50 protein-coding genes, 1 tRNA gene and 3 pseudogenes (1 of these 54 cut by a window edge) are annotated in these 57,145 nt (G+C 62.0%); 24 read left to right on the top strand and 30 right to left on the bottom strand.

Translation table 11 applies throughout. The features are described from left to right. The 4 genes from AC0QUY_RS33715 to AC0QUY_RS33700 form a co-directional block, all read left to right on the top strand. Positions 1-635, top strand: the end of a protein-coding gene (locus AC0QUY_RS33715) for an ABC transporter ATP-binding protein (RefSeq protein ID WP_475390325.1). It extends 934 nt beyond the left edge of the window; the window shows 635 of its 1,569 coding nt (coding positions 935-1,569); its start codon lies off the left edge, out of view; it ends in the stop codon at positions 633-635. Further along, positions 619-1,710 carry an ABC transporter permease gene (locus AC0QUY_RS33710; RefSeq protein ID WP_475390324.1) on the top strand — a complete coding sequence of 364 codons (1,092 nt, stop codon included), beginning with the start codon at positions 619-621 and terminating at the stop codon, positions 1,708-1,710. Before AC0QUY_RS33715 ends, AC0QUY_RS33710 begins: the two co-directional genes overlap by 17 nt. Further along, on the top strand, positions 1,697-2,614 hold the full coding sequence (locus tag AC0QUY_RS33705; protein ID WP_475390323.1) for an ABC transporter permease: 918 nt from the start codon (positions 1,697-1,699) through the stop codon (positions 2,612-2,614). Before AC0QUY_RS33710 ends, AC0QUY_RS33705 begins: the two co-directional genes overlap by 14 nt. A gap of 75 nt (positions 2,615-2,689) precedes the next feature. Further along, positions 2,690-3,769: a BMP family ABC transporter substrate-binding protein gene (locus AC0QUY_RS33700; protein WP_475390322.1), complete on the top strand. Its 1,080-nt coding sequence runs from the start codon at positions 2,690-2,692 to the stop codon at positions 3,767-3,769. A gap of 160 nt (positions 3,770-3,929) precedes the next feature. On the opposite strand, the gene AC0QUY_RS33695 is transcribed toward AC0QUY_RS33700, so the two are convergent. Beyond that, on the bottom strand, positions 3,930-5,279 hold the full coding sequence (locus AC0QUY_RS33695; RefSeq protein WP_475390321.1) for an 8-oxoguanine deaminase: 1,350 nt from the start codon (positions 5,277-5,279) through the stop codon (positions 3,930-3,932). A gap of 147 nt (positions 5,280-5,426) precedes the next feature. Here AC0QUY_RS33695 and AC0QUY_RS33690 point away from each other — a divergent pair, with 147 nt between their 5' ends. Together AC0QUY_RS33690 and AC0QUY_RS33685 are read left to right on the top strand one after the other, a co-directional pair. Then, entirely contained in the window at positions 5,427-6,248 is an 822-nt protein-coding gene (locus AC0QUY_RS33690) for an FAD binding domain-containing protein (protein ID WP_475390320.1), read from the top strand. A 2-nt stretch (positions 6,249-6,250) separates the two neighbouring features. Beyond that, positions 6,251-8,977 carry a molybdopterin-dependent oxidoreductase gene (locus AC0QUY_RS33685; protein WP_475390319.1) on the top strand — a complete coding sequence of 909 codons (2,727 nt, stop codon included), beginning with the start codon at positions 6,251-6,253 and terminating at the stop codon, positions 8,975-8,977. A 16-nt stretch (positions 8,978-8,993) separates the two neighbouring features. Here the strand turns inward: AC0QUY_RS33685 and pucL are convergent, their stop codons facing one another. Continuing rightward, positions 8,994-9,836 carry a factor-independent urate hydroxylase gene (pucL, locus tag AC0QUY_RS33680; RefSeq protein WP_475390318.1) on the bottom strand — a complete coding sequence of 281 codons (843 nt, stop codon included), beginning with the start codon at positions 9,834-9,836 and terminating at the stop codon, positions 8,994-8,996. A 182-nt stretch (positions 9,837-10,018) separates the two neighbouring features. Between pucL and AC0QUY_RS33675 the strand changes: the two genes are divergently transcribed. Beyond that, a complete protein-coding gene (locus AC0QUY_RS33675; RefSeq protein ID WP_475390317.1) occupies positions 10,019-11,422 on the top strand; it encodes a nucleobase:cation symporter-2 family protein in 1,404 nt (467 codons plus the stop codon). A gap of 61 nt (positions 11,423-11,483) precedes the next feature. On the opposite strand, the gene uraD is transcribed toward AC0QUY_RS33675, so the two are convergent. Beyond that, a complete protein-coding gene (uraD, locus tag AC0QUY_RS33670) occupies positions 11,484-12,371 on the bottom strand; it encodes a 2-oxo-4-hydroxy-4-carboxy-5-ureidoimidazoline decarboxylase (RefSeq protein WP_475390316.1) in 888 nt (295 codons plus the stop codon). Positions 12,372-12,538: 167 nt separating this feature from the next. On the opposite strand from uraD, the gene AC0QUY_RS33665 reads away from it, so the two are divergent. From AC0QUY_RS33665 to AC0QUY_RS33655, 3 genes are all read left to right on the top strand, one after another. Continuing rightward, positions 12,539-13,831, top strand: coding sequence for an esterase/lipase family protein (locus AC0QUY_RS33665; RefSeq protein ID WP_475390315.1), 1,293 nt, complete (start codon positions 12,539-12,541; stop codon positions 13,829-13,831). A 251-nt stretch (positions 13,832-14,082) separates the two neighbouring features. Then, positions 14,083-14,805, top strand: coding sequence for a hypothetical protein (locus AC0QUY_RS33660; RefSeq protein ID WP_475390314.1), 723 nt, complete (start codon positions 14,083-14,085; stop codon positions 14,803-14,805). Between the two features lie 948 nt (positions 14,806-15,753). Beyond that, positions 15,754-16,872 carry a hypothetical protein gene (locus AC0QUY_RS33655; protein ID WP_475390313.1) on the top strand — a complete coding sequence of 373 codons (1,119 nt, stop codon included), beginning with the start codon at positions 15,754-15,756 and terminating at the stop codon, positions 16,870-16,872. 190 nt (positions 16,873-17,062) lie between these two features. Here the strand turns inward: AC0QUY_RS33655 and AC0QUY_RS33650 are convergent. The 7 genes from AC0QUY_RS33650 to AC0QUY_RS33620 form a co-directional block, all read right to left on the bottom strand. Next, positions 17,063-17,138 (bottom strand) — tRNA-Lys (locus AC0QUY_RS33650). Positions 17,139-17,314: 176 nt separating this feature from the next. Further along, positions 17,315-17,905: a Spy/CpxP family protein refolding chaperone gene (locus AC0QUY_RS33645; RefSeq protein WP_475390312.1), complete on the bottom strand. Its 591-nt coding sequence runs from the start codon at positions 17,903-17,905 to the stop codon at positions 17,315-17,317. A 132-nt stretch (positions 17,906-18,037) separates the two neighbouring features. Further along, on the bottom strand, positions 18,038-19,363 hold the full coding sequence (locus AC0QUY_RS33640; RefSeq protein ID WP_161849355.1) for a TRAP transporter large permease: 1,326 nt from the start codon (positions 19,361-19,363) through the stop codon (positions 18,038-18,040). Next, entirely contained in the window at positions 19,360-19,935 is a 576-nt protein-coding gene (locus AC0QUY_RS33635; protein ID WP_475390335.1) for a TRAP transporter small permease, read from the bottom strand. Before AC0QUY_RS33635 ends, AC0QUY_RS33640 begins: the two co-directional genes overlap by 4 nt. Positions 19,936-20,113: 178 nt before the next feature. After that, positions 20,114-21,115 carry a TRAP transporter substrate-binding protein gene (locus AC0QUY_RS33630; protein ID WP_475390311.1) on the bottom strand — a complete coding sequence of 334 codons (1,002 nt, stop codon included), beginning with the start codon at positions 21,113-21,115 and terminating at the stop codon, positions 20,114-20,116. Between the two features lie 1,096 nt (positions 21,116-22,211). After that, positions 22,212-22,841, bottom strand: a complete 630-nt coding sequence (locus AC0QUY_RS33625) for a hypothetical protein (protein ID WP_475390310.1) — start codon at positions 22,839-22,841, stop codon at positions 22,212-22,214. 400 nt (positions 22,842-23,241) lie between these two features. Beyond that, positions 23,242-24,801: a 2-isopropylmalate synthase gene (locus AC0QUY_RS33620; protein ID WP_475390309.1), complete on the bottom strand. Its 1,560-nt coding sequence runs from the start codon at positions 24,799-24,801 to the stop codon at positions 23,242-23,244. 447 nt (positions 24,802-25,248) lie between these two features. On the opposite strand from AC0QUY_RS33620, the pseudogene AC0QUY_RS33615 reads away from it, so the two are divergent. Together AC0QUY_RS33615 and AC0QUY_RS33610 are read left to right on the top strand one after the other, a co-directional pair. Further along, positions 25,249-25,716 (top strand): annotated as a pseudogene (locus AC0QUY_RS33615) (CYTH domain-containing protein); the annotation flags it as partial. A 174-nt stretch (positions 25,717-25,890) separates the two neighbouring features. Next, the gene (locus AC0QUY_RS33610) at positions 25,891-26,763 is read left to right on the top strand and encodes a CHAD domain-containing protein (protein ID WP_475390334.1); all 873 of its coding nucleotides are present in this window, start codon (positions 25,891-25,893) and stop codon (positions 26,761-26,763) included. Positions 26,764-26,803: 40 nt separating this feature from the next. On the opposite strand, the gene AC0QUY_RS33605 is transcribed toward AC0QUY_RS33610, so the two are convergent. Beyond that, on the bottom strand, positions 26,804-27,367 hold the full coding sequence (locus AC0QUY_RS33605; protein ID WP_475390308.1) for a bifunctional transcriptional activator/DNA repair enzyme AdaA: 564 nt from the start codon (positions 27,365-27,367) through the stop codon (positions 26,804-26,806). 129 nt (positions 27,368-27,496) lie between these two features. Here AC0QUY_RS33605 and AC0QUY_RS33600 point away from each other — a divergent pair, with 129 nt between their 5' ends. After that, positions 27,497-27,922, top strand: a complete 426-nt coding sequence (locus AC0QUY_RS33600) for a nuclear transport factor 2 family protein (RefSeq protein ID WP_475390307.1) — start codon at positions 27,497-27,499, stop codon at positions 27,920-27,922. 837 nt (positions 27,923-28,759) lie between these two features. Here the strand turns inward: AC0QUY_RS33600 and AC0QUY_RS33595 are convergent. From AC0QUY_RS33595 to AC0QUY_RS33565, 7 genes and pseudogenes are all read right to left on the bottom strand, one after another. Beyond that, complete coding sequence (locus tag AC0QUY_RS33595) at positions 28,760-29,167, bottom strand: hypothetical protein (protein ID WP_475390306.1); 408 nt, start codon at positions 29,165-29,167, stop codon at positions 28,760-28,762. A 249-nt stretch (positions 29,168-29,416) separates the two neighbouring features. Then, positions 29,417-30,346 (bottom strand): polyphosphate kinase 2 family protein, encoded by a 930-nt coding sequence (locus tag AC0QUY_RS33590; RefSeq protein WP_475390305.1) that lies wholly within the window; start codon positions 30,344-30,346, stop codon positions 29,417-29,419. Further along, positions 30,312-31,323, bottom strand: a pseudogene (locus tag AC0QUY_RS33585) (branched-chain amino acid ABC transporter permease). The gene AC0QUY_RS33590 and the pseudogene AC0QUY_RS33585 overlap by 35 nt, the downstream one beginning before the upstream one ends. After that, on the bottom strand, positions 31,320-32,201 hold the full coding sequence (locus tag AC0QUY_RS33580) for a branched-chain amino acid ABC transporter permease (RefSeq protein ID WP_057837854.1): 882 nt from the start codon (positions 32,199-32,201) through the stop codon (positions 31,320-31,322). The pseudogene AC0QUY_RS33585 and the gene AC0QUY_RS33580 overlap by 4 nt, the downstream one beginning before the upstream one ends. 2 nt (positions 32,202-32,203) lie before the next feature. After that, complete coding sequence (locus AC0QUY_RS33575; protein WP_475390304.1) at positions 32,204-32,908, bottom strand: ABC transporter ATP-binding protein; 705 nt, start codon at positions 32,906-32,908, stop codon at positions 32,204-32,206. A 3-nt stretch (positions 32,909-32,911) separates the two neighbouring features. Further along, positions 32,912-33,679: an ABC transporter ATP-binding protein gene (locus AC0QUY_RS33570; RefSeq protein WP_475390303.1), complete on the bottom strand. Its 768-nt coding sequence runs from the start codon at positions 33,677-33,679 to the stop codon at positions 32,912-32,914. Positions 33,680-33,697: 18 nt separating this feature from the next. Then, on the bottom strand, positions 33,698-35,008 hold the full coding sequence (locus AC0QUY_RS33565) for an ABC transporter substrate-binding protein (protein ID WP_161849364.1): 1,311 nt from the start codon (positions 35,006-35,008) through the stop codon (positions 33,698-33,700). A gap of 282 nt (positions 35,009-35,290) precedes the next feature. Here AC0QUY_RS33565 and AC0QUY_RS33560 point away from each other — a divergent pair, with 282 nt between their 5' ends. After that, positions 35,291-36,094 (top strand): FadR/GntR family transcriptional regulator, encoded by an 804-nt coding sequence (locus tag AC0QUY_RS33560; protein ID WP_475390302.1) that lies wholly within the window; start codon positions 35,291-35,293, stop codon positions 36,092-36,094. 31 nt (positions 36,095-36,125) lie between these two features. On the opposite strand, the gene AC0QUY_RS33555 is transcribed toward AC0QUY_RS33560, so the two are convergent. Both AC0QUY_RS33555 and AC0QUY_RS33550 read right to left on the bottom strand, forming a co-directional pair. Further along, positions 36,126-36,836 (bottom strand): NUDIX hydrolase, encoded by a 711-nt coding sequence (locus tag AC0QUY_RS33555; protein ID WP_475390301.1) that lies wholly within the window; start codon positions 36,834-36,836, stop codon positions 36,126-36,128. 41 nt (positions 36,837-36,877) lie between these two features. Beyond that, complete coding sequence (locus AC0QUY_RS33550; protein ID WP_475390300.1) at positions 36,878-37,906, bottom strand: ABC transporter substrate-binding protein; 1,029 nt, start codon at positions 37,904-37,906, stop codon at positions 36,878-36,880. A gap of 136 nt (positions 37,907-38,042) precedes the next feature. On the opposite strand from AC0QUY_RS33550, the gene AC0QUY_RS33545 reads away from it, so the two are divergent. Beyond that, positions 38,043-38,492, top strand: a complete 450-nt coding sequence (locus AC0QUY_RS33545; protein WP_475390299.1) for a cupin domain-containing protein — start codon at positions 38,043-38,045, stop codon at positions 38,490-38,492. A 144-nt stretch (positions 38,493-38,636) separates the two neighbouring features. Further along, a complete protein-coding gene (locus AC0QUY_RS33540) occupies positions 38,637-39,110 on the top strand; it encodes an OsmC family protein (RefSeq protein ID WP_475390298.1) in 474 nt (157 codons plus the stop codon). 325 nt (positions 39,111-39,435) lie between these two features. Here AC0QUY_RS33540 and AC0QUY_RS33535 read toward each other — a convergent pair whose 3' ends face one another. Next, the gene (locus tag AC0QUY_RS33535; protein WP_475390297.1) at positions 39,436-39,744 is read right to left on the bottom strand and encodes a hypothetical protein; all 309 of its coding nucleotides are present in this window, start codon (positions 39,742-39,744) and stop codon (positions 39,436-39,438) included. Between the two features lie 188 nt (positions 39,745-39,932). Between AC0QUY_RS33535 and AC0QUY_RS33530 the strand changes: the two genes are divergently transcribed. Further along, the gene (locus AC0QUY_RS33530; RefSeq protein WP_475390296.1) at positions 39,933-40,574 is read left to right on the top strand and encodes a cation diffusion facilitator family transporter; all 642 of its coding nucleotides are present in this window, start codon (positions 39,933-39,935) and stop codon (positions 40,572-40,574) included. Between the two features lie 99 nt (positions 40,575-40,673). Here the strand turns inward: AC0QUY_RS33530 and AC0QUY_RS33525 are convergent. The 3 genes and pseudogenes from AC0QUY_RS33525 to AC0QUY_RS33515 all read right to left on the bottom strand — a co-directional run. Continuing rightward, a pseudogene (locus AC0QUY_RS33525) lies at positions 40,674-40,898 on the bottom strand (GTP-binding protein); the annotation flags it as partial. Positions 40,899-41,428: 530 nt separating this feature from the next. After that, positions 41,429-42,217, bottom strand: a complete 789-nt coding sequence (locus tag AC0QUY_RS33520; RefSeq protein ID WP_161849372.1) for an ABC transporter permease — start codon at positions 42,215-42,217, stop codon at positions 41,429-41,431. Further along, positions 42,217-43,044: an ABC transporter ATP-binding protein gene (locus tag AC0QUY_RS33515; RefSeq protein ID WP_161849373.1), complete on the bottom strand. Its 828-nt coding sequence runs from the start codon at positions 43,042-43,044 to the stop codon at positions 42,217-42,219. The genes AC0QUY_RS33520 and AC0QUY_RS33515 overlap by 1 nt, the downstream gene beginning before the upstream one ends. 334 nt (positions 43,045-43,378) lie before the next feature. Here AC0QUY_RS33515 and AC0QUY_RS33510 point away from each other — a divergent pair, with 334 nt between their 5' ends. From AC0QUY_RS33510 to AC0QUY_RS33500, 3 genes are all read left to right on the top strand, one after another. Next, positions 43,379-44,098 (top strand): DUF899 family protein, encoded by a 720-nt coding sequence (locus AC0QUY_RS33510; protein ID WP_475390295.1) that lies wholly within the window; start codon positions 43,379-43,381, stop codon positions 44,096-44,098. Between the two features lie 114 nt (positions 44,099-44,212). Then, entirely contained in the window at positions 44,213-45,001 is a 789-nt protein-coding gene (locus tag AC0QUY_RS33505; RefSeq protein ID WP_475390294.1) for an ATP-binding cassette domain-containing protein, read from the top strand. Beyond that, positions 44,998-46,557 (top strand): glycine betaine ABC transporter substrate-binding protein, encoded by a 1,560-nt coding sequence (locus AC0QUY_RS33500; protein WP_475390293.1) that lies wholly within the window; start codon positions 44,998-45,000, stop codon positions 46,555-46,557. The genes AC0QUY_RS33505 and AC0QUY_RS33500 overlap by 4 nt, the downstream gene beginning before the upstream one ends. 192 nt (positions 46,558-46,749) lie before the next feature. Here the strand turns inward: AC0QUY_RS33500 and AC0QUY_RS33495 are convergent, their stop codons facing one another. The 3 genes from AC0QUY_RS33495 to AC0QUY_RS33485 all read right to left on the bottom strand — a co-directional run bounded on the left by AC0QUY_RS33495 (position 46,750) and on the right by AC0QUY_RS33485 (position 51,184). Further along, positions 46,750-48,504, bottom strand: coding sequence for a sulfatase-like hydrolase/transferase (locus tag AC0QUY_RS33495; RefSeq protein ID WP_475390292.1), 1,755 nt, complete (start codon positions 48,502-48,504; stop codon positions 46,750-46,752). A gap of 4 nt (positions 48,505-48,508) precedes the next feature. Continuing rightward, a complete protein-coding gene (locus AC0QUY_RS33490) occupies positions 48,509-50,218 on the bottom strand; it encodes a sulfatase-like hydrolase/transferase (RefSeq protein ID WP_475390291.1) in 1,710 nt (569 codons plus the stop codon). Between the two features lie 276 nt (positions 50,219-50,494). Further along, complete coding sequence (locus AC0QUY_RS33485) at positions 50,495-51,184, bottom strand: TetR/AcrR family transcriptional regulator (RefSeq protein ID WP_475390290.1); 690 nt, start codon at positions 51,182-51,184, stop codon at positions 50,495-50,497. 198 nt (positions 51,185-51,382) lie between these two features. Between AC0QUY_RS33485 and AC0QUY_RS33480 the strand changes: the two genes are divergently transcribed. Both AC0QUY_RS33480 and AC0QUY_RS33475 read left to right on the top strand, forming a co-directional pair. Then, complete coding sequence (locus AC0QUY_RS33480) at positions 51,383-52,003, top strand: hypothetical protein (protein WP_475390289.1); 621 nt, start codon at positions 51,383-51,385, stop codon at positions 52,001-52,003. A gap of 98 nt (positions 52,004-52,101) precedes the next feature. Beyond that, positions 52,102-53,481 carry a hypothetical protein gene (locus AC0QUY_RS33475; protein ID WP_475390288.1) on the top strand — a complete coding sequence of 460 codons (1,380 nt, stop codon included), beginning with the start codon at positions 52,102-52,104 and terminating at the stop codon, positions 53,479-53,481. A gap of 39 nt (positions 53,482-53,520) precedes the next feature. Here AC0QUY_RS33475 and AC0QUY_RS33470 read toward each other — a convergent pair whose 3' ends face one another. The 3 genes from AC0QUY_RS33470 to AC0QUY_RS33460 form a co-directional block, all read right to left on the bottom strand. Next, the gene (locus AC0QUY_RS33470; RefSeq protein ID WP_475390287.1) at positions 53,521-53,676 is read right to left on the bottom strand and encodes a hypothetical protein; all 156 of its coding nucleotides are present in this window, start codon (positions 53,674-53,676) and stop codon (positions 53,521-53,523) included. 80 nt (positions 53,677-53,756) lie between these two features. Beyond that, positions 53,757-54,128, bottom strand: a complete 372-nt coding sequence (locus AC0QUY_RS33465) for a lysozyme inhibitor LprI family protein (RefSeq protein ID WP_475390286.1) — start codon at positions 54,126-54,128, stop codon at positions 53,757-53,759. Positions 54,129-54,130: 2 nt separating this feature from the next. Then, positions 54,131-54,982, bottom strand: coding sequence for an SDR family oxidoreductase (locus AC0QUY_RS33460; protein WP_475390285.1), 852 nt, complete (start codon positions 54,980-54,982; stop codon positions 54,131-54,133). Between the two features lie 459 nt (positions 54,983-55,441). On the opposite strand from AC0QUY_RS33460, the gene AC0QUY_RS33455 reads away from it, so the two are divergent. Beyond that, positions 55,442-56,548, top strand: a complete 1,107-nt coding sequence (locus AC0QUY_RS33455) for a DUF2336 domain-containing protein (protein ID WP_475390284.1) — start codon at positions 55,442-55,444, stop codon at positions 56,546-56,548. Between the two features lie 135 nt (positions 56,549-56,683). Then, the coding region (locus AC0QUY_RS33450; protein ID WP_475390283.1) for a hypothetical protein at positions 56,684-57,145 on the top strand (462 nt) is incomplete at its 3' end.

Here is a 57,145-nt window from a genome sequence, read left to right as displayed (position 1 = left end):
TGTCGGGAGAACGGCTGGCACAAGACCCCGGCACAATCGTCATCGACGGGCATGCCGCCGGGCACCTTTCGATCACACAGCGACGCAAGCTTGGAGCGGCCTTCGTTCCCGAGGAGCGGCTCGGCCACGGCACTGCGCCGCGCATGAAGCTTTCGGAGAACGCGCTGCTGACCGGCCATGCCGCCAGCGGCATGGTCCGGCACGGCTTCGTCAATACCGCTGCGACGCTGAAGACCGTCGACCGCGCCACCGAAACCTTCGACGTGCGCAAGGCCAAGCGCGATCCGGAAGCCGCCAGCCTCTCCGGCGGCAATCTGCAGAAGTTCATCGTCGGTCGCGAAATCCTTCGCAACCCGGCCGTGCTGGTCGTGAGCCAGCCGACCTGGGGCGTGGACGCGGGTGCGGCCGCCGTGATCCGGCAGGCCCTGCTCGATCTCGCCGCCGGCGGCGCCGCAGTGCTGGTAACGAGCCAGGACCTCGACGAACTCGCCGAAATCACCGACCGCATCGCCGTGATGTTCCACGGCCAACTGTCGGAGCCGATGGCGACCAGCGAGGCAAGCCGAGAGAAGCTCGGCCTGTTGATGGGCGGAAGCACCCTGGAGAAGGAAGCGGCGCATGCAGTTGGTGCTTGAAAAGCGCGCCGAGCGGTCGAACACGATCGCGCTTGTTTCGCCGCTGATCGCGATCGGCATGACGCTGATGACCATGAGCATCCTGTTTGCGATCCTCGGCAAAAATCCGATCACCGCGCTCGGCGTGTACTTCGTCGATCCCCTGACTGACAGCTATTCGCTGCAGGAGATCGCGGTGAAGGCGGCACCCCTGGTGATGATCGCGATCGGCCTGTCGCTCTGCTACCTCGCCAACGCCTGGAACATCGGCGCCGAAGGACAGTTCCTGATCGGCGCCGTCGCCGGCAGCTGGCTCGCGGTGAAAACGCATGGCACTGACGCCGGCCCCTGGGTCCTGCCGGCGATGCTGCTGCTGGGTGCCATAGGCGGCGCGCTCTATGCCCTGATCCCGGCGATCTGCAAGGTCAGGTTCGGCGCCAGCGAAATCCTGACCAGCCTGATGCTGGTGTACGTGGCCGATCTCTTCCTCGATTATCTCGTGCGCGGTCCCTGGCGCGATCCCAAAGGCTTCAACTTTCCGACCACCGCCGAATTCGATCCGGTTGCGACCGTGCCGGTGCTGATCGAGGGCGGCCGGCTGCATCTTGGCGGCATCATTGCTCTCGTGGTGGTCGCCGCAGGCGCTGTGCTGCTCGGCAAGACCATCAAGGGCTTTGAAATCCGCGTGGTCGGCGCCGCCCCGCGCGCTGCGCGCTTCGGTGGCTTCAACTCCAACCAATTGATCCTCCTGACTTTCGCGATCTCCGGCGCGCTGGCGGGAATGGCCGGGATCATTGAGGTCGCGGGTCCCGTCGGACATCTGCAGCCCGGCATCTCGCCCGGCTACGGTTTCATCGCGATCATCGTTGCGTTCCTGGGGCGACTGAACCCGGTTGGAATACTAATTGCAGGACTTTTCCTCGCACTCACCTTCATCGGCGGCGAGCAGGCGCAGATCGCAATGAAAATCCCGTTGGACGTCACCAAGGTGTTCCAAGGCATTCTGCTGTTCTACGTGCTCGCCTGTGATTCCCTCATCCTCTACCGGTTCAAGCTCATTTTCGCGTCGCCAAAGGTGTCCAGTGGGGCTCATTGAGGCCATCATCCTTGCAGTGCTGGCGGCTTCCACGCCGTTGCTGCTGGCTGCGACCGGCGAACTCGTCACCGAACGTTCCGGCGTGCTCAACCTTGGCGTCGAGGGCATGATGATCGTCGGCGCGGCCTGCGGCTTCGGCGGCGCCTGGCTCTCCGGCTCGGTCATCATCGGCGCGCTGTGCGGCATCGTCGCCGGCGTGCTGATGTCGCTGATCTTCGCGCTGATGACGCTGGGACTTGCGGTCAACCAGGTCGCCACCGGCCTCGCGCTGACCATTCTCGGCATCGGCCTTTCCGGCCTGATCGGCTCCCGCTTCGTCGGCGAAAAGATTTCGCTGGCGCCGCATCTCTACGTTCCCGGCCTGACCGATATCCCGCTGGTCGGACGTATCTTGTTCGGCGAGGACGCCTTCGTGTACCTCTCGCTGGCGCTGGTCGCCGGCGTCTGGTTCTTCCTGTACAAGACGCGGGCCGGACTGATCCTGCGGGCAGCCGGCGACAACCACACATCCGCGCATGCGCTCGGCTATCCCGTCCTCAAGATTAGAATGCTCGCGGTGATGTTCGGCGGCGCCTGCGCTGGCCTGGCCGGCGCTTACCTCCCGCTCGCCTACACGCCGTTCTTCATTCCCGGCATGACCGCAGGCCGCGGATGGATCGCGCTGGCGCTGGTCGTGTTCGCGTCATGGCTGCCGGGCCGCCTCGTGATCGGCGCCTATCTGTTCGGCGCGGTGACGATCCTGCAGCTGCATGCGCAAGGCTGGGGCGTCGGCGTTCCCTCGCAATTGATGTCGGCATTGCCGTATCTGGCGACCGTCATTGTCCTTGTCCTGATTTCACGTGCACGAACCGGCGGCTCGACCGCGCCCGCAGCGCTCGGGACCGTCTTCGTGCCCGAGCGGTAACATGCCCGAAGCGCGCGCGACGGGGCGCCGCGCATCGGGAGAGATGCTTCACCCGTCAATAAAACGGAGAAATCCATGCGCAAGATTCTCATCGCCGCAACGACAGCGATCCTCGCCACCGGGGCAAGCCTGTTCGGCGCTTCCGCCGCCGACAAACTCAAAGTCGGCTTCATCTACATCGGACCGGTCGGCGATCTCGGCTGGACCTACCAGCACGACCTCGGCCGCCTCGAGATGGTTAAGGAATTCGGCGACAAGGTCGAAACCACGTACCTCGAGAACGTCAGCGAAGGTCCGGACTCCGAGCGCTCGATCGAGCAGCTGGCGCGCGCCGGCAACAAGCTGATCTTCACGACGTCATTCGGCTACATGGAGCCGACGCTGAAGGTCGCCAAGAAATACCCGAACGTGCATTTCGAGCACGCCACCGGCTACAAGCGCGACAAGAACTTGTCGACCTATTCCGGCCGCTTCTATGAGGGCCGCTACATCCAGGGCATCATCGCCGCCAAGATGTCGAAATCGGGCGTGCTCGGCTATATCGCCTCGTTCCCGATTCCGGAAGTGATCTCCGGCATCAACGCCACCATGCTCGGCGCTCAGACGATCAATCCTAACATCAAGGTCAAGATCATCTGGGCCAACACCTGGTTCGACCCCGGCAAGGAAGCCGACGCCGCCAAGGCGCTGATCGACCAGGGCGCCGACATCATCATGCAGCACACCGATAGCCCGGCCGCGATGCAGGTCGCTGCCGAGCGCGGCAAGCTGGCGTTCGGCCAGGATTCCGAAATGATCAAGTTCGGACCGAAGACGCAGCTCACCTCGACCATGAACAATTGGGGCCCCTACTACATCCAGCGCGTCAAGGCTGAGCTCGATGGCACCTGGAAGTCGGAAGATTTCTGGGGTGGCCTGAAGAGCAAGCTCGTCATGATGGCGCCCTACACCAACATGCCCGACGACGTGAAGAAGCTGGCGATGGACACCGAAGCCGCCATCATCGAGGGCAAGCTGCAGCCGTTCAAATGTCCAATCGTCGGACAGGACGGCAAGGAAGTCGAATGCAAGGGCGGCACCCATCTGGACGACGGACAAGTGCTCGGCATGAACTTCTACGTGAAGGGCATCGACGACAAGATCCCCGGCAAGTAGGGGACAGCTCGTTACGAGACGAACCGGGTCCGGACAGCAATGCTCGGACCTTTCTCTTGATTGTCAGGCCCAATCCACATTCTCGTCATTGCGAGCGAAGCGAAGCAATCCTTTCTTTGCGCGGAGGTATGGATTGCTTCGCTCGCAATGACGGACAGCCCTACCCCGCATACATCGCGCGCGCCGCGGCGCTATGGCGGCGGATCAGGTCGGGCACATCGAGGCCGGGGATCGCGCCATCCGTTACCACCCAGTTGCCGCCGACCATCACCCGGTCGGCGCGATGTGCACCGCATAGAACCAGCGCAGCCAAGGGATCGCCGTGGCCGGAGAAGCGCAGCTCATCGAGCTTGATCAATGCGAGGTCGGCGGCCTTGCCGACCGCGATTTCGCCGAGCTCGGGACGGCCGATGCAGGCCGCCGAGCCCTTGGTGGCCCAGCGCAGCGCGTCCTTGTGGCTGACGCGGGAAACGCCGTAGCGCGCCCGCTGCAGCAGGAACGCAGCGCGGACTTCCTGCATCAGGTTGGACTCGTCGTTCGAGGCCGAGCCGTCGACACCAAGACCGATCGAAACCCCCGCCTCCTCCATCTCGCAGACCGGACAGCAGCCCGACGCCAAAATCTGGTTGCTGCAGGCGCAATGGCTGATGGCGGTTTTGGCCTTGCCGAGCCGCTTCATTTCGTCCGGATTGAAGAAGATGCCGTGCGCCAGCCAGGTCCGCGCATTGAGCCAACCGCATTGTTCCAGATAATCCAGCGGCCGGCAGCCATGCATCTGCTCGCAGAATTTGTTCTCGTCCTCGGTTTCGGCCAGATGCGTATGCAGGCGGACGTCGAGCTTTTCAGCAAGTGTGGCGGTCGCGCGCATCAACGAGGTCGTCACTGAAAACGGCGAGCATGGCGCCAGCGCGATCTGCACCATCGCGTCCTCGCCGCGCTGGTGGTGGTTCGCCACCACGCGTTCGCTGTCGGCCAAAATCGTGTCCTCGTCCTGCACCACGCTGTCGGGCGGCAGCCCGCCATCCTTCTGCGACCGATCCATCGAGCCGCGCGTCAGCAGCACGCGAATGCCGAGACGCTGGGCGGCGGCGACCTCGATATCGACGGCGTTCTCAAGCCCGGCCGGAAACACATAATGATGGTCGGTCGTGGTGGTGCAGCCGGACAGCAGCAATTCCGACATCGCCACGGTGACACCGAGGTGGAGCGATTCCGGCGTCAGCCGGGCCCAGACCGGATAGAGCACCTGCAGCCACGGAAACAGTTCGCGATCGAGCGCCGCCGGCAGTGCCCGGGTCAGCGTCTGGTAGAAATGATGATGGGTGTTGATCAAGCCGGGCAGCACGACGTGGGCGCTGGCGTCATATAAGGTGGCGTTGGCGGTCGCAGGTTCTCGGCCGCGCGGCACCAGCTCGACGATTTTGCCGCCGCTGATCACAATGCCGCGTTCGGCGCCGTCGGCGAAAATAGAAAGCGGATCCTTGATCCAGATCGCCTGCGTTTGGTCCATGATCCCACCTGATTTGCGAAGGGCGTCTCGGCCGACACCCTCCCCCTTACGTGATGCAAAGACCACCCCAACGGCATTGGCAATTGGCGCTGGTCTTGCAAGACTTCATAGACGTAGATGCATCTACTTGAAAGCGTTAGCGTATCCATGAACCTGAACACCATTAGCGCGGTTGCGCATCCGACGACACGGGACCAATTGCCCGTTTGGACGGCAGGCGATGCATGGCTCGCGGGCGGGACCTGGCTGTTCTCGGAACCGCAGGCGCATCTGACCCGGCTGATCGATCTCACTGGCCTGAAATGGCCGGCGCTGACCGCCACGGAGACCGAACTTAGGATATCAGCGACCTGCACGGTCGCGCAGCTCGATGCGCTTTCCTGTCCTACGGAATGGATCGCTTCGCCGCTGATCAACCAGTGCTGCCGCGCGTTTCTAGCTTCTTTCAAGATATGGAAGACGGCGACCGTCGGCGGCAATATCTGCATGTCGCTGCCCGCGGGGCCGATGATCTCGTTGACCTCGGCGCTCGACGGCATCTGCACCATCTGGCAGGCCGCCGGCGGCGAGCGGAAAATTGCAGTCGTCGATTTCGTCACCGGCGACCAACGTAACGTACTCGCGCCGGGCGATCTGTTGCGACAGGTCGATATCCCGCTCGCGGCCTTGAGGCGGCGTTCGGCGTTCCGCCAGATTTCGCTGACGCCGGTCGGCCGCTCGGCGGCTCTGCTGATCGGCAGCGTGACCAGCGACGGCGGATTGGCGCTAACGATAACGGCATCGACCAAGCGGCCTGTTCGATTGTCCTTCGCAGGAATCCCCAGCGGCAAGGAATTGCGCGAAACGATTTTGCAGCGCATTGCCGACGACCTCTACCATACCGACGTTCACGGCAGACCGATATGGCGCAAGCATATGACGCTGCGGCTTGCGGAAGAGATCCGCGTCGAATTGCAAGGCACGGCATAAGCATGACGTTCCAGATCAACGGCAAGGAATTTTTCGAAGCGCCACAGCCCGGCCAATGCCTGCGCACGTTCCTGCGCGAACTCGGCCATTTCGGCGTCAAGAAGGGTTGCGACGCCGGCGACTGCGGCGCCTGCACCGTGCTGATCGACGGCGAGCCGGTGCATAGTTGTCTGATCCCGGCCTTCCGCGCCGAGGGTCATGCCGTGACGACGATCGAAGGCTTTGCGGCGGATGGCGGCACCCATCCAATGCAACAGGCGTTTCTGGATGCACAGGGGTTTCAATGTGGATTCTGCACCGCCGGCATGATCCTGACCTGTGCATCGCTGAACCAGGCGCAGCGGCAAGACCTCGGCGCCTCGCTAAAAGGCAACATCTGTCGTTGCACCGGCTATCGCTCGATCGAGGATGCGCTGAACGGCAAGAACAATATCGAGGACGCCGACGCCGGCACCGCATTCGGCCGCAGCCTGCCAGCGCCTGCTGGGCCACGGGTGGTGTGCGGTGCGGAACGTTATACGTTCGATATCGCGCTGGAAGGCTTGCTGCACATCAAGATGCTGCGCTCGCCGCATCCGCACGCGAAGATCATTTCGATCGACAAGAGCGCCGCACTTGGCGTGCCTGGCGTGCATAGCGTGCTGACTTTCGAAGACGCGCCAGACCGGCTGTTCTCGACCGCGCGGCACGAATGGGACTGGATGGACCCGGACGACACCAGGGTGCTCGACAACGTCGTCCGCTTCATCGGGGAGAAGGTCGCCGCTGTCATCGCCGAGACCGAGGCCGCCGCCGAGGAAGGTTGCCGGCAACTCGATGTCGCGTACGAAATCCTGCCGGCGGTGATCGATCCCGCCACCGCCATCACACCGGGCGCTCCTCCGATTCACGGCGACAAGACGCCGGCAAACCGTGTCGCGAACGCAGGCCGCAATATCGTGGCAGAAATCCATGGTGAATTTGGCGATGTCGCGGGCGCACTGGCGCAGGCCCCCGTCACCTATGAAGGTACTTTTACGACCCAGCGGGTCCAGCATGCGGCGCTGGAAACCCACGGCGGCCTTGCTTGGGTCGATGCCGATGGAATCCTCAATGTCCGCTCCAGCACGCAGGTGCCGTTCCTGACCCGGCGTACGCTCGCCGACCTCTTTCATCTTCCGCCCGATAAAGTGCGGGTATTTTGCGAGCGCCTCGGCGGCGGCTTTGGCGGCAAACAGGAGATGTTCGTTGAGGACATCCTTGCGCTGGCCGCGCTGAAGACCGGCCGCCCCGTCAAGTTCGAGCTAACGCGAGAAGAGCAGTTCATCGCGACCTCGACGCGTCATCCGATGCAGGTCACCGTCAAAGCAGGCGCCGACAAGGACGGCAAGCTCACGGCACTGCAGCTCGACGTCCTCTCGAACACCGGGGCCTATGGCAACCACGCCGGCCCGGTGCTGTTTCATTCGGTCGGCAAATGCATCGGCGTCTATAACTGCCCGAACAAGAAGGTCGACGGTGTCGCCGCCTATACCAACACCGTGCCCGCCGGGGCCTTTCGCGGCTATGGCCTGCCGCAAACCCTGATCGCCGTCGAAGCCGCGATCGACGAGCTGGCAAAGCAGCTCGGCATCAGTCCGTTCGAGATGCGCCGCCGCAATGTCGTCAAACCCGGCGATGCCATGCTATCGCCGCCGGAATCCGAATATCACGACGTGCTCTATGGCAGCTACGGCCTCGATCAATGCCTTGATCTGGTCGAGCGCGCGATGGCCGCCCAGGCGCCTATGCCCTCCCTCTCCGCGGACTGGTTGACCGGGGACGGCATCGCGCTGACCATGATCGACACCGTGCCGCCGGCCGGTCATTTCGCCGATTGCAGCATTTCCCTGCGCGAGGATGGCGGCTTCGACCTCACCGTCGGCACCGCCGAATTCGGCAATGGCACCAGCACCGTGCATCGCCAGATCGCCGCGTCCGCGCTGGCGACGACCGTCGATCGCATCCGTCTGCTGCAATCCGACACCGCGCATGGCGGCCACGACACCGGCGCATATGGCAGCGCCGGCATCTTTGTCGCGGGAAACGCGACGCAGGCCGCGGCCGAGACGCTGGCGGATCAATTGAAACAATTCGCGGCGTCATTGCTGGGCGAGAACCCGGATGCGTGTTCGCTCGACAACCACACCACCGTGTGCGCCGGGCGCCGCACGCCCTACGCCCTGCTCGCCGCGTCAGCGCAATCCCTCGGCAAGGTGCTGACCGCCAGCGGCAATTCGTCGGGCACGCCGCGGTCAGTTGCCTTCAACGTTCAGGGTTTTCGCGTCGCGGTGAACAAATTCACCGGCGAACTCAAGATCCTGAAAAGCGTGCAGGCCGCCGATGCCGGCCGCGTCGCCAATCCGCTGCAGTGCCGCGGCCAGGTGGAGGGCGGGGTCGCTCAATCGCTGGGCGCTGCGCTCTACGAGGAAATGGTGATCGACGACAACGGCCGGGTCATCAATCCCAAATTCCGCGACTATCATCTGCCATCCTTTGCCGACATTCCCCGCACCGAAGTGTTCTTTGCCGACACGTCGGACAGGCTGGGGCCGATGGGCGCCAAATCGATGAGCGAAAGCCCGTACAATCCGGTCGCCGCCGCGCTCGGCAACGCCATTGCCAACGCCACCGGCATCCGCTTCACGGCGACCCCGTTCAAGCCGGACCGGCTATGGCCGCTGTTGCATGAAAAATTTGGATCTGGATGAGCCAGGAGGCGACAAATCAGCCTCGTCCCACCGTGCATTCGATCTGGCCGTGGGGCTCGTCGGTCGGCAGGAACACGTCGTTGTTGTTATCCAGCCCGAACGCCGAGAGGTTCATCGGGATGAAGTGCATGTTCGGGCAGGCCATACTGATCTCGGAAATTTCCGGCACTGCGGCCAGCGCCGCCTCGCCCATCCGGTAGAGGCTATCCTGCACGCTCTTGCTGTAGGTCATCGAGAAAACCTCCAGCACCGAGTCGAGGATCTTCCTGTTGGTCGCGGGATAGCTCGTCGGCTTGCCCGACCATTTCCACGACGCCACCATGCTTGTCGCGCACATGCGGTCGGCGGTCGGCAGGATCGTGGTGTAGCTGTCCTTGACGTAATTCTCCCAGCCCGACTGGGTCGACTTCATGAAAGTAAAGCCATCGACTCCCGATGACATCGTCGTCTCGCCGCCACGGACGGATGACAATTCCACGGTTGGCTTACCGTTGCTGTCGAGCACGAAGCTATGGGGATGCGGCTTGCCGCCAAAACTGAGCCGGCTCCATTTGGTCTCATGCACGGTCAGCGCGACAGAGGCGATCTGCGGATAGGTGTCGAGATATTTCTTCGCCAGCATCTGGCTGAATTCCTCCGTGCACAGCCCGGTGTTTTCACGGGCGACGATATTGATGACGTTCTTGATCGTGTCGGTCGACACCGAGGTGGAGTTGTCGCCATGGGTGTAGGCGCGGGCAAAGTCGCCCTCCATCATCGCCTTGACGTTGAGCTGGCTGACCTGATGACGGCCACCGTCGCGATGGATGCGCATCACGCGGACGCGGCCCTTACCGTATCTGTTCTTGATCAGCGGCACGTTGGAGCCTCCAGTTCGACCGGTCATTTTGCGGGACTGTGGTTGCCCGATATGGTCCAATATTGAGCAACGTTCGTGCCATTGAGCAAGCGCCTGAGGGCCTGCTTCGGAGGGCAAGCATCTGGCACGCACCTTGTATCGGTTTGAACGGGCCGGGGGGGCCCGCCAAAGGGGGCTCAGCCATGACCACGACCACCGAAATCCATCCGGTCGACCAGACGCTGCCGGTGCCACGGCTGCTGGCGCTCGGCCTGCAGCATGTGCTCGTGATGTATGCCGGTGCGGTCGCGGTGCCCTTGATTATCGGGCGGGCGCTGAAACTGCCCCCTGAGGATCTTGCCTTCCTGATCTCGGCCGACCTGTTCGCCTGTGGCCTCGCCACGCTGGTGCAATGTCTCGGTTTTCCCGGGGTCGGTATCCGGCTGCCCGTGATGATGGGGGTGACGTTCGCGTCGGTCGGCCCGATGCTGTCGATGGCCGCCGCACCCGGCGTCGGCCTGCTCGGAATCTACGGCTCGGTGATCGCTGCCGGAATCTTCGGCATCATTGCCGCGCCCTTCATCAGCCGGCTGCTGCCGCTGTTTCCGCCCGTGGTCACCGGAACCATCATTCTGGTGATCGGCATCTCGCTGATGCGGGTGGGCATCAACTGGGCCGGTGGCGGCCTGCCGACCCTGACAAAGATGATCGACGGTGTCCCCGGCGCCTTCCCCAATCCCAATTATGGCCAGTTGCAGGGGCTCGGCATCGCGCTGTTCGTGCTGCTGGTCATTCTCGCCTTGATCAAATGGGGTACCGGCTTCGTCGCCAATGTGGCCGTGCTGCTCGGTATCATCGCGGGCGCGGTGCTCGCCAGCGTTTTCGGCATCATGCATTTCGAAAAAGTCGCCGCGGCGCAATGGGGCGCGCTCGTGATCCCGTTCCGCTTCGGCATGCCGACATTCCATCTTGTGCCGATCATCACCATGTGCATCGTGATGATCGTGGTGATGATTGAATCGCTCGGCATGTTCCTGGCGCTCGGCGAGATCACCGGCAAGAAAGTCGATCGAGACGCGCTGACCCGTGGCTTGCGCGCCGACGGCGTCGGGACGCTGCTCGGGGGTATATTCAATACGTTTCCCTACACGTCGTTCTCGCAGAACGTCGGCCTTGTCAGCGTCACCGGCGTACGCTCACGCTGGGTCACGATCACCGGCGGCGCCATTATGCTGCTGCTCGGGCTGCTGCCGAAGATGGCCGCATTGGTCGAGGCCGTGCCGCTGGTCGTGCTCGGCGGCGCGGGGCTCGTGATGTTCGGCATGGTGGCCGCGACCGGCGCACGCATTCTCGCCACGGTGGATTTCAAGAACAACCAGTTCAACCTGTTCGTGGTCGCAATCTCAGTCGGCTTCGGCATGATCCCGCTGGTCGCCCCGAATTTTTTCAAGAACCTGCCGCACGATCTGCATCCGCTGCTCGAGTCCGGCATCCTGCTCTGCGCGCTGGTTGCCGTCATGCTGAACGCCTTCTTCAATGGCGTCGGCAGCAAGGCCGCTGCGGAAGCGGACGCCACAGCGGCGGCATCATCGGCGCAGCATGTATAGCATGTATGGTGGGCAAAGGCGCTCTTGCGCCGTGCCCACCATCTCTGCGCGCCATGAAGCTTCAGCTCCCCCGATATGTCGCGTAGCTCCACGGCGTGACCAGCAGCGGCACGTGCAGGTGGCCTTCGGGGTCGCTCACCGAAAAGCGCAACGGAATCTTGTCGAGAAACGGCGGATCCGAAATCGGCACGCCGCGCGCGGCAAAATGATCGCCGACGCTGAACATCAGCTCATAACGGCCGATCGGCACCGGTCGGCCGCCGATCAGCGGCTGATCGGTGCGGCCGTCGCTGTTGGTCACCGTGCGCGTCACCACGCGGGGCGTGCCGAGCTCGGAGAGCTCCGTGAGCTCGATCGCAATCCCCGCTGCCGGCTGGCCGCTATGGGTATCGAGCACATGGGTGGACAGGCGCCCGTGCACCGGCAGCTTGTCGTCAGACGACACAAGCTGGTCCAGTCGCAGCGCCGCAATCCGGCAGATTTCCCCGATCGACATCTGCGTCTCCGCCTTGGCATCGTTGGGCAACCGCCGCTCGAAATCTCGCAAGATCGAATCCTTGGTGTGACGGCGGACGCAGACGATATAGGGGAAACCGAATTTCGAGCGGTAGGCGTTATTGAGCCGCTCGAACGCGGCATATTCCGCATCCGACAGCCGGTCGAGGCCGACGCTGTTCTGCTCGGCATCGGATTCAGCGGTAAGCCCCGTCGCGCGCTGGGTTTTGTCGGCGAGATCAGGATGCGCCTTGATCAATGCGAGGCGCAGCTCCGCGGGGGCGTGATCGACCGCCGCTTTCATAGCATCGAACAGCTGCTTCATGCCCGCGAAGGGACGCGCAGATGCCGTCTGTTCTGCAATCCAAGGCGAATGTTCGAAGACGTTCGACAGCGCCGCAACAAAATCGTCCTTGCTGCAGCGATTCAGGTCGGACAGGATTTTCCCTGACATTTCGCGCCTCACCGTCCCCGCCCGGCGATCACTCGTCGGGCTTCCTGCGATCATACGACCAGCCAAACAGGCCGGTTCTGCGAACCTCTGGCTCCGGCGGCGGCGCGGCCTCCCTGACCTCGGCCGTTGGCCACGCCGACGAACGAGATCAGTCTCTCGGTCGCGGCATGGGCTCCCAGTTGGAACGCACGGAGTATCCCGTCGGGAGAGAGCCTAATGTCATTAACGACGTCAGCTGGCTCGATTGGGGAATTTTCTGGCCAAAGCGCGACGCGCGAAATTTGGAAATCGAAGTAAGAGGAAGAGAGGAGCATGACAAGGACTCTCACGTGGTTGCGGCGCATGGACCTCTGAAATTCATAACACAAACACCATACGAAGAACTCCGCGATTATGCTCGCACCGAGGGTTGGAACTATTTCGTATTCGGTTTTGACTGGCGCAGACCGCTTTCCGAAAGCGCAATTTATTTCAGGGACTTTGTTTACCGCTTCCAAAAGGAAATACTTGCGGTGCATCGAAAGGATCCGATCCCAAGTCTGACCGTTGTATGTCACAGCATGGGAGGTTTGGTTTGCACCTATGCATTAGCCGATCGCAGCTTTAGCAAGCTTGGTTTTCGGTCGATCGTGACTATCGCAACTCCGTTCTACGGAACATCGACTCAACAGGATCGATATTTCCGCGGTGATGAGGATCTATTGAACAACATCTATGGCAAGGCTGACGTAATCAAGATAACAGCCTCTCTTCCTGGTCCGTACACACTGATGTTCTTGCCGAAAGAGATCTACGATCGTGATGGTCGAAGACTCGGCTTGAGGCGCTATCCCCAATATGATCCCGTAGACGATTCCGACACCGATCCGTATGACCCTAGCATGATGAGCCAATGGCCTCAGCCGGTCAAAGATCACCAGCCATTTCTTAGCCGCGCTCGTACTGAGTTAATTAGAATAGCTCAGCCGCTCCAATCGAGCGTTACCCCCGTGTATTTTAATGTCAGATCATCGTTGGACGCGAATACAGCTGTCGAGTTACTTTGGAACAAGAAGCCCGGGACCAAGCCCAGTCCGATTGCAGGAATACCCGGCCCGGGGGATGGAACTGTACCAGCTTGGGCGGCTTGGCATGCATACTCCCGCCCGGCCAATCGTTATGAGCTGAAGCAAGCCAAGGATCACGCCCTTTTACTTGAACATGCTGAGGTTCTCTCAGTGATTGATTCCATCGTGAAAACGAGAAGGTTGCCAGTGAGCAGGAAGCGCGCGGCTCGTTCGCCTTCAGTAGCCAATGTCAAAGCTGTAAATCGGGCCATCGATTCATGGGTCAAAAGATCAAAGAGTAAGCGACCACCGCCCAAAGAATTATTCGAGAAGCCACTCCAACGAGCGATCCTGTCCAATCTGATAGCTGGAAAAAAGCCGCGAATGGTTGGTCGAAGGACAAAGGGGTCGTAGCAGGATCGCTTTCGGCGATGCACGAGGAGCGTGAAGTCCTGTGTACCAGTCGCGTGTCGACTGGGGCGGCGGAGAGTATGCGCAACCCAAGCCGCTGCAGATACTGAGATTTGATTTACCCCGGAGCGCAGGGAGGGATTCCTAACCCATCGGCGGGAATTAATCAGTCCGTTCAAATTGTTACGGTCTGATAAGGGCTTGCGCAGCATCCCGGTGCTACACAAGGGTGCTACACAACCGTGGTCATTCGCATGCCTGCGCCGGTCCTGCGCGACAGTCGAAAGCTTCGCCTCGATTCCGACAGCCAAACTTTGTTCGTACGGGCGTTCTTCCGCACGAGAGGTCTGACCACCACCGACCTGGCCCGCCAGGCAAACGGTGACTTCGCGCCGTCTCCCGCGGCCGCCAGCTTTCCGCCGCCGGAGCCCGAGCGGCTCGACGCGCTGACCTGGTTCGACAAGTACGCAGAAGCAGCCGGCCTTGCCGCATCGACCGTCGAGCGCTGGCGGCCGGTCATCGTGGAATTCATCGAGTTCAACAAGGATTCAAATCTCGCCAAGGTGACCAGAAAGCAGGTCATCGAGTGGAAGAATGTCTTGCTGAAGCAGGACGTGCGCGTCGGCAGACAGGTCAGGAAGCGCTCCCCCCGGACCGTGAAGGACGTTCATCTCGCAGCCCTGAAGGCTGTCTGCCAATACCTCGTCGATGAGGACAAGCTGACGGACAATCCGGTCGCCAGGGTCGTGGTTCGCAACGTCGCGACTGAGAAAGATGACGATGAAAAGGGCTTTTCGGATAAGGACGCCCGTACAATCCTCAAGGCGACCCTCCAAAGGGGCTCCCATTTGCTTTCCACTGAGATGGAGGCGGCGCGTCGGTGGATCCCCTGGATCTGCGCCTACACGGGCGCCCGCGTCAACGACGTCACTTCGCTCCAGCCTGCGGATATCGTGAAAGTCCAGGGGATTTGTTGAGAAAATCGCCGTTTGAAAAACCGTTTTAGTTTCGTCTTCTCAAACGGTGATTTGCGATAAGCATTTGATTTGAATGGCGCGCCCGAAGAGATTCGAACTCCTGACCCCCAGATCGTAGTTTAAAGGTCCCTACAGGTGAATCCAACCAACGGCCGTCCGTGACACACGCTCAAAACAGATTCGATGCCACGTACGCACCAGTTTCGCACCAGAAATGATGGTAACGAAACGCAACGAACGGACCCGAACTCCACCAAAAATGTAGGAAAAAGCAACTGCCGCGACCTTTATTCTGCCGCTCATAAAGGTCTGGTTGCAGGTGCGAGGACGGCTCCCATCGAGGCAGAAAGTGCCTAACCCGCACCAGTTTCCGCACTCGGCTCCGCGTTCATGAACGAGTTGATCGCCGCGACCGTAGGGCCATCAGCATGCAGCAACAGCCCAGCGATGCCGACCAAATCACGCTCTAGGCTAGCCGAATGCCGCACGCGCCCTCTGTCGTCCTTTTCGCGATCGTTCGTGTCTGCTCACATTCGAAGCCGAATTTGACCGTAATGATGGTGTCCGGAGACAGACGTGACGCGGCGTCGTCGAGTGAAGCCAATAAGAGTAGGACTCGGCAGCTACGTTCTGATTGACGTGTGAGGTGCGAGAAAGCGCGATGTCGCCACGCTCGCCCCTTCCCGCCCGCTATCCTCCAACCGGCGCCTGGCCCGCGGTAATGCGTGCGGACCTGGCCGCGGCATACCTAGATTATCGTGACACACGAGAGTTGGCACGCGGTGTCACCCGAGGTGAAGCGCCCCCACCGATGGGCTATCACGGAATTGGACGCGCGAGAGAACCGATCTGGTCTAAGGCCGCCATTGACAACTTCATCGAGCCGGATTCGGATGGTCCAGCAAAACAAGACTTGGTGTCCCTCGTATGAAACCACCCCGCACTGCATTGAAGCTCCCGCGCTATTGCCGGCGAAAGCCCTTGAAGAATGGTCGATGGGCATACTTTTTTGAGCCGCCTACTTGGGCCCGCACGCAGGGTTGCCAAATTGAAGCTGAAGCATTGGGGCAGGATTACGCAGCCGCCGTCGATCGCGCGGAGAACGTCCTCTTGCCAGCCTTCGATAGCTGGCGGTCTCGAGGCCTAGCGGACATGGTCCCGGCAGCCGTGGCGCCGGGATCGTTTGACTGGTTAGCGGGCGTGTTTAAGGCGCACCAGAAGTGGAAGGAGATCGATCACAAGACACAGCGTCTCTACGAGCAAGGTTTGTCGCTGTTCGCCAACCACAGCCTGAAGGATGGCACGCGAGCTGGCTCGAAGCAAATCTCGGATTTCACGAAGGGTTTCGTGGACGCGGTCTATGCGAAGTTGCTCGTCGTCGACGAAAAGGACGCGGATGGCAACACCGTAAGGCGAGAGCGCCGCCGCTTCGCAAACGCCGCGATGGTCGCCTGCCGGCGGGCGTGGTTCGTTGGTCAGCGCGCAGAAGAGAAGAAGGTCCCAGCTATTAATCCGTTCTCGCGCATGGGGCTGAAGGCGCGGGCGCCCGGTCAAGCCGTGCGCGAGACGCCGACCGCGACGTGGGAAGAACTCGTTGCATTCCGGGCCGCCGCGAAGGGTCTTGGCTATCGATCGGTCGCGACAGCCTCGCTTGTAACCTGGGAATGGCTGCAGCGGGAAGAGCACGTCTTCGGCGCCTTCGAGATCGCTCATTATCGACCGAAGGAGCGTCCGAATAGTGTCAGGATCGTGCATCCCAAGAACGGCGAGGAAGCGTGGTGGCCATTGTTCGATGAGGCAGGTGAAGCGCTCTTCCCGGAGCTGATGGCCGAACTCGACGAAATCAAGAAGACGATGGTCTCAGGCCTCGTTTTCCGGCGGGATCACGCGCACCGTAGATCTCGTACGCCACTGCCATGGATTACCGAAAAGAAAGACCTTCGCTATTTGCGTGATGTGGTGAAGGAAATCATCCGGTCCGCCGGGTCTCCGAGAAGAACTGTCATTCACCTCGTTCCGCCACGGCGGCTTTACAGAGGGAGCCGACAGCGACCTCACGGATGCTGAATTGCGCGCAGCGGGGCGGCACCGGTCCTCAAGGCAGCTCCCGACATATGCGAAGCGCACACGCAAGCAGCTCATTTCGGGCACGAAGAAGCGTCGGGAGGAGCGAACAAAGGCAGCCGGTTTGTCGGAATAGCCGCTGACCGCCTGTCGGAATGGCCGCTTCGCGAGGTCCCTAAGTCCTTGAAAGGCTTGGTGGGCGCACCAGGGCTCGAACCTGGGACCCGCTGATTAAGAGTCAGCTGCTCTACCAACTGAGCTATGCGCCCGGACGCTTTAGGTCCGGAAAAACCTTTGCGAGGGGCGTCGTTTAGCAAAGCGATCCCGGGATGTCCAGCAAGCCGGCTGAAGTTTTCCCGGGCTTTGGCGGCTTTCCGGAATGGCGAAAAGCCGCTGGATTTCAGCGGCTTTTGCGGATGTTCGGATGTGGGCCCGGCCCGGGCCGTCAGAGCCGCTCCGGGCCGCCCCGGTCCGGACCACCATCCCGGTCATAACGGTCGCGGTCATAGCCCCGATGCCGGTCAAAGTCGCGATCCCTGCCCATTTCGCGCTCGAACCGGTGGTGGCGCCAGCCTTCCCGGCCGCCGAACCGGTCCATCCGGGTCAGGACGGCAAGCCGGCGCTTCTGGCCGTCATCCAGCGTCTTGTAGAGCGGGTCGGCCGCATCCGCGATCTTCTTCATGGCCGCCGCCGAGGCCGCCATGGTCTCGGCCCGGTCACGCAGCCGCGCCACCGGATCGTCCGGCTTCTGCTGGCTGGAATCGTCCCGCGGCGGGTTCATCCGCGCATTGGCGCGATCGATTTTGAGCTTGGCGAACTCCTTGACCGCGGCCTCGACCGGCGGCCACAGCTTTTCCTGCTCGGCCGAGAGTTTGAGGCCGGCATGGACGGCCGCGATCCGCGCGTCCGCGTAAGCCGCCCGGTCTTCCGGGCTCATCCGCATATGGCCGTAGCCCCAATGGCGGTGCTGGGCGTAGACGGCGGTGGAGCCGGCGATGGCGAGAACCGCAACCGCTGCGATGGCGAACTTCCTCATGCGAACCTCCTGTGAAAGGTTGCCTGAAGATGAGCCTGCCCCGGCCTGCGTTCAACTTAAGGATTGGCAAGACCGGCCTCCCTTACCAAGATGTAATCCTTCCTCCGTTTGATCCAGTGCAATGCGGCATGACTAGAGCATGCCGAGCGTCCGCGGCAGCCACAGCGACAATTCCGGGATGTAGGTGATCAGGCCGAGGAAGACCAGCAGCGTGATCAGCCAGGGCAGCACCGCGATCGACAGTTCGGTGATGCCCATCTTGGCGATGCCGGAGGCGACATAGAGATTTAATCCGACCGGCGGATGACACATGCCGATCTCCATGTTGACCACGATGATGATGCCGAAATGGACCGGATCGATACCGAGCTTGACCGCGATCGGATAAAGGATCGGCGCCATGATCAGCACGATCGATGACGGCTCCATCACGTTGCCGGCGAGCAGCAGCAGCAGGTTCACGACCAGGAGGAAGGTGATCCAGTTGATACCGCTGCCGGTGATCCAGTTCGACATCGCCTGCGGGATCTGTTCGCTCGTCATCAGGAACGAGAACAGCACCGCGTTGGTCACGATGTAGAGGATCATCGCGCTCATATTCGCGGAGACGAGCAGGACCTTTGGCACGTCCTTCCACTTCAGGTCCTTGTAGATGAACATCTCGATCAGGAAGGCGTAGACCGCGCTCATCGCGGCGGCTTCGGTCGGCGTGAACCAGCCGGCATAGATGCCGCCCAGCACCACGACGATGAGAGAAACGCCCCAGAACGAGTCGATGAAGGCGCGGAAAGCCTCTCCCCAGGAAGCCTTCTCGACCCGCGGGATGTTGTTCTTCCACGCGCGATACCACGTGGTCGAGGACAGCATGATGGCCAGGATCACGCCCGGCACCATCCCGGCCATGAACAATTGCCCGACCGAGGCGGAGCCGACCTTCTCGCCGTTCGGGCCGAGGTAAACGGCGCCGCTGGTGGCGACCGAATAGATCACCATGATGATCGACGGCGGGATCAGGTTGCCGAGCGCACCGCCGGTGACGATCACGCCGGCGGCAAAGCGCCGGGGATAGCCGACCTGCAACATGGCGGGCAGCATGATCGAGCCGATGGCAACCACGGTCGCGGGCGACGATCCCGACACGGCCGAAAACAGCGCCGCCGACATGGTGGCGGCAATGCCGAGGCCTCCGGGCCAGTGGCCGATCATGGTCCGCGCGAATGCGATCATTCTTCGCGCGACGCCGCCATGGGTGAGGAAGTTGCCGGCAAGGATGAAGAACGGGATCGCCATGATCTCGAACTTCTCGATGCCGGTGAACAGTTTTAGCGCCACCGATTCGATCGGCACCGTCGTGAAAGTGAACAGGAACGTCAGCACGGTGAGGCCGAGCGCAATCGAGATCGGCATGCCCGTCAGCATCAGCGCGACGAGCAGCCCGAAGATGATCGCGGCGGTCATCGGGCGATCCCCCCGGCGCCGACCCCGGGCGCTTCGACTTCGACGCCCTCAACCTGGGTTTCGTCGTGATGCGGCAGATGACCGGTGCGCCAGAAATTCCATGCAACCTGCAGGAAGCGGAAGCACATCAAATAGGAGCCGAGTGGGACACAGAGATAGATGATCCAGATTGGCAGTTCGAGGTCGGGCGAGACCTGGTCGGTGTAGTAGAGCCCATGGACGAACTTTGCGCCCATCGTTCCCACCACCGCGGTGAACAGCGCGCCGCACAACAGGCCGAACAGCACCGTGCCCTTGCGGACCGGCGGATTGAGCTTGTTCACCAGCACGTCGACGCCGACATGGATGCCGGTGCGCACGCCATACGCGGCGCCGAATTTCGCCATCCACACGAACATGTAGATGCAAACCTCCTGCGCCCAGGACAGGTTGATTGGGAACAGGAGGTCGTAGAGGACGGGAACGCCGACCAGATAACGATGCATCACCGCGACGAAAATAATCAGGGTGGCGGCTGCGATCAGCACCGTGATCAGCAGTTCCTCAAGCCGGTCGAGGATGCGAAGCAGTATCAATGTTTCCCCCTACTTTGTCCCCTCGTCATGCCCGGACTTGTCCCGGGCATCCATGTCTAGCTGCATCGCGGCAAGGAAGACGTGGATGGCCGGGACAAGCCCGGCCATGACGAAGAGTGAATTGCCGCCCAATGGCAACTCGATCGTCCGGACGCTCCCCGAATGTACGCGCCGCTCAGTTCGTCGCGCCCCTCGTCTCCTTCAGGAATTCGTCGATCAAGGGCTGGCCGACGCGGTTTGCGACGTCCTTGTAGACCGGATCCATCGCCTTGCGCATGGCGGCGTCCTGCTCCGGCGTCAGCGTGATGATCTCGCTCTTGCCGGTCTTCTTGATGTCGGCGAGCGCGTCGTCGTTTTCCTTGGCCGACTGGCCGTTGCCGTATTCGGTCGCTTCCTTCATCGCCTTTTCGCACTGTGCGCGAATATCCGCCGGCAGACCGTCCCAGAACTTCTTGTTGGTAACCACCACATAACCGATGTAACCGTGGTTGGTGTGGGTGATGTACTTCTGCACCTCGTGCATTTTCTGGGTGTAGATGTTCGACCAGGTATTCTCCTGCCCGTCGACCACGCCAGTTTGCAGCGCCTGATACACTTCAGAGAACGCCATCACCTGCGGGATCACGCCAAGCGTGCGGAACTGCGCTTCCAGCACCTTCGACGACTGGATGCGGAATTTCAGTCCCTTGTAGTCAGCAGGCGCCACCAGCTTCTTGTTGGCGCTCATCTGCTTGAAGCCGTTATCCCAATAGGCAAGACCGATCATGCCCTTCGGCTCCAGCAGCTTCAGGAGTTTGGTACCAAGCGGACCGTCAGTCACTTTCCGCAGCGTCTTCAGATCGGGAAGGATGTAGGGAAGATCGAACACCTCGAATTCCTTCACCCCGATCGGCCCGAACTTCGAGTTCGAGGGCGCCAGCATCTGCACCGCACCGAGTTGCAGCGCTTCCAGCTCTTCCTTGTCCTTGTAGAGCTGCGAGTTCGGATAGACTTCGACCTTGACCTTGCCCTCGGTATACTTCTCGGCCAGTTCCTTGAACTTCTCTGCCGCCAGCCCCTTCGGCGTATTGGTGGCCACCACGTGGCTGAACTTGATCACGATCGGCGATTGCGCCGCAGCAGGTCCGGCCAAAGTCAGCGCCGCGATCGATGCCGCGGCCAAAATCAGCTTGCGCATGTTTCCTCCCGTTATTGTCCCGGAGCTCTCGACGCGGCTCCGATGCTTGCATGCCAGATGCATCAATATAGACAAGCCGGCCGAATTGCCATTGCCCGTTAGAAGGGGCCCTGCTCTCCGGCTTTGCTGCATTGCAAAATCAGCTACCCTCCTTTCTTCTATGCCATCGGCACCGGAGGATCGTGCTGGCCCCGCGCACGCCGTGTCCAATAAACCTTCGCTATGTCTGCTTTCCTCGTAACGAAAGGCTCCGGGACTTTCTCATCCGTCATTGCGAGCGCAGCGAAGCAATCCATCTTTCCGCGCACGAGGTGACAATGGATTGCTTCGCTGCGCTCGCAATGACGTGGATATAGCTTCGCGATCTCGCGACATGTTTTGCCCGAGGTTTGCATTTACTTCGTCCCGCCCTCTCATTTAGAGGGCGCAGGGAAGACCGGGTGCTTGCTGCACCCGAGGTCTCGTGTGCCGTTGCGCATAAGGAAAAACGCACACGAGCATACAGGTACAGCGGAAACACTCCGGCCTTCCCTGCGCAATGGCTTTACGGCTTACTTCGTGCTCTCCCCGGAGAACGGCTCTTTTGCCTCCGTCATCCCTGAGAAGCTTCGCTTCTTAAGGACTTAACGCCAGCACCGCGGCGTCCGAACCACACGACTTCGCCGTACGCCTCACGTCACGTACGTCGTCGTGACATCAGCGTCCATCGCATCTCACCGCGCGTTCGTGACGATCGCGAAGCGCCCCTCATCTGCGGAAGACGGGCGGAGTTATGCGACTGATTTGCCCGACCTGTTAAGCGGAATATTTTTGTTTCCCGGGCTTGACACGATTTCGGAAAATCAGAATTGATTTGCCTTCGGGTTATCTTGTCGCAGTTGCGCGTCAAGAATTGTGCTTGCGCGCGAAGCAAATCAGTTCGCAAAACCGTAGGGTGGGTAAAACGCAAGCGTGCCCACCATCGAAAGGGCGCGCGATGATAGATGGTGGGCACGGCGCTATCGCGCCTTTGCCCACCTTACGCACTGGATTGCACGGCCCGGGGCCACCGGCCGCGAAAAGATCAGCGGGGCTCGGATTACGGCGGCGGTAATGCTCATCGGGTTTTTATCGCCGCGCAGAACTGTTCCGTGACCGCCGTCGTTTCCTCGGTGGCGTTCCAGCCGTTCGTCTCGGCGTTTTCCTTGGCCAACTTTTGCTCGTTCTGAAGCATCTTTTTGATGAGCGCGTACGGTTTCCAGTCGGTCTTGGACAGCTTGACGGGGGGCGCACCGCAGACGTTGTGGGCAATCGCTTTCTGCACACTGGTGCTGACGTCGCTCATGTGGTCCTCGACCACGGCCGTGAAGCGCGCCTTGGCGTATTGGCTGTTGGCTGCGATGAAGTCCTTGCAGAAGGCGACCCGTTGACCTCCGTCGCGGGCCTTGATGTAGGCCGTCTGCGTTTCGTAATGCACGCGGTAGGCGAGTTTGTTGGCGTTCGGGTCGGATTTCACCGCTTCGAGCATGGCGCGGTGGTCACCCGAAGTGGCGTCATTGATCCTGAGGTCACATACTTTGGCGAGGGAGGCGACCGGAACGTAGGCCCGCACCTTGGCTTCCAAGGCATCGTTGGCGCGCGCAACTGGTGCGAACAGGCTGGCGGCGATTGCGAAAGCAGCGAGACAGCGTTTCATTGGTGACATGCTCCAATCACCGAACAGCAAGCGGCGGCGTTGGGATCGCATTGACCGACCGCACACCAGCGCGGCGACCCAGCCGCGAAGCGTCCAGCCCAGAAAACGGGCTGAGCACTTACTGCGCGAATTCCTTGGGCGGCTGTCGAGCGCCCATCTTGATCTGAATCATCGTTCCGCTGCGTGACCGAGACGGCAGGCCGCAAACCCGGTGTCCGCCGTCAAGGATGGCGACGACACCTTCGCAGGCATCAGTCCGCGATGCCGATGGGTATCGCTTCCGCCTTCGCTCGTTGAGCTACGGCGGACAAGTCGCTCCACCCATCCTACGACTAGTCGGGGCGACGCACCAGATCGCTCCAGAGATTTCGTTAGCCTTCGCGTGTTCAACGAAAAGACGCGGCGCCTTGCAGCGCCGCGTTTTCGTTGGTCCATCGATAGGCGAGAACCGTCAGCCCGCCGCCTGCGCCGGCATGTCGCGCTGGCGCTTCATGACGATCTTGTTGAGCGCGCCGAGATAGGCCTTTGCGGAGGCGACCAGCGTATCCGGATCCGCGGCGCGTGCCGTCATCGAGCGGCCCTCATGCGAGAGCCGCACCGACACTTCAGCCTGCGCGTCGGTGCCTTCGGTGACGGCGTGGACCTGGTAGAGTTCCAGCTTGGCCTCGTGCGGCACCAGCGCCTTGATGCAGTTGAAGACGGCATCGACCGGGCCGTTGCCTTCGGCTTCCTCGATTTTGGTCTGGCCGTCGACGTCGAGTTTCATGGTGGCGCGCTGCGGACCGTGCGTGCCGGCAATGACCGTCAGCGAGGTCAGCTTGATGCGGTCGTGCGACGCCGCCATTTCCTCGTCGACCAGCGCCTCGATATCCTCGTCGTAGATGTCCTTCTTGCGGTCGGCCAGCGCCTTCATCCGCGCAAACGCGTCTTCCAGTTGGTTCGGGCCGAGCTTGTAGCCCATCTCTTCCAGCTTGTGCACGAACGCGTGACGGCCGGAATGCTTGCCCAGCACCAGCGAGGACTGCTTCAGGCCGACCATTTCGGGACGCATGATCTCGTAGGTGGAGGCGTCCTTCAGCACGCCGTCCTGATGAATGCCGCTCTCATGCGCGAAGGCGTTACGGCCGACGATCGCCTTGTTGTACTGCACCGGGAACGAGGTCGCCGCCGATACCAGCTTCGAGGCGCGCGTCAACTGCGTGGTGTCGATCTTGTTCCAGTACGGAAACTTGTCGTTGCGCACGTTGATCGCCATCACGATCTCTTCGAGCGCGGCGTTGCCGGCCCGCTCGCCGATGCCGTTGACAGTGCATTCGACCTGGCGCGCGCCGCCGGCGATGCCGGCCAGCGAGTTCGCTACCGCCATGCCGAGATCGTTATGGCAGTGGACGGAGAAGATCGCCTTGTCGGAGTTCGGCACGCGCTCGATCAGCGTGCGCATGAAGTGGGTGTATTCCTCCGGCACGGTATAGCCGACGGTGTCGGGGATGTTGACCGTGGTGGCGCCGGCCTTGATGACGGCCTCGACGATGCGGCAGAGGAAATCCATCTCGCTGCGGGTGCCGTCCTCCGCCGACCATTCGACGTCGTCGATCTGGTTGCGGGCGCGGGTGACATTGGCGATCGAGAGCTCCACCACCTGCTCCGGCGTCATGTTCAGCTTGACGCGCATGTGCAGCGGCGAAGTCGCGATCACGGTGTGAACGCGGCCGCGTTTTGCAAACTTCACCGCCTCGGCGCAGCGGTCGATGTCCTTCGGGTGGGCGCGCGACAGGCCAGCGATGACGGCGTTCTTGGAGCGGCGGGCGATCTCGCTGACCGCCTGGAAGTCCCCTTCCGAGGTGATCGGGAAGCCGGCCTCGATGACGTCGACGCCCATGTCGTCCAGCATCTCGGCGACTTCGAGCTTTTCCTCGTAGGTCATGGTCGCGCCCGGGCACTGCTCGCCGTCACGCAGCGTGGTGTCGAAAATGATGACGCGGTCCTTCTCGGACTTGTTGGCGGTGGTCATGGTTCTGTATTCCTTTGGATCTTGCGCCGGTTCAAGTGGCGCTGAAGGGTCTGGTGATCTCGCTCAAAACCCCTGAGTGCCCAGGCGCAAATGCCCAGACGGCCCTCAGGGGCCGATAAGAAGCAGAATCCCGCCAAGAAGCAGGGTGGGCGCGGACGCAGCCGGACGAGCGGGGGCAGCCTCGGCCGCTCCACCCAAAACTCCCGACTTTTCGCTGCGAATCAGCATTGCCAGACCCTTGTGGACGCCCAAATCTCGGCCAAAACCATTGACGGTTCGTTGCCGAGGCGGCGTTCCGGGGCTGTTCTAGACGAGAAATACGGCCGGCCGCAATGCCAAAAGATGGTCAGGATAGGTGACCTAACCACCGGGAAAATCGGCGGACCGGCCTGAGGACCGGGAAACACTTTCCGGCGTTAACCAGCCCATAGCTTAGGTGAACAGCCAATGGGCGTTGAGACCGAAATCAAGTTCCGTATGCCCAAGCGCAACCTCGGGTCCACACCCAGATTGGCGGTGCCCGGGTGCAAAATCGGCAAGCGCTCGGAGAGCGATCTCAAGTCGACCTATTTCGACACGCGGAAACACAAGCTGAAACGGCGCGGACTTCTGCTCCGGGTGAGGCAAGCGGACGGCAAGCACATACAAACGATCAAGAAGACGTCCGGCGCGCAGTTCGGCCGCGGCGAGTGGGAAACCGAGATAGCAGGCAACACCCCCGATCTCGACGAGGCAAACGGCACGCCGCTTCAGCGCTTGGCTTCGAAGAAGCTGCGCCGCAAGTTGAAGCCGATCTTCGAGACCTCGGTACATCGCATCACGATGCCGGTCCGCACCAAACGGAGCGAACTGGAACTTGCCATCGATCACGGCAGCATTGTCGCGTCCGGTCACATGAACCGCATCGAGGAGGTCGAGCTCGAACTGAAGAGCGGACCGACGAGCGACCTGTTTCGCGTCGCGAAGGCACTGGAGCGAAAGCTCGCAGCCGAGCTTTGTTTGAGAGCGAAGGCAGACCAGGGCTACGATCTTGTCGACGGCAAGCGCGCTCAAGCTGTTTTTGCCGAGCCAATCGAGCTTGGGAAGCGAATGACCGCCATCGAGGGTTTCCAGGTGATTGCCCGCTCCACCCTTCGCCATTTTTCCGGAAACGTCGACGCCGTCCGTCACCTTGATCCGGAAGGCGTGCATCAGATGCGCGTGGGCTTGCGCCGCTTGCGCGCCGCCATCTCGCTGTTTTCGAAGACATTGCCAGGCAAGAAAACCGAAGAAATCAAGATAGAACTCAGGTGGCTGACAAACGAACTCGCCCGCGCGCGCGAGCTGGACGTCTTCCTGGAGGAGAAGATTGGTCCTGTCGCCCGCGAAATAACACCGCGCCGGGGTGGCAAAGCCATCGCCAGGCAGTTTGCCGAGAAACGCACTGAGGCGCTCGGGCAGGCCAAGAGGGCCGTCGATTCGTCGCGATGCCGCGCGCTGCTCGTCGATGTGCTCGAATGGATCGAGACGCAGCGCGGACGGACGGACGCCGCAAATAGCGAACTTGGCGAATTCGCCGCAAAGCTCTTGGATCGGCGCATCAGGAAGGCACAAAAGGACGCGGGAAAGCTGCAAGAGATGACGGCACCCGAGCGGCACAAATTCCGGATCAGGATGAAGAAGATCAGGTACGCGGTAGAGTTCTTCGAAAGTCTTTTCCGCAGCAAACGCGACCGAAAGGCGCTCACGCGTCTAACGAAACATGCGAAAAAGATCCAGGATGCTTTGGGCTCGCTGAACGACTTCATTGCGGATCGAAAGATGGCGGCAGAGGCGGCGCTAAAAGCGCCGCCGCAAGACAGGCGCGCCCGCGCCTATGTTTCCGGCATCATCGTTGGCCGCGAGGATGAACAGGCAAGGCCGCTCATGCAAGCGGCTACGAACGAACTGCGCGCACTACGCCATCTTTCCGGGCCTGGCTGATACTGCCGTCATACACGCATCCAGGCTGCCGCCCCTCTGATCAACTCCGCCGCGCCCGCGACTTGGCGCGGAGGCTTGACGGCGAGCGGCCGTAGAGATCGGCGAACGCGGCGTTGAACCGGCGCAGGCTGCCGAAGCCCGCGCGGAAGGCGATCTCGGTCATCGTGTCGTCGGTGGTGTCGAGCAGCCGCTTCGCCCGCTGCACGCGGCGCGTGGTTGCGACCTGTTGCGGGCTTGCTCCGACGAACAGGCGGGCGAGGTGGCGCTGGGTGATCCCGAGCTTCTCCGCCAATGCAGCGACCGAGTGCTGATCCAGCGCGCCGCCGTCGATCAGTTTCAGTGCGCGCGCGACCGTCGAACGCGTGCCGTTCCAAGCCGGGCAGAACGGCGCGGTCTCCGGGCGGCAGCGCAGGCACGGCCGGTATCCCGCGGCCTCGGCGGCGGCTGCCGTCGGGTAATAGGTGACGTTGCGCGTCAAGGGGTGCTTCACGGGGCAGACCGGACGGCAATAGATCCGCGTAGTCCTCACCGCCGTGAAGAAACGGCCGTCATATCGAGCGTCGCGCCTCAGCCGCGCAGCATTACAGACGTCAAAGCTTAGCATTCACGAATTCTAGCGCACCGCGGGCGGAGAAAAAACGGGCACAGATGATGAGGTCCGATTCCGGCCAGCGGCAGCGGCCGGAGTGTCCTAGATCAACGGCGATGATTTCTCTCCACGGAAGGCAATAACATGGAAAATCCAGCAGCCAAGGACGTCGTTCTCAACGCATGGAAGACATTCTCGACGCGAGACGCCGGCCAGATCGCGTCCCTGTTCACGGCGGACGCCGAATGGATCGCCCCTCGCAACAACGCAACGGCTGTGGCGCTTGCGCATACCGATCACATGATCGGCCCCGACCAGATCGCGCGCTTCATCGCCTCGGAGATGCACCGCCTGTTCTCCGCGATCGACATCTCGTTCCGCGCTGTCCACACCGATGGTGACACAGTGATCATCGAGGAGCGGATGAAGGCGACACTTCCGGAAGGACGGCCATATGACAACGACTACTGTTTCATCTTTGTGGTCGAAGGCGGCCGCATCAAGCAGGTCCGCGAGTACATGGACACCCGAAAAGGTTGGCAGATGGTTTTCGGGGATGCCGCGGAGTGACGCACGGCGGCTTTCATAATCGCGACACGGGTCCGTGCGGGGTACGAACCGGATGAATGCCGTTCAGGTTCGCCGCGGAGCGGCCCCTGACACTGCGATATCCGTGACGCCGGTCGCATGAGCGCGGCATTCAAGAGGATCGAAGCGTAACCGCATTACCACACCGGCGAAGTTCCGCTCGCTTGTGTTCGTTAATGTGCAGACGAAGAGTGAAAGATAGCTTTGCCTTGTCCGGCGGCGCGGTGAATGCGGACTCGTCGAGGGGCCGGCGCGATTCCAAACCTCGAACGGGTCCGCCCACGCGGCTTACGCCTTACGGCAGCGACCCTCTCAGGCCACGGACACCGGTATCCAGGACGACTTGGCCATCTTTCTCGGGATTGGTGCGCGTGCTGGCCTCACTGCGTTCGGACGCAGCAATGACTCCGCGACCTTTCTCAGTCGATCCGAAAACTTGAACGACCATCGCTCCAAGCACAAGCAGTGCTACCAGAACCAGGCCACTCAGTGCCGGCGTTCGAAATAGATTGGACCCAAAGCGCATCATAACTGTACCCATGCGCATCGCCCACAGCCCGCTGCGACAGTATCGCAGAGTCGTTAGGCGACTTGGTGACGTAGCGGTGGCAATCCGGCGTTCATTCTCTGTGCATATCTGGACATCAATCGAGGCATCGCACAGCCAGGATGACACCGACCATCGCGACGTGATCGAGACGATCGAGCAAGCGGGAAGAAGCGCCCGACAGGGACGCGGTCGTGGCCTATGGAATCCGCGCCGCCATGCTGCACCCTGCCGAACCGCAAATATCAGCGAACGGCGCGCGCCCGCCGTTGCTACCCGACGCGAATGCGTTGCTCTATATTGGCCGCCGGTCCCCCCACGCGGACGTTGCGCATGCCGGATGGATGGGCTTGTGAGGCCGCGATACTTTTCCACGGACTGATTGTTTCGACGATGATGTTGATCCCGGCCAACGCGCTGTCGATTTGGCGCTGCACGTTGTTAACCTCGGACTTGAGGAACTCCTGCATTCTCTGCAGTTCGGAAACCAACCCCTGAAGTTCGTCTATCGAATTCGAGGTCAACCGTGCGACGGAAGAGCTGATGCGTTCGGCGCTGACCTCCAGCGAGCCAGCGGGTTTCAACTTCTCTTGCGTTTCCGATTTGCTGGGTTGTGTCGCCAAAGCCGGTTCCGCCGAAGGCGTTTTTTCGTCGGGTGCGGCAGATGTTGGGGTATCCATCAGCTTCTCCGTTGGTGCGGGTTTGTCGCGCGACCAATCCCGAACCCAATTGGTTAATAATTCGTTTACAACGCCCCTATTTGGTTAATATTTGTTTACGATGCTGTCCTGCCGCCTGGGTCCTTGGCTGCCGCCCCCTTGGCGAAGCTGGCCGATTTGTGGAGCCCGTAGGATGGTGGAGCGAAGCGAAACCCATCGCTCTCCCCCATCGGGATTGGGATGATGGGTTTCGCTTCGCCCTACCCCATCCTACTTCTTGGTTCCCTTTGCGCCCTTCTCTTCCGCCAGCAGCGCCTCACGCACTTTGGCGAATTCGCTGCGGTCGGCCTTGTCGACTTCAGGAAAATGCAGATCGAGCCTATCGAGCGCTGAGACGATCGCCGAGCCGATCACGACGCGGGCGAACCATTTGTGGTCGGCGGGGACGACAACCCATGGCGCCTCGCACGAGGCGGTGTGGTGGATCATGTCCTGGTAGGCGGCCTGGTATTTCGCCCACAGCGCGCGCTCGCCGATATCGGCCAGTGAGAACTTCCAGTTTTTGGCGGGATCTTCCAGGCGCTCGAGAAAGCGCTCGCGCTGCTCCTCCTTGGAGATGTTGAGGAAGAATTTCAGGATCACGGTGCCGTTGCGCGCGAGGTAGCGCTCCATCGCGGAAATGTCTTCGAAGCGCTCCTTCCAGATGTCCTTGGTGACGAGCCGCGGTGGGATCTTTTGCCTGGCGAGAATCTCCGGGTGCACGCGCACTACCAGGCATTCCTCGTAATAGGAGCGGTTGAAGATGCCGATCCGGCCGCGCTCGGGCAGCGCGATCATGCTGCGCCAGAGGAAATCGTGATCGAGCTCCCGGCTCGACGGCTGCTTGAACGACCAGACGTCGCAGCCCTGCGGGTTGACGCCTTCGAACACGCTCTTGATCGCGGAATCCTTGCCGGCGGCGTCCATGCCCTGGAAGATCAGCAGCAGCGACCAGCGGTCCTGCGCGTAAAGTTTTTCCTGGAAATCGTTCAGACGCTTGCGGTTGGCTTCAATGATCGTTGTCGCCCTCTCCTTGTCGAGACCGCCCTTCTCATTGGTCTTGTGCGATTTCAGGTGAAATTCGCCTGAGCCTTCGTAACGGAACGGGGCGACATAGGATTTCAGTTCATCCGCGAGCGATCGCGAGGATTTCTTGTTCATGTGGTCTTGGGCTTCTTCGGTTGCGTCTTCAATCGGTCGAGGATGCTACCAAGAATGCCCTTGGGCAGGAAGATGATGAAGACCACCAGCATCACGCCGTAGACGAGGTTGTCCCAGCCTACCGCGTTGGTCCCGAATTTGATGCGCAACACCTCCGCAAGCAGGATGGTGATGACGGCGCCGACTGTGGGCCCGAGCGAGACATAGAGCCCGCCGACGATGACGGCGAATACCATCTGCAGCGATACTGCGATGCCGCTGACGGTGTCGGGCGAGATGAACATCTGGTACTGGCAGTAGAGCGCGCCGGCGAGCGCGGTCATCAGCGCCGAGATCAGCGTGATCTTGAGTTTTTCGGCCGTTACGTTGACGCCGGCCGCGGCCGCGGCGTCCTCGTCTTCCGAGATCGCCTCCATGGCGTAGCGGCTCATGCTGCGGTCGACCCAGCGCCAGATCAGAAGGCCGAACACCCAGACCCCCAGCGCGATCAGATACCATGTCGTCTTGCTGTCAAACTGCAGCGCCACCAACCCGTGGCCGCTGGGGGCGCGGTTCGGCGTGTAGCCGAGCGAGCCGCCGGTGTGGTCGCGCGTGGCCGTGATGACCTGCAGCACGATGCCTGACAGCGCCAGCGTCACCAGCACGAAATAGTGCCCGGTGATGCGGAAGCGAAAACAGGGATAGGCGACGACGAGCGCCAGCACACCGGCTGCCACCATGCTGATGGGAATGCCGATCCATGGCGACAGGCCGAGATGGTTCCACAACAGCGCGGTGACATAGGCGCCGACGCCCATGAAGCCGCCGTGGCCGAGCGACACCAGCCCGAAGCGGCCCATGATCGACCACGCGGTATAGGCGAACGACCAGATCAAGATCAGCACGAGGATGTGCAGGTGATAGGGCTCGCGATAGACAAAGGGCAGCGCGACCAGCGCGACTAAACCGACGGCCCAGGCAGCATGACGGGAATTCACGAGCGCCTCGCCAAAAGGCCCGCGGGCCGGATGAACATCATGACGATGAAGAAGGCGAACGCCAGCACGTAGCCCCATTCGAGGTCGGAGAACAGGCCGCCCAGCGAAATGATCTGGGCGAACACGAAGGCCGCGAGGAAGCCGCCTACGAAATTGCCGAGGCCGCCGAGCACGCAGATCAGGAAGGTGATCGGCCCGAACGACAGCCCGACAAAGGGATGCACGTCATATTGCAGCACCAGCAGGCAGGCGGCGAGGCCGGCCAGCGCGCCGCCGAGCGCCGAGGTGATGAGATAGATGCGCTTGGTATCCACCCCCATCAGCGACATGATCTGGCGGTCCTGCGAAATGGCGCGGATCGCGGTGCCGGTATAGGTGCGCGTCATGAAGAAATAGACCGCCAGCATGCCCAGCAAGGCGGCGACGAAGGCGAGCAGCCGCGAATAGCTGAAATGCATGTCGCCGATCGCCAGCACCGGCAGGCGGATGCCGAGATTGCGGAAGTCGATGCCGAAGGCGACGGTGGCGAAGCTCTGCAGGATGAACAGCACGCCGCCGGTCGCAAGCAACTGGTTGATCGGCGGCGCTGTGAGCAGCGGCTCGATGACGATGTAATGCAGGAGCGCGCCGAGCGCAGCCACCAGCAGAATCGCGATCGGCGCCGCCACCCAGTACGGCAGGCCGAACACCTGCACCATGTAGTACATGCCGTACATGCCGATCATGACCAGCTCGGCGTAGCAGATCCAGGTGACGTCGATGACGCCGAAGATCAGGTTGAGCCCTAGCGCGAGCAGCGCCAGCACGCCGCCGAGCAGGATGCCGTTGACCACGGCTTCCAGCAGGTAGATGTCGAAGATGTCGAGAAAGCCTTGCATCGCTACACCCCGAGATATGCTTGCTTGATCGTATCGGTCGACAACATCTCTTCCGACGTGCCCGATGCTCTGATGGTGCCGGCCTCCAGCAGATAGGCGCGGTCGACCACCTTCAGCACCTGCTGCACGTTCTGCTCGACGATCAACACCGTGAGCCCGCTGGCGCGGATGCGTTTGACCAGTTCGAATACCTGCTGCACCACGACCGGGGCGAGGCCCGCCGAGGGCTCGTCGAGCAGCAATAATTTCGGGTCCGACATCAGCGCGCGGCCGATCGCGCACATCTGCTGTTCGCCGCCCGACAGGGTGCCGGCCATCTGGCTGCGCCGCTCCTTCATGCGCGGAAACAGATTGAACACGAATTCCAGCCGCTCGGCATATTTGGCGCGCGCGCCCGGCATGTAGGCGCCCATCTTCAGATTGTCGTCGACGGTGAGCCGCGGAAATAGCCGGCGATTTTCCGGCACATGGGCGATGCCGAGATCGACGATGCGATGCGAAGGCGTCGCCAGCACGTCGTGGCCTTCCATCGAGATCGCGCCCCTGGTCGGCCGGATCAGGCCGGAGATCACGCGCATCAGCGTGGTCTTGCCGGCGCCGTTGGGGCCGATGACGCCGACCGCCTCCCCTGCCCTGACGTCGAGATTGATGCCGAACAATGCCTGGAAGGTGCCGTAACCCGCATCGAGCGATTTCAGTTCGAGCATCCGCTAGACTCCCGCCTTCCGGCGCGCTTCCGCCGCCGCAGCCTGGCTCGAATCCGCATCGGTGCCGAGATAGACCTCGATCACGCGCGGATCGCTCGCCACCGCGCTCGGCAGGCCTTCCGAAATCTTCTCGCCGTGATCGAGCACCATCACGCGATCGACCACCCGCATCAACACGCCCATGATGTGCTCGACCCAGATGATGGTGATGCCGAGCTCGTCGCGAATCTTGCGCAGCATGTCGGCGGCCTGATCCATCTCGTGCTCGTCGAGCCCGCCGAGGCTTTCGTCGGCGAGCAGCAGTTTCGGCCCGGTGGCGAGCGCTTTCGCGAGTTCGAGCTTCTTCAAGCCAGCGGCACCCAAGCCATCGACGCTGGCGTGGCGGTCGGTCGACAGGCCGACCATGGCAAGCGCGCGCTCGGCGGCTTCATCCGCCTTGGTGCGGCTGTGGCGGCCCTGGCCGTAATAGCCCGCCAACGCGACGTTCTCGAAGATGCTGAGCCGGTGAAACGGCCGCGGGATCTGGAAGGTGCGGCCGATGCCGCCATTGATGATGCGATGCGGGGCGTGACCCGCGATCTCCGCGCCGTTGAACAGGATCGATCCCGCCGTCGGGATCAGCGTGCCCGACAGCATGTTGAAGATCGTGCTCTTGCCGGAGCCGTTCGGGCCGATCAGGCCGAGAATCTCGCCTTGCTCGACCCGGAACGACACGTTGTTAACAGCGGTGAAGCCACCAAAACGCTTCACCAACCCTTCTACCGTCAGCACGCCGGATTCTCCGTCCGCTTATTGGTTGCTGAACGTGGTTCCCTTCGGCAGCGGCAGCACGGCCTCGCGCTGCGCCTGGCTCTTGGGCCACACCACATACGACTTGTCGTCGACATACTGGATGACCACCGGGAACGAGCGTTCGTTCTGGCCGGCCATCTGGGTGCCCTCGCCGTGGAACTTGACGCCGAAGCCCAACATGGTGCCTCCCTCCGGGATATCGGTCTCGAGCGCCGCCTTGCGCAGCGCATCGGGATCGACGCCGCCATATTTCTTGATGGCGCGCGGCAGCACCTCGGTCAGAAACAAATAGGTGTTGGAGGCCGCCATGCCGACATGGGCGGAGCGGATAGCAACCCCAGGCTTGGCTTTGTCGAACTCCTCACCGACCATCTTGATGACCGGCGGCAGTTTCGGATCCATGCTCTTCTGGTTGGCGAGCCAGATCGAGATCGGATCGGTGTTGAAGACGTAATTGACGTCGCCGCCCAGTCCTTCCTTCAGCTTCTCATAGACGCCATAGCCAGCGCCGTGACCGACGAGCGCGGCGAATTTCAATCCCTGCTCGCGCGCCTGCCGCCCGAACAAGGTGATGTCGGGGTTATAGCCGGTGTGGAAGATCACGTCGGGCCGCGCGCGCTTCAGTTTCGTCACCAGTGCCGAGAGATCGGGCGCCGTAGCCGAATAGCCTTCCTTCAGCACGATGTTGAAGCCGGCCTTCTTGGCGCCTGCCTCGTTGCCCTTGGAGACGTCGACGCCATAGGCGCCGTCTTCGTGAATAATAGCGACGCGCAGGTCCTTCGGTTCCTTGCCGAGCTTTTCCTTGGAGTTCTGCGCGATGAAATCCATCGTCATCATGCCGAACTGATCGCCGGAAGCCTGCGGACGGAACACGTATTTGAAGTTCTTGTCGGCCAGCACCGCGGACGAGATGCAGGTGGTGATCCACATGAAATTCTTGAGCTGCTCGACGCGCGCGGCCACCGGCACGCATTGCGCCGAGGAGAAAAAGCCGAGCAGCATGTTGACCTTTTCCTGCTCGATCAGCCGCACCGCCTCGTTGATGGCGACATCAGGCTTGCTCTGGGCGTCGGCGTAAACGGCTTCGACCTTGTAACCCTCGACGCCGGTCTTGGCGTACTGGTCGAGCATGATCTTGGCGCCGATATATTGCAGCTCCGATCCGCCACCCGCGAGCGGGCCGGTCAGGTCGTAAATCACGCCGATCTTGATTTTCTTTTCCTGGGCCTCGGTGGAAACCGCCATCCCAAGCACCGCGATTGCGGCGGACAGCCCAACGAGAAGGCGTGCAGCTTTGCGCCCCGGCATCAAAACCTCCCTCTATCGATGGTGCAATGCACCTTTTGTTTTTTATCGTTTTTGTTTTTGTCGTTGTTATTCTCATCACACGGGCAGCGCCGTGCGATGTCAAGTCGAATAACCGGGGCCACACTGTCGCGGGCGCCTCCGGCAGCGAAAAGCAGCATCTCCCGTCCAGACGATGCACGCGTGCTCCTCGCAAACATCGGATGTTAAACATCGGATGTTTGCGTAGCATAGCAGGCGCGTGTTAGGCAATCGCGAATTCCCGTGAGGTCAGGAGCAGAAGAGGTGGCCAGGCCAAGGACCGCCGACAGGCGCATCAAGCCAAGGCGTATTCGCAGCGTGTTGACGACGCTCGGCCGCGAAATCGCGCAGGATCTCATTCCGGTCGGCACCGCTCTGCCGCCCGAACCCGATCTCGAAGCCCGCTTCGGCGTCGGGCGCGGCGTGGTGCGTGAAGCCGTCAAAACGCTCGCCGCCAAGGGAATGGTCAGCGTCCGTCCGCGCCACGGCACCCATGTGCTGCCGCGCGCCGAATGGAGCCTGCTCGACCGCGACGTGTTGAGCTGGCTGGTCGGCCAGAAGGAGCCGGACCGCGATCTCCTGCTCGCCATCCAGGAAGTCCGCTCGATCATCGAGCCGGCGGCCGCGGCGCTCGCCGCCGAGCGCGCCACCAGGAACGACCGCTGGCGGATCAATACGGCGTTGGCTGCAATGGAAACCGCGCAGGACGAGACGAGCGCGATTGCCGCAGACAAGGCGTTTCATCTTGCCATCCTCGACGCCACGCATAACCCGGTGCTGCAGGGCTTTCGCGGCGCGATCGACACCATCCTGAACACGGTCTTCGACGTCGCGGTCGGCAGCGTCGGCTGGTTCAAGGACAACCTGCCCAACCATGCCGCCGCCGCCCGCGCAATCGAGGACGGCGACGCCGAGAAGGCGCGGATCGCGATGGAACGGGTGCTTGATTATACGAAGCTGAAACTGTCGAACCGGAAGACCGCGATCGCCGCCGCCGAGCGCCGATTGGCCGGCACGTCAGCAAAACGGGCTGTCGTCAAGAAGCCAAGTGCCAAGAGAAAGAAATAGCGCGATCGTGCACGCCCCGAGAGCGCCGAAGTCACGCCGCGAACTGCGCTTCAAGAAAGGCGGTGACAAAGCGCGGCATGGCGGAGGTAAGATCGCGCGTGCCGCGCACGAGGTGGATGGCGGATAGCTCGGGTTGGTCCTGCGCGGCAAGATTGCGCTCGATCCGCTCGCGCAAGTTCTCACCCGGCATGTCGACGCGCAGCAGGCGGATCATCGCCAACGCCGGCCCGGTGTAGACGCAATGCCAGTGCGGCTCGCTGTCGTATTCGCCGGGAGCGAGCCCGGTCTCTTCCTCCAGCTCGCGCACGACGCTGCCGGAAATATCCACCGCGCCGTCCCTGATGTCGCCGAGATCGGGCGTGCCTGACGGAAAATAGATGCGTCCGGCATTGGAGGTGTGCTGACCCATCTCGCCGAGCACAAAGGCGCCGTCGGCGCAGCGCAGCGCGCCCATGCCGAAACCGTTGAAGACGGACGGATCGGGAAAGCCCCAGTCGCGCCATGCCAGAAAGCTTGCGAAATCGGTTTCGAAATAGCTGGCACTGAGCCGGCCGTCCGAGAACACCGGGTTGCGGCCAAGCAGCACGCGGCCGTTCCACATCGCCGGCTTTTCGCGCTGCTTGTCGGCGAAATGTGCTGAAATCTCCGCGCGCCGCGCTTCGGCGAACGGCCATGTCCACGCCTCGACGGCAAGATCGAGCGCGCGGACGCGATGAATGACTGGAGGCTTGGTGTCACTCATCGCCTGACTTCGCCTGATACCACGCCGAACCTATCCGGACTTCACTTGGCGTTCGTGCCCGAGGTCTTCTTGACCTGCTCGACATATTTGTTGGTGTAGGTCTTGGTCACGTCGATATTGGCCTTGGCGACCTCAGGCGACCCCTCGCTGAACACCGCGAGCACCGCATCCGCGCCCTTGGGATCCATCTTGCCGGTCAGCGAATACATCGGGATCGTATTCTTCAGCGCCGCCAGATAAAGCTCCTTGTTCTTGCCGACGATTTCGTCGGGCATCTTCGCCATGATCTCTTCCGGCGAATGCGAGTGAATCCAGTCGAGCGTGTTGACGATCGCCGTGGTCAGCGCCTGCACTTCCTTCTCGTGCGACTTGATCCACGCCGTGGTCGTATAGAGTGCGCCGCCGGGATATTCCCCGCCGAACACGGCGAGCGTGTCCTTCTCGCTGCGGGTATCGGCCAGTATCTTCAAATCGGGATAGCTGCCCTGCAAAACGGTGACGGACGGATCGAGCATCACGGCCGCCTCGATCTGGCCCTGCTGCATCGCCGCCACGGCAGTTGCGCCGAGGCCGACGCCGATCACCGCGGCGCTGGTCGGGTCGAGGCCGTTCTTCTTGAGGAGATATTTCAGGAAGAAATCGGTCGAGGAGCCCGGCGCGCTGACGCCGACCTTCTTGCCGGCCAGATCCTTGATCGATTTGATGTCATTGCTGTGCTTGGGCGACACCACGAGCACCAGTCCGGGATAGCGGTCATAGATCACGAAGGACTGCAATTCCTGCTTCTTGGCGGCCAGATTGACGCAGTGGTCGAAATAGCCCGACACCACGTCGGCGCTGCCGCCAAGCACCGCTTTCAGCGCGTCCGAGCCGCCCTTGAGGTCGACCAGTTCGACCGCCAGTCCCGCCTTTTCATATTCGCCGAGTTGCTTGGCGAGCACCGTCGGCAGGTAGCACAGGCAGGAGCCGCCCCCGATCGCGACCGTGACCTTGCTTTGCGCTGCGGCAAGCCCGGTCGTGAGTGTCAGCGCGAGCAGCGAAGCGGCCAGCCGGCCGAGCAGTTTCTTCATGATTTCCTCCATTCGTTGCGCGGCAAGATAAAGCAGCGGGCGGGCCTTGAGAAGGTGACTTTCCGGCCGCTGGTCAGGCACGGGGCGCCGGATTAGCATCCGCCCCACAACAACGGCAACAGGGGAGGACTATCCAATGAACCGCATGGCCACCGTATTATCGCTCGCCGCCGCCTTCGCCGCCGGCTGCAGCGTCACCCATCTGCTGCGTCCGGCAATCGCCGCCGAGAACATCACCGCGCAGGTCATCCACACCGGCGAACTCGAAGGCGACGCGCTCGGCATGCCCTCGGGTACCGGCATGCGCTCAAAACTGTTCGTTGCCGCCGACGGCATGACGATCTCGATCCAGGACGGCAATGTCGGCAAGCACATGCATCCCAACACCAACGAGATCCAGTACATCCTGGATGGCACCGGCACGATCTGGCTGGGTGATAAGGAAGTGCGGGTGAAGCCGGGCGACCTCGTGGTGATACCCAAGGGCACCGCGCATGGCGGCACCAAGCCCGACGGGCGTACGCTGAAAGCGATCGCGATCAAGACGCCGCCGCAGGCGCCGGATGATACGAAGATGTTGAATTGAGGGCTGCGGGCTCTCCGCCGTCATTGCGAGCGAAGAATCGTAGGGTGGGCAAAAGGCGCTCTTCGCGCCGTGCCCACCATCCATCCGCATCGCAGCCTCGATGGTGGGCACGCTACGCTTTGCCCACCCTACGATTCCCGTGCAGTGGAGGATCGCGTGCCAACAGGGAAAACATACAAGTCCTTTCAGTACAGGAACAACCTGGTCTGGGACACCGCTCGCCGCGGCCGAACGTCCGCACCCGGCAAACCCGACATCGAGATCGGCAGTCCTCCTGAATTCAAGGGAGAGGCGGGCGTCTGGGCTCCCGAAGAAATGCTGGTCGCCGCGCTGAATGCTTGCATGATGCTGACGTTTGTATCGTTCGCCCAAAGCAAGAAGCTGGCGTTTGTGGCCTATGAGAGCGCCGCGGAAGGCTTGCTGGAAAACGTCGACGGCAAATATCGGATTATCGAAGTCAACGTTCGGCCAATCGTGGTCTTGAGCAGCGAGGCCGACATCGCGGCCGCCCGAACGATCATGACCGAGGTGAAGGCAAACTGCTTCATTTCCAACTCGATCACCGCTGACGTGAAATTGGATCCGCAATTTCGAATGGCATCCGATGTCGTCACCTAGTGTGGCCTTGTAGGGCCGTAGGGTGGGCAAAGGCGCGTCGCGCTGTGCCCACGATCCATCTGCATCGCAGTCTCCGATGGTGGGCACGCCTCCTACGATTTTGAATTCATGTAACAACCACGGCTTCCAACATATGGAAGACGTGGATATCTGAACCCGTAGATTGGTGCTCGGCTCGCAACCTTCGTTCCCACTGAACGTTAAAACATTGGCTATCGGTAACTAAATCAGGGTGCGGGCACCTCGGCATCGTTGGCTTCCGCAACTATTCCACTATTGTCCGCAATGATGGGGTACCGATCGCAAACAAGCGCAAGGAGTATTGCTAATGGCCACATGTACCGAGAAGCACCACGCCAACCACACTCACAAGCATGGCCCGGATTGCGGGCACACCGCGGTTCGTCATGACGGTCATGTGGATTATCTTCACGACGGCCATCTCCATCATATGCACGAGGATCACGTGGACGAACATGCCATCACGGTAAATGCCACAAATCCCGTGCAATGCACTCCTCAAGTCCATTGCGAGCACACGCACGGTCCAAACTGCGGACATGAACCGGTGCCGCATGGTGACCATGTCGACTATCTTGTAGACGGCCGGCTGCACCATCCGCACGGTGATCATTGCGATGACCACGGGCCCGTGCAGTTAGCCTGAGGGCGATGGTGATCGAACCCTAGCAGCGCTGGCGGCGCCGGCCTATGACGCCGGCGACGATATCGCAACCGCGCGAACGAAGCAGTTCATGGTCGGCACCTCGAAGCACATTCTAGTGCACATATTTGCCAAGTCGCGGAAATGGGGGATGCAGAATGGCTCATCATCAAAAAGCCGTTGCCTCCGCAGTGGCGATAAACACTGCAACCTTTGTGGTGGAGGGGATTGCTGGCTATCAGGCATCGAGCCTGAGCCTCCTGATGGACAGCGCGCACAACCTGTCGGACGAGTTGGCTCTGGTCTGCCTGTATGCGGCATTCCTGGTCACCAGAGGTCCTTCGCAACGGCTGTTGAGAGCCGGAAATCTCTTTAACTCAGTCGGGCTGATTGCGGTCAGCGGACTGCTTCTGTGGCAAGCCGGGGAGCGTCTGTTCAATCCGGTGCCGGTTCAGGGCGTCGTTCCGATGATCGTGGGTCTGGCTGCCGCTGCCGCGAATTGGAGCGTGGCCCGCTTGCTCCTGGAGCCAAGCCAAAACAACGCTGCAATCCGGCTCGCGTATATCCACAATCTTGGCGACGTATGGGTATCCCTCGCCCCGGTGGCCGCGGGCTTACTGCTTCTCGTGACGGGTTATCCAATCTTCGATCCGATCATCGCAGGAGCCGTTGCATTGTGGATCATTTTCACGACTGGTCGGGAGGTTTTTGAATCGCACGATGAACTGATATGGCCGGAGAAAATCATCTGCTGCCATACCGACCACGATCAACCGGTCGTGACGCCACAATCAAATTGAGACGGTAGCAGATGAATCGTGCCGCTTTCCGCACGAGCGTGAGATGATTGGCGCGTGCCCAAAAAAGCAGCCTGCAGCTCGCCAATGCATCGACGATCAAACGCGGCAGGACTCAAATCCGTTGTTCATTTTGAAGTTCTCTTCTTCGGCGTTGACGATGAGGTCATTGTCGATTCCGACCTCGCCAAATTCATTGACGACGACGGCGTAGCGCCTGCCGTGCGTCTCGGTGAGGATACGGACAAGCAGCGTGGTCTTTCCAGCTCCGAGATAGCCGGTAATCACCGTAATCGGAGTCTGGTTCGTCCTTTGCTGATGCTGCAATTGGTCCGCGCCGGTTAGCGTCGATCCGGGGGTAAGCGATGGTCAGTCCGTTTCGATGGAGGTTCGGGCAAGCCGGTTGGTGCGGCCAACGGCGCCAGCACATCCGAAAGGTCTGTCTGCGTGATCTGCTCAAGCGGCTTGTTGATCGTGACGGCCACGGTTGGCCGTCTCGGGCGCATGATGAGCACGATGGTTCGGGCTCCGTCGCAACCAGGATCGCCGCGTTCGCTTACGGTGATTATTGTTTCATCATCGGCGTTGATGGCTGTCCGGGCATGCTCTCTCAATTCACGCACTACGTTCCATTGGTGGCGCGGCGACCTTGGGAAGAAAACAACAGTCATTCTCGGCAACAGCCTGAAGGAAAAAGGCGTTATGTAATGTTATAACATTACGAATCTGGCTCCGCAATAGGCGAACAAGCCGCGCGGGCCGTTCGAAGCGTAAGTGACCGTCGCCTACTCAATATTCCGCCTTCGCTCGTTGAGCTACGGCGGACAAGTCGCTTGCGTTCGCAATGCCGGAGGCGACTACCCCCTACCCTCCGCCGCGACCGGCCGCCAGACCAGCAGCCGACGCTCCACCAGCGTCACCACCATGTCGATCAGGATGACGAAAGCCGACAGCACGAACATGCCGGCGAACACGGCGGCGACGTCGAACACGCCTTCGGCCTGCTGGATCAAGTAGCCGAGGCCGGCCGCCGATCCCAGATATTCGCCGACGACAGCGCCAACCACGGCAAAGCCGACCGCTGTGTGCAGCGACGAGAACATCCACGACAGCGCCGACGGCCAGTAGACGTGGCGCGTCAATTGCCGCTCGCTCATGCCGAGCATGCGGCCGTTGTCTAGCACGGTCTGGCTGACCTCCTTGACGCCCTGATAGACGTTGAAGAACACAATGAAGAACACCAGCGTCACGCCGAGCGCGACCTTGGACCAGATGCCGAGCCCCAGCCACAGCGCGAAGATCGGCGCCAGCACCACGCGCGGCAGCGCGTTGATCATCTTCACATAGGGATCGAACACCGCGGCGACGAGCGGTTTGCGCGCGAACCAGAACCCGACCAGCACGCCCCCAATCGATCCGATCACGAAAGCGAGGATCGATTCCCAAAGCGTGATGAAAAGGTGCTTCCAGATCACGCCTGTCGCGAACCATTTCACGACCTGGCTGCCGACATCGATCGGGTTGGAGAAGAAGAACGGCGGCAACAGGATGCGGCCGAACACTGGGACAGTGGTGAGGACGTGCCACATCGCCAGCGCAACGACCGCGACCAGCAATTGCAGCGACAGCAGCGTCAGGCGCGACATCAGCCGACCTCCGCCGCTTGCGTGGACTGCACATAACCCTTCATCACTTCGTCCTTCAGCACGCTCCAGATCTCCCGGTGCAGTTCGTGAAATTGCTTTTCCATCCGCACTTCCGAGATGTCGCGCGGGCGCGGCAGCGTCACCCGCCAGTCGCCGATGATGCGCGCGGAAGGCCCTGCCGACATGATCACGACGCGGTCGGCGAGCGCGATGGCCTCTTCGAGGTCGTGGGTGACGAACAGCACCGCCTTGCGGTCGGCGTTCCACAATTCGAGCAGCAAATTGCCCATGATCTGCCGGGTCTGGGCATCGAGCGGACCGAACGGCTCGTCCATCAAAAGGATTTTTGGATCACGGATCAGCACCTGCGCGAGGCCGACGCGCTTGCGTTGCCCGCCGGACAGCATGTGCGGATAGCGGTTGGCGAAGGCGCCAAGCCCCACCGAGGTGAGCCAGCCCTGCGCGCGCTGCAGCGCCTGCTCGCGCGGCGCACCCTTGATATCGAGCCCGATGGCGACATTGTCGAGCGCGGTCTTCCAGGGAAACAGGGCGTCCGCCTGGAACAGATAGCCGGCATCCCGGTTCAGGCCGGCGAGCGGCTGGCCGAAGATCTTCACCGATCCCGCCGCCGGTTTCAGCAGCCCGGCTGCGACATTGAGCAGCGTCGATTTCCCGCATCCCGTCGGCCCGACGATGGCGACGAATTCGCCATGGGCCACGTTCAGGCTGGCCCGTTCCACCGCCGTATAGACACGATCCCCGGCCACGCGAAACGCCACCGTTGCATCGTCAAGCGCGACTGCTGCCGGTTGTGCGGTATCTGCCATGTTTCTCCCCAAGTCTTTGGACGGATGCCTTAGCGGGTAAGAGGGATAAGTTCAACGCGGCGTCATGACGTGGTCGTTGATCTCTTACCCTCCCCCGGAGGGGACAGGATTCAAGATCGCATGGCCGCTCCCCTGAGCTTGCGCGAATGTCGGCAGGACCTTTGACGGGCGGCCCCGTGGTGGCCGTCGACGGCGTCTTTGCATCAATGCATGCAACAGGCTAGCGCTGCGCGATGGGCCAAGGTTTTACGTATCAACAGGTGCGTAAACTCGGAACTCGCGCGTCCGGGATGGGTTTGTTCTTACGGTCCAGAACGCAATCCGGAGGGAAGCCATGGAGCATCTCCGCTATCCGAACGAAAGCGCCGAGTATCGTGCCGCAAGAAACGCGCTTCTGAACGAAGAGATCGCACTGCGTGCCCAGATAGAAGCCGTTGCAGCCAAACGCCGCACCCTGCCGCCAGGTGGCAAGGTGCCGGAGGACTATGTATTCGAGCGGATCGGCAAGAACGCAACGCCGGAGAAGGTGAAGATGTCCGAGCTGTTCGGCCCGCACCACACGCTCATTCTGTACAGCTTCATGTATGGACCCGAGCGGGAGCTGCCGTGTCCGGGCTGCACGCATTTGCTTGACGCGATCGACGGCGCGGCCAGGCATACCGGCCAGCGAGCGGCACTTTACATTGTCGCGAAGTCCCCAATCGCACGTCTTGCCGCGTGGGCCCATGAACGCGGCTGGGACCATCTCTCGCTCGTGTCGACCGCCGGCAACAGCTACGACGCGGACTATTTTGGCGACACGTCGAAGTTTCCCAGGGGATTGCGTACACAGCATCGCGTTCCAGACGGCGAGAATTGGGACGAAACGATATTCAACGTCTTCAAGAAATATGACGGAGCAATCCATCACTTTTGGGGCTCGGAAATGAGCTTCGCGCCAACAGCGCCGAATCAACACCATCGCGCTGGGGACCTGGTCGACCCCCTATGGGGTCTGCTCGATATGACCCCCGAAGGGCGTGGCGACTTTTTCCCCAAGGTGAACTACGAATAGGCACGGCGGATCGTTCGGGTTCGCGCGGGACAATGAAGTCCCGCATTCGCGACTGGCCATTTATCGGCTATCAGTGTCTCCGTTAGGAATAGCCAAGGGTTGGGACCGAACCGAATGCCGACCACGCCACTGATCGCTTACGCGGATGTCGGCAAGACCTTCGATGATGGCCGCGTGATCGCCGTTGACGACGTCTCGCTCGAGGTCGCCGAGGGCGAATTTTTGGCGATCGTCGGCGGCTCCGGTTCGGGCAAGACCACGCTATTGCGGCTCGCCAACCGGCTGATCGAGGCTGATACCGGCACCATCACGGTCGAAGGCGAGGATATCAGCAACGTCGATCCGATCCTGCTGCGGCGGCGGATCGGCTACGTGTTCCAGAGCGGCGGGCTGTTTCCGCATCTCACCGTCGCCGGCAATATCGGCATCACGCCGAAGCTGCTGGGCACGCCGCCTGCAGAAATTTCCGCGCGGGTCGATGAGTTGCTCGATCTTGTCAGGCTCGACCGGGCACCATATCGCGACCGCCTGCCGCATGAACTCTCCGGCGGCCAGCGCCAGCGCGTCGGCGTGGCGCGCGCGCTCGCCGCAAAGCCGCGCATCGTGCTGATGGACGAGCCGTTCGGCGCGCTTGACCCCTTAACGCGCGACGCGCTCGGCGACGACTATCGCGACCTGCACAAGAAACTCGGCCTGACCACGGTGATGATCACCCATGACATGACCGAGGCGATCCTGCTGGCCGACCGCATCGCCGTCATGCGCGGCGGAAAACTTTTAGCGCGGGGCACGCCAGCGGAGCTGTCCGCCTCCGACGACCCTTATGTCGGCGAACTCCTGCGCACGCCGCGGCGACAGGCCGAGCGATTGGGCGTGCTGTTGCCGCAGGATGGTGCGGCATGAACGTCTTCGCAGATCCACGCCTGGCGGAAGCGTGGGGCCACCTGCCCGACTATCTCGGCAGCCATGTCCGCGTCAGTCTCGCCGCGCTCGCGCTGGGATTGATCGTCAGCCTGCCGCTCGCGATCATCTCACGCCATCGGCCGGTGCCGCGCGGCGCGCTGCTCGGGCTTGCCAGCATCGTGCAGACGGTGCCGGGGCTGGCGCTGCTCGCGCTGTTCTATCCGCTTCTGCTGGCGCTCGCGGCGCTGTCGCTGTCGTGGTTCGGCGTCAGTTTTTCCGCATTCGGATTCCTGCCCGCCGTGCTGGCGCTCGCGCTCTATTCGATGCTGCCGGTGCTGCGCAACACCATCACCGGTCTGCAGGGTGTCGACGCCGCGATCCTCGAGGCGGCGCAGGGCGTCGGCATGACGCCGCGGCAATCGCTGTTCACGGTGGAGCTGCCGCTTGCGCTGCCGGTGATGATGGCCGGCATCCGCACATCAGCGGTCTGGGTGATCGGCACCGCAACGCTGTCGACGCCGATCGGCCAGACCAGCCTCGGCAACTACATTTTTGCGGGGTTGCAGACCCAGAACTGGGTGTTCGTGTTGTTCGGCTGCGTTGCTGCCGCCGTGCTGGCGCTGGCGGTGGATCAATTGCTGGCGTTGATCGAAAGCGGCCTGCGCCACCGCAGCCGCCTGCGCACGATCCTTGGCGGCGCTGGGATCGCGGCGCTGGTCGTCGCCACGCTGGCGCCGGCGATGACGCGCCCGCAAACGAGCTACGTCGTCGGCGCCAAGACCTTTACCGAACAATATGTGCTCTCCGCCTTGATCGGACAGCGGCTGAAGGCGGCCGGGCTGTCCGCGACGACGCGCGAAGGTCTCGGCTCCAACGTGATCTTCGAGGCGCTGAAGGCCAATGATATCGACGTCTATGTCGACTATTCCGGCACGCTGTGGGCCAACCAGTTCCGGCGCAACGACATCAGGCCGCGCCAGGAGCTGGTGGCCGAACTGAAGACGATTCTGGCAAAACAGAACATCACGCTTCTGGGCGAACTCGGCTTCGAGAACGCTTATGCGCTGGTGATGCCGCGCAAGCGCGCCGAGCAACTCGGCATCCGCAGCATCGCCGACCTCGCCGCGCGCGCCGCCAACTTGACGATCGCCGGCGACTATGAATTCTTCTCGCGGCCCGAATGGACCGCCCTGCGCAAGGCCTACGGGCTATCGTTCCGCGGGCAGCGACAGATGCAGCCGGACTTCATGTATGCGGCGGTCGCCTCCGGCGAAGTCGACGTCATCGCCGGCTACACCAGTGACGGACTGATCGCGAAGTACGACCTGGTCACGCTTGGCGACGTCAGGCACGCGATCCCGCCTTACGACGCCATCGTGCTGCTGGCACCGAAGCGCGCCGATGACGAAGGCTTGCAGAAAGCGCTTCAACCGCTGCTCGGCAAGATCGACATTGCGACTATGCGCGAGGCGAATTTGCGCGCGGCCGGCAATGACGCGGCAAGTTCGCCGGATGCGGTCGCGCAGTGGCTGTGGGAGAAGATGGGGAAGAGGTAGGGTTGCCGCGCTCCCTCCCCGTCATTGCGAGCCAACGGGTCGCGCGAATGCGCGCCCGATGACAGCTCCGCGAAGCAATCCATCTCTCCACGCGGGGATAGATGGATTGCTTCGTCGCTTCGCTCCTCGCAATGACGGGGATGGAGACGTGGATAGCCGGGACACCCTCGCAATGACGGGGACAGAGCGGAATCAAAGCCCCTTGATCATGCCCGCGTCGATCAAAAGCCGGTTGAATCGGCGTGCCTCCGCGCCCTTCTTGCAGGCGTAGAAGGCGCCCTTGCAGCGGAGCATGATGCTCTTTTGCTCGGCAAATGTCGGATCGAGCGGGATGCCGGCGGCTTCCTGCAGCACGAGGGGGATGTAGGCCGCATCGAGGGTTTCGAGCGCGGACGACAGATTGGCCGGGGAATAGTTGATACCGTCGATGGCATAATAGGTGGAGTAATAGCGCGGGTCGGCAGCCATCAGACGTTGCGCCAGCCTCACCTGATCGATGCCGGGCTCGAGCAGCTTTTGTGAGATCGCCGGCTGGTGATCGCCGAAACGCAGCACCAGAAAAGACTCATCCGGATAGTCGCGCTTCAGCCGCTCGGTGAATTCGCGATAGTCGTTTGCCGTCATGGCTTGGCGGCGGATGTACTCGTCGACCTCGGCGGTGTTGCCCGGTGGCGTCCAGCCCGGAGGCGTCAGATCTGGCCGGTAGACGTTCCACCAGGGAAAATGATTGGCCGTGAGGTAGATGAACATGAAGACCGGCGACTGCTGCGGCTGCTCGCGCGCGAACGCCTTCAAGGCCTGATCGAAATAGAACTTGTCCGGCTGCATGTCCTCATTCACGCCCATCTCGGCCATGTCGATGAAGCGGTCGACGCCGGTGCCCTTCTGGAAGGCGCGCGCGCTGAGGAAGTCGCCATAGGTCGGATAGAGCGAGACGGTCTTGTAGCCGCAGCGCTGCAGCGCCTGTGGCAATCCGCGCGTCACGCGGCCGGCGGTGATCCGCGTGACGTAAAACTTCAGATCGCCGAACGAGCGCGCCGACAGGCCGGTCAGCACATTGAACTCGGTGTACCAGGTCGGGCCGCCGGTCGATTCCGCGATCATGGTCCGCTGCTTGCCGTCGATCGACTTGAAGAAGTCGGTATACCCCGCAGGCACCTTGATGCCCGGCGCCGAGGTGACGTCGAAGCTCGACTCGTCGAGCAGCATGATGATGTGCGGCCGTTTGGCCGTGGCGTCGCAGGCCTCGCCTGATGGCAGCGCAGGCAGGCCGGCGGCGTGGGCGTCCCGCGCGAGGCTGAGCGGGCGGTTCGCCGGCGGATCGGCCTCGATCCATCCTGTCGACGACAGCCGCGACACGGCCACCACCCCCGAGCGCGCCAGATTGGAAATATGATTGACGCCCTGGAACGGCTCCCATGCCAGCTCGGGCGATGCGACCGACATCGCCGCGATCAGCGCCGTCGTCGCCGCCACTCCCATCAATGCAAGGCGGCGGCGCACGCGAAACGGATCGAAGCGCCAGAGCGCCCACAGCAGCGGAACCGCGACGAGGCCTGCCGCGATCAACTGCATCTGCAAGTGCGGAAACACCGAGAGCAGAAACGAAAACGTATCGCGGTCGATGATCAGGAAATCGAGGAAGGTCAGGGTCAGCTGCAGAATTCCGAACTTGAAGTGCGACAGCGCGATCAGGATCACGATGAAGGCCAGCGCCAGCGCGGCGCTGACGCCGGGCCGCTGCAGCAGGACCAGCAGGAAGCAATTCACGAATACCCACGCCAGCACGGACAGCGTGATCGCAAACGGCCCGTATTCGGTGGTCAGGAGGACGGCAAGCCCGGCCAAATGGACTGCGGCAACCAGACCGGCCAGAGCAAAGAACCGGACGCCGCGCGTTTCGGCGCGCGAGCCTTCGCTCCTTCCGGGTCCCGCAACGGCTGACATGTCTCTAAAGCCCTTTTATAAATCCCGCCTCGATCAATAACCGGTTGAACCTGCGCGCCTCGGCGCCGTCCTTGCAGGCGTAGAATACACCCTTGCAGCGGAGCATGATGTTCTTCTGCTCCTCGAACGACGGGTCGAGCGGAATGCCGGCCGCCTCCTGGATCACCAGCGGCAGATAGGGCGCGTCGATCGTGTCCATCACCGCGGAACTCTTCACCGGCTCGAAATTGATGGCGTCGATCGCGTAATAGGTGGTGAAGTAGCGCGGGTCGTAGGTGTCGAACTTGCGGACGAGCTTGGCTTCATCCAGACCGGGGTCCAGCAGGTTCGACGAGAACTCCGGCTGGTGGTCGCCGTAGCGCACGATCAGGAACGGCTGCGCCGGGAACTTCTTCTTCAGGCTGGCGACGAAGCCCGCGTAATCGTTGGCGCTCATGGTCTGGCGGCGCAGATATTCGTCGACCACGGGCTCGTTGCCCGGCTTGCGCCAGGACGGCAGCAGGTCGGGGCGGAATTTGGTTTCCCAGGGGAAATGGTTGGCGGCGAGATAGACGAAGGTGAACAGCGGCGTGTTGGCCGGCTGCTCGGCAATCAGCTTGACCGCCTTGTCGTAGAAGAAGCTGTCCGGCTCGATGCCCTTCGCACCGAGGTCGCGCGCGTCATAGAAGTGCTGGATGCCGGTCGAGGTCTGGAAGCCGCGCGCGCCCATGAAGGCGCCATAGGCCGGATAGAGCGAGAGCGTGCTGTAGCCGCAGCGGCGCAACGCCAGCGGCAATCCGCGCTCGACGCGGCCCGAAGCGATGCGGGTGACGAAATAGGAGAAGCGGCCGAACGAGCGTGAAGACAGGCCGGCCAGCACATTGTATTCGGCCATCCAGCTTGCGCCGCCGCTGCTCTCGGCCATGAACTTGCGCTCGCGGCCGTCGAACGACTTGAAGTGGCTGCCATAGCCCGGCGGCAGCTTGACGCCATTGGCCTGACGGATGTCGAAGCTCGACTCATCATGGATCATGATGATGTGCGGGCGGCGGCCGGCGACCTGACAGGAATCCACCAGGGGCATCTTCAACCGTTCGGCGACGACCGCGTCCGATTCCATGAAGCCGTAATTGACGAAGTCCGAAACCGCCGTAACGCCCGAGCGGGCGAATTTGGAGAGATAGCCGTCGTCGTAATAGCCGCGCCAGGCTTCATCGGGCCAGGCGATGGAATAGCCGGTCAATGCCGCGAGACCGGCCAACAGGCCGGCCACTGCCGGCAAGCGGCGGATGCGGAACGGATCGAGCCACCACAGCGCGTACATCAGCGGCAGGATGACGAGGGATGCGCCGACCACGCTCCAGCGCAGGTTCGGGAAGATCGTGAACAGATAGGCCGCGGTGTCGCGGTCGATCACCATCAGGTCGACGAAGTTCGCGGTCATCTGCACGACGTCGTGCTTGAGCCGTGACAGCAGCACCAGCAGCACGACCAGCGTCAGCGACAAGGCGCCGGACAGCGCCGGGCGCCGCAGCAGCGCAATAAAGAAGAAGTTCAGAATCCCCCAGGCCAGGGCAAAACCCAGGCGGCCGCCGAAATCGGCTTCGGTGTGCAGCAAGATCGCCAGCGCCGCCATGTGCGGTGCAGCAACGGCGGAAAGGCGCCAAAAGCCGATCGCGGCAAGGCCGGCGGCAAGCGTGGTGGCGGAAGGCCCTGAATTTGGCGCGGGCGCCATTGGAGGAACGCAACATGACCCGGCGCAATGCAAAGCCTTGGCTGGCGACGTGCCAGGAGACGCACGACCCAGCCGGAACCTGTGTCGCGTCACAAAAACGTAGTGGAATCGTCATGAACGCGCAATGAATTTGCCCCCGATGGACTACGCAGTGGTGAATACGGAGAGGTAGTCATTCCGGGATGGTCCGAAGGGCAGAACCTCACCGGGAGATTGTGAGGGGCGCAAGGGCCCCATAGTTCGCGTCTTCGACGCGCCTCGGAATGACGGGCCGTATCAGACCCGCTTCGCAATGCCCTCGATGAAGAGACCGAGGATCGCCTCGGCGGTCCGCTCGGCCTCGGCGGCGCCGACGCCCCAGCGCGGGAAATGGCCGTCGATATTCATCCGGGCAAAGCCATAGACCAGCGCCCGGCCGGCGATCTGGACCTGCTTGAGGTCAACGGCGCGGAGCTGGCCCGCCGCAAAAGCCTCGGCCAGCGTCCGCTCGGTCAGCCCAATCAGCTCGGCATTGTCGCTGGAGATGGCGACCGCCCGGTCATGGTCGAAAAAACGGCGGCTGGAAATGATCTCGAAATGGGTCGGGTTGCGCATCGCCCAGCGGAGGTAGGCGAGCCCAAGGCAACGAAAGCGGCCGAGCGGGTCGCCGGCCGGCGCTGCGGCCAGCGCGGCCTCGATCTCGGCACGGAACCGGCGCTGCGCCTCCTCCGCCACCGCCTGCATCAAGGCGTCGCGGCTCGGAAAATGGCGGAACGGTGCCCCCGGCGATACGCCGGCGCGGCGGGCGGCCTCCCGGACGCTGACCGCCTCCGCGCCGCCCTCGCCGACCAATTGCAGCGCCGCCTCGATCAGGACCCGCCGGAGGTCGCCGTGGTGATAGGGCTTTGGCGCAGCCGCCCGGGCGGCGCGGCGGCGGGGTTTGGCGGTGGCTGATTTTACGGCGGGAGATTTGGCGGCTGGGCGCATGCCCTCTCCTATCATCACCGGCTTGTGAATGTAAGCACCGATTACACGAATTGACCCGATCCGCAAAACGTATGTCACTGGTGATTACATAAACCTCCGCGTCATTGCGAGCGCAGCGAAGCAATCCATCTCACCGCATCAAGAAAGAATGGATTGCTTCGCTTCGCTCGCCATGACGGCGCAATCTGGGGAGCTAAAATGCCGACACGTCAAAACTGGTTCGATGGCTGGCGGCTGTTCGCCCTGCTCTCGCTGACCCTGCTGGCCCTGAGCATCTGGATCGCCGGCATGCGCGCATTCGAGGTCGAGGGCGTGCGCATGGTGATCCGCTTCACCGCGCGGACCTCGCTGGTGCTGTTCTGCCTCGCCTTCGCAGGTGCGGCGCTGGCACGGGTATGGCCCAACGCATGGACACGATGGCTGCGCCGCAACCGCCGCTACCTCGGCGTCAGCTTTGCCGCCTCGCATGCCATCCACGCGGCCGCCATCCTGGCCTTCGCGGTGATGGACCCGATCGGTTATGCGGCCGCGACCTCGATCGCCTCCTACATCTTTGGCGGCATCGGCTACGCCTTCATCATCGCCATGACCGCGACCTCCTTCGACCGCACCGCGGCCGCGATCGGCGCACGCGCCTGGCGCCGGCTGCATCTCGCAGGCGGCTATTATCTGCTGTTCCAGTTCATGGTGTCGTTCGGCAAGCGGATCCCGGACATGCCGCTCTACGCGCTATTCCTGATCCCGCTCATCGCCGTGTTCGCGCTACGGATGATCGCGATGGCGCCGACCAGGGCAAAGCCGTCCGTGCAGCAAGGCTGATCCATGGAGAAACTCACCACCGTTTTATCAACCCGGATTCAACATTATTTCACGACGCAAGGGCTAGCATCGAATGGTCAGTGAACTCGGGTTTGACCATGTTGATCAAGGTCCGTCTTGCGGCTGTGCTCATTGCTTGCGGCTTTCTCGCCGGCTGCGGCGAGTATTGCCTCTATCAAGGCGCGTGCCTCGAACCCGACTTTTTCTCCCTGGACCCCAGTCCGGTCCAGGTCGATCTCACCTCTCCCAATCCCAAGGCGGCATCAAAGGTCCTCGCCCAACTCCGCATTCCCAGATCCTACATCGTTCGGGCAGACAACTATTCCAGCCGTAAGGGACCGCTTCCTGACCAGATCGCCACGCAGGGCATTGCAATCCGATTTGTCGACAATGGCGAGGCGTGGACCGTCGCGAGCAAAAAGCCGGATGAACGGCAATGGCGTTGGAGGGAATATCAAGTCTCGCTTCGAGCCAATGCCAATCCGAACGGCCGAACCGACTGCCAAGCCAACCTCGCCGGATACGGCCGTATTCGTCAGTCGGATCGATATGAGGGGCTCACTCACTTCTCCGGCAGTGGCGAGATTTTTGTCGGCGATGCATCCGACTCCTTCGAGTCAATCAGTTGCCATGAAGAACTGAAGCCAAGTTGGTTCTGCACCTATGAGATCGACGTCGGCGATACGATCACAGTAAGCGCCAAGTTCGTGGATTTTCGGCTGCACGGCGGACGCGCCTATGCCAACCAACGCGCTCAATTTGTCCGCGAGTTCGTCTGCAAATTCACTGACTGCGAGCCCGACGAGGCGCGTCGCCGCCGACTCGCAGCGCGCCCCTTTATTGGCGACCAGAAACGCAACGTCTGTATCGCGCGGGATCTTCCCCAAAAGACTGTCGCTCTAGGGCTCGCGACGAATGTGCAATCGACCTTTCCGCCCGCCGTAACGCAACAGACCTTCTGGCGCCTGCAAGTTCCGGTCTATTTCCGCGAACAGGACGCCTGGCCTCGATCCGATGCCAGCAGCAGTTTGTTCGGCGCCGTTCTATTTCCGGAGATGGTCCCCTCCGCACCGATCGAAGGGGAATTGCGGAACGCCTGGTTGACCGTTCCCGTCAGCGATCAGGAGCGCGCGGCATTTCTAACAGCCCCGGAGAACATTCCCTGCCTGGCCCACGCTGAGCTGTCATTAGAGGACCTCGCGCAGAGGACGATACACTTCCAATTGCGCCGGCCAGACGGCTATCCGATGACCACCGAGATCGCGCCGCCTTCGCAATGTGCCAACAAGCCCGGCGCCTCCAGGCATTTCTGCTCCGTGCGTTTCTTGCGGGACGGCTGGCATGTGGACATCAGCTTCGGATCGCAGTGGCGCAGCGACGCCGAAAGGATCCGTGATCAGGTCAATTCCTGGCTTGATCAGGTTACGCTGTCGCGCGATCCCGTGCCCGCCGCTTCTCCGGCGTCAAGCGACAAGTAGCATCGCCGCGTGCGGCGCCGTTGCCGCAAGCTGCACGGCCTAGTCGTCCTTCAGATGAAACTTCCGCCCGAGCCGGCGGTGCACGGTGATCACGGCACGATCGACATCGCTGATCAGGCTGTCGCCGATGATGACATTGGGGATTTCCCAATTCCGCCCCTCACGGACGTTGGGCAGGCCGCGCACGGCAGGCACGGACGCCGTTTCGCATCCCGGCTGGCTGCGAAGCGCGTCGTCGGCGATTTGCGTCAGCTCCGCTCTGCTCTTTCCCGTCGTCACTGGTGGCCGAGACCTTCGAGTTCTTTCGCGCGCGCCTCTGTCATGCTGCGCATGCATTCGCCGGCCTCGAGCCGCGCGATGGTGCCCTCGCCGAGACCGTAATAGAGGCAGTTGGCGTCGCGATACTGGATCCACAGCCTCTGCGCGGCGCGCAACTGGTCACGCTGCGCGCTACCCTTAGACTCCAACGCCTTCTGATAGGCAATGTTCAATCGCTTGTCCCATTGCGCCGTCTTGGCCTTGAGGCATTCGACCATCTGATAGGTGTTGCCGTCGCAGGATGGTTCGCCCTCGCCCTGATCGCCGGCGTAGGCGGCCGATGCGAACGCGAGGGCGGCCACGAGGCCGATCGCCGTTCTCACTGTCACGCTCATCCCCGCGGCGTCAGGCCGAGGCGCTTGGCGACGATCCGGTCGAGGGTGCGCTTGGGCAGCACCCTCGCCAGGAACTGCCGCATCGGGTCCGGCGCGATCGTGTAGCGCACCTTGGGGTTCGGCAGCGTCAAGGCCTCGAACACCTTCTCCGCGATCGTTTCGGCCGGCAATCCCTTGGCGCCGAGGTCCAGCATGAAAGCGCGGATCTTCTCCAGCGCCGGAAGATACGGCGAGTTCTTGTACGGCGAGATATCGACCTCCTCGGCCTTGCTCCAGATCGGCGTCTTGACCGCACCCGGCGCGATGATGATGACGTCGATCCCGAACAACATCAGTTCGCGGCGCAGACTCTCCGACAGTCCCTCGATCGCGTGCTTGGAGGCGGAATAGGCCGAGGTCATCGGATTGCCGTTCTTGCCGGCGACCGAGGAGATCATCACGATCCGCCCTTTCGGTCCCTTCAGGCTGGGGTCGGAGCCGAGCAGCGGCCCGAACGCCTGGGTCGCGATGATGGGGCCGATGAAGTTGACCTCCATCTGCCGGCGGAATTCGTCGGCGGCGAGTTCCAGCACCGGGCCCGATACCGCGATCCCTGCATTGTTGACGAGGCCGGCGAGCGTTTCGCCACTGAGGGCGGCACGGACCTCGCGCGCGGCGGCCAGCACTGCGGCCTCATCGGTGACGTCGAAGATCAAGGGCGTGAAGTTCACGCCGAACTCGCGTCCGAGGCGGTCGGCGTCGGCCTGCTTGCGGACGCTGCCGAAGACGCGGAAGCCGCGGTCGAGCAGCAGTTTTGCACTGGCCCAGCCGATGCCAGTTGAAGCGCCGGTGATGACGACAGATCTCATGGTCTCAAGCCCTTGGTCGGAGGTTTTAATGAGGTTCGTCGTGAAGGAATGCTTAAGCGCCGGTGGCCGTGCTTCCTTCGGCGGGGGCGTCCAGCCTTGACGGCGTCTTGTTCGGCAAGTTGCTATTCGATTTTTCCCGGGAACGGTTTGGTGAGGATAGCAGCCGGACCGGGATACCGGAAGCGGCGACGCAAGCCCGATCCGGTCCGACATTCGCGATTTATCGCGTGAAATCGCGGCGTAGACCCCGATCGCATTGGTAAAGCAATTCGGAACGCGGCATTTGCAATGCGCGGCGTGCTTCGGCGGCGGTTTGGCCGGCGGTGACCGTGGCCCATGCATCGCCCGTTTTGGATGCAGTCGCCCTCAGGTCTGCCCCGTCGCGCCTTTAACGCGGGTGTAAGGCTCGGCTCGTCATGGTGTGCGCCAACCCATCAACAACAAACAGGCTTGCCCACAATGGTGCAACAGCCGGCACACTCGATTATTGCCGAACTCGAAGACGCCGTCAGGGGCGGTTCATCCGCCAAGCGGGTGGAAACCCTGCGGCAGGTGACCGACCTCTTCCTCAACGACGGAGAACGTCTGAGCGACGACCAGGTCAAGGTCTTCGACGACGTGCTCTGCCTCCTGATCGCGCGCGTCGAAACCCGGGCCAAGGCCGAACTTTCCAAGCGGCTGGCGCCGCTCGACTACGCCCCGTTCGAGGTGATCCAGCATCTCGCCTGGGACGACGAGATCGAGGTTGCCGGCAATGTGCTGACCCATTCCAGCCGGCTCGGCACCGACGTGCTGGTCGAGATCGCCAGCAGCAAGGGACAGGACCACCTGCTCGCGATTTCCGGCCGCGCCGAACTGCCCGCGGCGGTGACCGATGTCATCGTCGACCGCGGCGAAGGCCAGGTGATCCGCAAACTGGCCAACAATGCCGGCGCCAAGTTTTCCGACCAGGGCTTTTCCAGCATCGTCGCGCGCGCCGGCGCAGACGACGAGTTGGTCGAGGCCCTCGGCCTGCGCGCCGATTTCCCGCAAAAGTTCATGGGCGACCTGCTCCGCCGCGCCAAGGATGCGGTCCGCGCACGGCTGCTCGCCATCGCGCCGCCCACAGTCCAGGAAGAGATCAAGCGGGTCTTGAACGAAATCGCCCGCGAGGCGCCGCCCCCAAGCCGCAGCTTCGGCGTTGCCGAGGAGCTGGTGAAGCTGATGAAGGGGCTGAACGAACTCGACGATGCGGCAGTCTACAAATTCGCCGAACAGAACAAGTTCGACGAGGTCACCGTCGCGCTCGCGGTACTCAACGAAATGCCGGTCGAAATGACGGCCAAGCTGATGGAAGGTCCCCGCGCCGACCTGATCCTGATTCCCTGCCGCTCGGCCAAGCTGAACTGGCCGACGGTCGAGTCGATCCTGCGCAACCGGCCGGTAAAGCCTCCAATCAGCGAACAGACGCTGGAGATCGCGCAACGTGATTTCCGCAAGCTGTCGATGGAGACGGCCCAGCGCACCGTCCGCTTCTGGCAGTTGCACAACAAGATCGAGAAAGAACCAATCATTCGGACGCATTGAGTCCGGCCGGACTGAAAGCGGCAACTATCAAAGTGCCGCTTCGCTGCGCTGATCCAACAGGTGAGCGCGCACGACTTAGCGCTCTGCCCCGGCTCGCTTGACGATCGCCCGATCCGCGAGCGGCACACGCATCGAATGCAGATTAAGAACCCGCGCTTTGAATCTGCAAACGCTGGCTTTTCCGTCGCGAACGTAACCGGTGAGATTGCTTCGCACCAAGAATGTGCGTGGCGCGTCAGTTCTTCGTTTCGGCGAGGCTGGCGTACTTCGAGCGACGCGTTGAAGAATGTGCTTGAAGCATCAATCCTTCAAGGAAACGGCGAGACCGCATGTGCGATCTCGCCGGATATTGTCGTTCAAGGCTTAAAGATTTGGTGTTCTGCTACCGGCTTTGCAGGGGTGGGCAAAGGCGCTTTACGCTGTGCCCACCATCTATCCACTCGGTCACTCTGCATGGTGGGCACGCTGCGCTTTGCCCACCCTCATATGAGGGCTTTTGAGTCAAGCGTGCCGACTGGTGGCTTGGATGTGAATTTTGTATTCGGTGGAGTGGCGGCGCGCGGAGCCATGCGTAGCGCAGCGTGCCGCCGCGGTCGG

The organism is Bradyrhizobium sp. WYCCWR15520 (assembly GCF_056174665.1).
Note: the sequence above shows the minus strand (reverse complement) of the source record. Positions and strands in the feature narration are given on the sequence as shown.

Excerpts from the sequence above, each read along its gene's own strand:
- AC0QUY_RS33700 (WP_475390322.1), top strand. The coding sequence starts at position 2,690 with ATGCGCAAGATTCTCATCGCCGCAACGACAGCGATCCTCGCCACCGGG.
- AC0QUY_RS33675 (WP_475390317.1), top strand. The coding sequence starts at position 10,019 with ATGACCACGACCACCGAAATCCATCCGGTCGACCAGACGCTGCCGGTG.
- AC0QUY_RS33555 (WP_475390301.1), bottom strand. The coding sequence starts at position 36,836 with ATGAGTGACACCAAGCCTCCAGTCATTCATCGCGTCCGCGCGCTCGAT.
- AC0QUY_RS33710 (WP_475390324.1), top strand. The coding sequence starts at position 619 with ATGCAGTTGGTGCTTGAAAAGCGCGCCGAGCGGTCGAACACGATCGCG.
- AC0QUY_RS33575 (WP_475390304.1), bottom strand. The coding sequence starts at position 32,908 with ATGCTCGAACTGAAATCGCTCGATGCGGGTTACGGCACCTTCCAGGCA.
- AC0QUY_RS33565 (WP_161849364.1), bottom strand. The coding sequence starts at position 35,008 with ATGCCGGGGCGCAAAGCTGCACGCCTTCTCGTTGGGCTGTCCGCCGCA.
- AC0QUY_RS33520 (WP_161849372.1), bottom strand. The coding sequence starts at position 42,217 with ATGTCGCGCCTGACGCTGCTGTCGCTGCAATTGCTGGTCGCGGTCGTT.
- AC0QUY_RS33610 (WP_475390334.1), top strand. The coding sequence starts at position 25,891 with ATGACCGCCATCGAGGGTTTCCAGGTGATTGCCCGCTCCACCCTTCGC.
- AC0QUY_RS33685 (WP_475390319.1), top strand. The coding sequence starts at position 6,251 with ATGACGTTCCAGATCAACGGCAAGGAATTTTTCGAAGCGCCACAGCCC.
- AC0QUY_RS33625 (WP_475390310.1), bottom strand. The coding sequence starts at position 22,841 with ATGCGATCCCAACGCCGCCGCTTGCTGTTCGGTGATTGGAGCATGTCA.
- AC0QUY_RS33695 (WP_475390321.1), bottom strand. The coding sequence starts at position 5,279 with ATGGACCAAACGCAGGCGATCTGGATCAAGGATCCGCTTTCTATTTTC.
- AC0QUY_RS33495 (WP_475390292.1), bottom strand. The coding sequence starts at position 48,504 with ATGTCAGCCGTTGCGGGACCCGGAAGGAGCGAAGGCTCGCGCGCCGAA.
- AC0QUY_RS33620 (WP_475390309.1), bottom strand. The coding sequence starts at position 24,801 with ATGACCACCGCCAACAAGTCCGAGAAGGACCGCGTCATCATTTTCGAC.
- AC0QUY_RS33630 (WP_475390311.1), bottom strand. The coding sequence starts at position 21,115 with ATGCGCAAGCTGATTTTGGCCGCGGCATCGATCGCGGCGCTGACTTTG.
- AC0QUY_RS33505 (WP_475390294.1), top strand. The coding sequence starts at position 44,213 with ATGCCGACCACGCCACTGATCGCTTACGCGGATGTCGGCAAGACCTTC.
- AC0QUY_RS33640 (WP_161849355.1), bottom strand. The coding sequence starts at position 19,363 with ATGACCGCCGCGATCATCTTCGGGCTGCTCGTCGCGCTGATGCTGACG.
- AC0QUY_RS33475 (WP_475390288.1), top strand. The coding sequence starts at position 52,102 with ATGTTGATCAAGGTCCGTCTTGCGGCTGTGCTCATTGCTTGCGGCTTT.
- AC0QUY_RS33580 (WP_057837854.1), bottom strand. The coding sequence starts at position 32,201 with ATGCAAGGCTTTCTCGACATCTTCGACATCTACCTGCTGGAAGCCGTG.
- uraD (WP_475390316.1), bottom strand. The coding sequence starts at position 12,371 with ATGTCAGGGAAAATCCTGTCCGACCTGAATCGCTGCAGCAAGGACGAT.
- AC0QUY_RS33455 (WP_475390284.1), top strand. The coding sequence starts at position 55,442 with ATGGTGCAACAGCCGGCACACTCGATTATTGCCGAACTCGAAGACGCC.
- AC0QUY_RS33590 (WP_475390305.1), bottom strand. The coding sequence starts at position 30,346 with ATGAACAAGAAATCCTCGCGATCGCTCGCGGATGAACTGAAATCCTAT.
- AC0QUY_RS33530 (WP_475390296.1), top strand. The coding sequence starts at position 39,933 with ATGGCTCATCATCAAAAAGCCGTTGCCTCCGCAGTGGCGATAAACACT.
- AC0QUY_RS33595 (WP_475390306.1), bottom strand. The coding sequence starts at position 29,167 with ATGGATACCCCAACATCTGCCGCACCCGACGAAAAAACGCCTTCGGCG.
- AC0QUY_RS33665 (WP_475390315.1), top strand. The coding sequence starts at position 12,539 with ATGGGCTCCCAGTTGGAACGCACGGAGTATCCCGTCGGGAGAGAGCCT.
- AC0QUY_RS33535 (WP_475390297.1), bottom strand. The coding sequence starts at position 39,744 with ATGATCACCGTGCGGATGGTGCAGCCGGCCGTCTACAAGATAGTCGAC.
- AC0QUY_RS33605 (WP_475390308.1), bottom strand. The coding sequence starts at position 27,367 with ATGCTAAGCTTTGACGTCTGTAATGCTGCGCGGCTGAGGCGCGACGCT.
- AC0QUY_RS33660 (WP_475390314.1), top strand. The coding sequence starts at position 14,083 with ATGCCTGCGCCGGTCCTGCGCGACAGTCGAAAGCTTCGCCTCGATTCC.
- AC0QUY_RS33690 (WP_475390320.1), top strand. The coding sequence starts at position 5,427 with ATGAACCTGAACACCATTAGCGCGGTTGCGCATCCGACGACACGGGAC.
- AC0QUY_RS33600 (WP_475390307.1), top strand. The coding sequence starts at position 27,497 with ATGGAAAATCCAGCAGCCAAGGACGTCGTTCTCAACGCATGGAAGACA.
- AC0QUY_RS33515 (WP_161849373.1), bottom strand. The coding sequence starts at position 43,044 with ATGGCAGATACCGCACAACCGGCAGCAGTCGCGCTTGACGATGCAACG.
- AC0QUY_RS33485 (WP_475390290.1), bottom strand. The coding sequence starts at position 51,184 with ATGCGCCCAGCCGCCAAATCTCCCGCCGTAAAATCAGCCACCGCCAAA.
- AC0QUY_RS33550 (WP_475390300.1), bottom strand. The coding sequence starts at position 37,906 with ATGAAGAAACTGCTCGGCCGGCTGGCCGCTTCGCTGCTCGCGCTGACA.
- AC0QUY_RS33490 (WP_475390291.1), bottom strand. The coding sequence starts at position 50,218 with ATGGCGCCCGCGCCAAATTCAGGGCCTTCCGCCACCACGCTTGCCGCC.
- AC0QUY_RS33545 (WP_475390299.1), top strand. The coding sequence starts at position 38,043 with ATGAACCGCATGGCCACCGTATTATCGCTCGCCGCCGCCTTCGCCGCC.
- AC0QUY_RS33500 (WP_475390293.1), top strand. The coding sequence starts at position 44,998 with ATGAACGTCTTCGCAGATCCACGCCTGGCGGAAGCGTGGGGCCACCTG.
- AC0QUY_RS33510 (WP_475390295.1), top strand. The coding sequence starts at position 43,379 with ATGGAGCATCTCCGCTATCCGAACGAAAGCGCCGAGTATCGTGCCGCA.
- AC0QUY_RS33480 (WP_475390289.1), top strand. The coding sequence starts at position 51,383 with ATGCCGACACGTCAAAACTGGTTCGATGGCTGGCGGCTGTTCGCCCTG.
- AC0QUY_RS33645 (WP_475390312.1), bottom strand. The coding sequence starts at position 17,905 with ATGAGGAAGTTCGCCATCGCAGCGGTTGCGGTTCTCGCCATCGCCGGC.
- AC0QUY_RS33460 (WP_475390285.1), bottom strand. The coding sequence starts at position 54,982 with ATGAGATCTGTCGTCATCACCGGCGCTTCAACTGGCATCGGCTGGGCC.